General features: G+C 75.3%; 52 protein-coding genes and 1 pseudogene (2 of these 53 running past the window's edge). 34 read left to right on the top strand and 19 right to left on the bottom strand.

What is annotated here, in order from left to right; all coding sequences use genetic code 11:
• The 4 genes from ACFSJS_RS22160 to ACFSJS_RS22145 form a co-directional block, all read left to right on the top strand.
• A protein-coding gene (locus tag ACFSJS_RS22160) for a ThuA domain-containing protein (protein ID WP_380903140.1) crosses the window boundary here: on the top strand, positions 1-616 show its 3' portion. The gene continues 1928 nt to the left of window position 1, outside the view; only the last 616 of its 2544 coding nucleotides appear in the window; its start codon lies beyond the left edge, outside the window; its stop codon occupies positions 614-616.
• Positions 617-624: 8 nt separating this feature from the next.
• Positions 625-2805, top strand: coding sequence for an OmpL47-type beta-barrel domain-containing protein (locus ACFSJS_RS22155; RefSeq protein WP_380903152.1), 2181 nt, complete (start codon positions 625-627; stop codon positions 2803-2805).
• 155 nt (positions 2806-2960) lie between these two features.
• Complete coding sequence (locus ACFSJS_RS22150) at positions 2961-4292, top strand: MFS transporter (protein WP_380903138.1); 1332 nt, start codon at positions 2961-2963, stop codon at positions 4290-4292.
• A gap of 160 nt (positions 4293-4452) precedes the next feature.
• Positions 4453-5085: a hypothetical protein gene (locus tag ACFSJS_RS22145; RefSeq protein ID WP_380903150.1), complete on the top strand. Its 633-nt coding sequence runs from the start codon at positions 4453-4455 to the stop codon at positions 5083-5085.
• On the opposite strand, the gene ACFSJS_RS22140 is transcribed toward ACFSJS_RS22145, so the two are convergent.
• The 3 genes from ACFSJS_RS22140 to ACFSJS_RS22130 all read right to left on the bottom strand — a co-directional run bounded on the left by ACFSJS_RS22140 (position 5055) and on the right by ACFSJS_RS22130 (position 6894).
• Entirely contained in the window at positions 5055-5549 is a 495-nt protein-coding gene (locus tag ACFSJS_RS22140) for a Zn-ribbon domain-containing OB-fold protein (protein ID WP_380903136.1), read from the bottom strand. The genes ACFSJS_RS22145 and ACFSJS_RS22140 overlap by 31 nt on opposite strands.
• Before the next feature lie 206 nt (positions 5550-5755).
• On the bottom strand, positions 5756-5983 hold the full coding sequence (locus tag ACFSJS_RS22135) for a hypothetical protein (RefSeq protein WP_380903134.1): 228 nt from the start codon (positions 5981-5983) through the stop codon (positions 5756-5758).
• Between the two features lie 191 nt (positions 5984-6174).
• On the bottom strand, positions 6175-6894 hold the full coding sequence (locus tag ACFSJS_RS22130) for a S1 family peptidase (RefSeq protein ID WP_380903132.1): 720 nt from the start codon (positions 6892-6894) through the stop codon (positions 6175-6177).
• 240 nt (positions 6895-7134) lie between these two features.
• On the opposite strand from ACFSJS_RS22130, the gene ACFSJS_RS22125 reads away from it, so the two are divergent.
• The 4 genes from ACFSJS_RS22125 (at position 7135) to ACFSJS_RS22110 (ending at position 12974) form a co-directional block, all read left to right on the top strand.
• Entirely contained in the window at positions 7135-8031 is an 897-nt protein-coding gene (locus ACFSJS_RS22125; protein WP_380903130.1) for an MEDS domain-containing protein, read from the top strand.
• Positions 8028-8996 carry an anti-sigma factor RsbA family regulatory protein gene (locus ACFSJS_RS22120; RefSeq protein WP_380903128.1) on the top strand — a complete coding sequence of 323 codons (969 nt, stop codon included), beginning with the start codon at positions 8028-8030 and terminating at the stop codon, positions 8994-8996. The genes ACFSJS_RS22125 and ACFSJS_RS22120 overlap by 4 nt, the downstream gene beginning before the upstream one ends.
• A 260-nt stretch (positions 8997-9256) precedes the next feature.
• Positions 9257-10666, top strand: coding sequence for a family 2B encapsulin nanocompartment shell protein (locus ACFSJS_RS22115; RefSeq protein WP_380903126.1), 1410 nt, complete (start codon positions 9257-9259; stop codon positions 10664-10666).
• Positions 10667-10721: 55 nt separating this feature from the next.
• Positions 10722-12974 carry a family 2 encapsulin nanocompartment cargo protein terpene cyclase gene (locus tag ACFSJS_RS22110; RefSeq protein WP_380903124.1) on the top strand — a complete coding sequence of 751 codons (2253 nt, stop codon included), beginning with the start codon at positions 10722-10724 and terminating at the stop codon, positions 12972-12974.
• Between the two features lie 45 nt (positions 12975-13019).
• Here the strand turns inward: ACFSJS_RS22110 and ACFSJS_RS22105 are convergent, their stop codons facing one another.
• Together ACFSJS_RS22105 and ACFSJS_RS22100 are read right to left on the bottom strand one after the other, a co-directional pair.
• Positions 13020-14417 (bottom strand): GntP family permease, encoded by a 1398-nt coding sequence (locus ACFSJS_RS22105; RefSeq protein WP_380903122.1) that lies wholly within the window; start codon positions 14415-14417, stop codon positions 13020-13022.
• Between the two features lie 85 nt (positions 14418-14502).
• A complete protein-coding gene (locus tag ACFSJS_RS22100) occupies positions 14503-15027 on the bottom strand; it encodes a gluconokinase (RefSeq protein ID WP_380903120.1) in 525 nt (174 codons plus the stop codon).
• A 128-nt stretch (positions 15028-15155) separates the two neighbouring features.
• Here ACFSJS_RS22100 and ACFSJS_RS22095 point away from each other — a divergent pair, with 128 nt between their 5' ends.
• The 13 genes and pseudogenes from ACFSJS_RS22095 (at position 15156) to ACFSJS_RS22035 (ending at position 27626) form a co-directional block, all read left to right on the top strand.
• Positions 15156-15857 (top strand): FadR/GntR family transcriptional regulator, encoded by a 702-nt coding sequence (locus ACFSJS_RS22095; RefSeq protein WP_380903118.1) that lies wholly within the window; start codon positions 15156-15158, stop codon positions 15855-15857.
• 172 nt (positions 15858-16029) lie between these two features.
• Positions 16030-16791, top strand: a complete 762-nt coding sequence (locus tag ACFSJS_RS22090; RefSeq protein WP_380903148.1) for a DeoR/GlpR family DNA-binding transcription regulator — start codon at positions 16030-16032, stop codon at positions 16789-16791.
• Positions 16788-17735, top strand: a complete 948-nt coding sequence (gene pfkB / locus ACFSJS_RS22085) for a 1-phosphofructokinase (RefSeq protein ID WP_380903116.1) — start codon at positions 16788-16790, stop codon at positions 17733-17735. The genes ACFSJS_RS22090 and pfkB overlap by 4 nt, the downstream gene beginning before the upstream one ends.
• Before the next feature lie 103 nt (positions 17736-17838).
• Positions 17839-19926 carry a PTS fructose transporter subunit IIABC gene (locus ACFSJS_RS22080; RefSeq protein WP_380903114.1) on the top strand — a complete coding sequence of 696 codons (2088 nt, stop codon included), beginning with the start codon at positions 17839-17841 and terminating at the stop codon, positions 19924-19926.
• Positions 19927-20033: 107 nt separating this feature from the next.
• Positions 20034-20312 carry an HPr family phosphocarrier protein gene (locus tag ACFSJS_RS22075; RefSeq protein ID WP_380903112.1) on the top strand — a complete coding sequence of 93 codons (279 nt, stop codon included), beginning with the start codon at positions 20034-20036 and terminating at the stop codon, positions 20310-20312.
• Complete coding sequence (locus ACFSJS_RS22070) at positions 20309-22003, top strand: phosphoenolpyruvate--protein phosphotransferase (RefSeq protein ID WP_380903110.1); 1695 nt, start codon at positions 20309-20311, stop codon at positions 22001-22003. Before ACFSJS_RS22075 ends, ACFSJS_RS22070 begins: the two co-directional genes overlap by 4 nt.
• 254 nt (positions 22004-22257) lie before the next feature.
• On the top strand, positions 22258-23163 hold the full coding sequence (locus ACFSJS_RS22065) for a carbohydrate kinase family protein (RefSeq protein ID WP_380903108.1): 906 nt from the start codon (positions 22258-22260) through the stop codon (positions 23161-23163).
• 327 nt (positions 23164-23490) lie between these two features.
• Positions 23491-23993: pseudogene (locus ACFSJS_RS22060) on the top strand (transposase); the annotation flags it as partial.
• Between the two features lie 96 nt (positions 23994-24089).
• Positions 24090-24674 carry a TetR family transcriptional regulator gene (locus ACFSJS_RS22055; protein WP_380903146.1) on the top strand — a complete coding sequence of 195 codons (585 nt, stop codon included), beginning with the start codon at positions 24090-24092 and terminating at the stop codon, positions 24672-24674.
• Positions 24675-24730: 56 nt separating this feature from the next.
• Complete coding sequence (locus tag ACFSJS_RS22050) at positions 24731-25441, top strand: VOC family protein (RefSeq protein WP_380903106.1); 711 nt, start codon at positions 24731-24733, stop codon at positions 25439-25441.
• Positions 25438-25692, top strand: a complete 255-nt coding sequence (locus ACFSJS_RS22045; RefSeq protein WP_380903104.1) for a hypothetical protein — start codon at positions 25438-25440, stop codon at positions 25690-25692. The genes ACFSJS_RS22050 and ACFSJS_RS22045 overlap by 4 nt, the downstream gene beginning before the upstream one ends.
• Positions 25693-25936: 244 nt before the next feature.
• Positions 25937-26356 carry a PPOX class F420-dependent oxidoreductase gene (locus tag ACFSJS_RS22040; RefSeq protein ID WP_380903102.1) on the top strand — a complete coding sequence of 140 codons (420 nt, stop codon included), beginning with the start codon at positions 25937-25939 and terminating at the stop codon, positions 26354-26356.
• A 400-nt stretch (positions 26357-26756) separates the two neighbouring features.
• Positions 26757-27626 (top strand): NAD(P)-dependent oxidoreductase, encoded by an 870-nt coding sequence (locus tag ACFSJS_RS22035; protein WP_380903100.1) that lies wholly within the window; start codon positions 26757-26759, stop codon positions 27624-27626.
• Here ACFSJS_RS22035 and ACFSJS_RS22030 read toward each other — a convergent pair.
• Positions 27598-28539: an AraC family transcriptional regulator gene (locus ACFSJS_RS22030; RefSeq protein WP_380903098.1), complete on the bottom strand. Its 942-nt coding sequence runs from the start codon at positions 28537-28539 to the stop codon at positions 27598-27600. The two genes, ACFSJS_RS22035 and ACFSJS_RS22030, sit on opposite strands and share 29 nt — an antisense overlap.
• 180 nt (positions 28540-28719) lie before the next feature.
• On the opposite strand from ACFSJS_RS22030, the gene ACFSJS_RS22025 reads away from it, so the two are divergent.
• Positions 28720-29028, top strand: a complete 309-nt coding sequence (locus tag ACFSJS_RS22025) for a hypothetical protein (RefSeq protein ID WP_380903096.1) — start codon at positions 28720-28722, stop codon at positions 29026-29028.
• Positions 29029-29110: 82 nt separating this feature from the next.
• Here the strand turns inward: ACFSJS_RS22025 and ACFSJS_RS22020 are convergent, their stop codons facing one another.
• From ACFSJS_RS22020 to ACFSJS_RS22000, 5 genes are all read right to left on the bottom strand, one after another.
• Entirely contained in the window at positions 29111-29335 is a 225-nt protein-coding gene (locus ACFSJS_RS22020) for a ferredoxin (protein ID WP_380903094.1), read from the bottom strand.
• A complete protein-coding gene (locus ACFSJS_RS22015) occupies positions 29332-30510 on the bottom strand; it encodes a cytochrome P450 (protein ID WP_380903092.1) in 1179 nt (392 codons plus the stop codon). The genes ACFSJS_RS22020 and ACFSJS_RS22015 overlap by 4 nt, the downstream gene beginning before the upstream one ends.
• Positions 30511-30754: 244 nt before the next feature.
• Entirely contained in the window at positions 30755-31462 is a 708-nt protein-coding gene (locus tag ACFSJS_RS22010) for a class F sortase (RefSeq protein WP_380903090.1), read from the bottom strand.
• A gap of 46 nt (positions 31463-31508) precedes the next feature.
• The gene (locus ACFSJS_RS22005; RefSeq protein WP_380903088.1) at positions 31509-31973 is read right to left on the bottom strand and encodes an excalibur calcium-binding domain-containing protein; all 465 of its coding nucleotides are present in this window, start codon (positions 31971-31973) and stop codon (positions 31509-31511) included.
• Positions 31974-32101: 128 nt separating this feature from the next.
• Positions 32102-33664 (bottom strand): alpha/beta fold hydrolase, encoded by a 1563-nt coding sequence (locus ACFSJS_RS22000; RefSeq protein ID WP_380903086.1) that lies wholly within the window; start codon positions 33662-33664, stop codon positions 32102-32104.
• Between the two features lie 106 nt (positions 33665-33770).
• Here ACFSJS_RS22000 and ACFSJS_RS21995 point away from each other — a divergent pair, with 106 nt between their 5' ends.
• Positions 33771-34751 (top strand): helix-turn-helix domain-containing protein, encoded by a 981-nt coding sequence (locus ACFSJS_RS21995; protein ID WP_380903084.1) that lies wholly within the window; start codon positions 33771-33773, stop codon positions 34749-34751.
• Positions 34752-34769: 18 nt separating this feature from the next.
• On the opposite strand, the gene ACFSJS_RS21990 is transcribed toward ACFSJS_RS21995, so the two are convergent.
• The 3 genes from ACFSJS_RS21990 to ACFSJS_RS21980 form a co-directional block, all read right to left on the bottom strand.
• Positions 34770-35480 carry an NADPH-dependent F420 reductase gene (locus tag ACFSJS_RS21990; RefSeq protein ID WP_380903082.1) on the bottom strand — a complete coding sequence of 237 codons (711 nt, stop codon included), beginning with the start codon at positions 35478-35480 and terminating at the stop codon, positions 34770-34772.
• Positions 35481-35693: 213 nt separating this feature from the next.
• Positions 35694-36362 (bottom strand): GOLPH3/VPS74 family protein, encoded by a 669-nt coding sequence (locus ACFSJS_RS21985; protein WP_380903080.1) that lies wholly within the window; start codon positions 36360-36362, stop codon positions 35694-35696.
• A 260-nt stretch (positions 36363-36622) separates the two neighbouring features.
• Entirely contained in the window at positions 36623-37360 is a 738-nt protein-coding gene (locus ACFSJS_RS21980; RefSeq protein WP_380903078.1) for a FadR/GntR family transcriptional regulator, read from the bottom strand.
• Between the two features lie 101 nt (positions 37361-37461).
• On the opposite strand from ACFSJS_RS21980, the gene ACFSJS_RS21975 reads away from it, so the two are divergent.
• The 4 genes from ACFSJS_RS21975 to ACFSJS_RS21960 all read left to right on the top strand — a co-directional run bounded on the left by ACFSJS_RS21975 (position 37462) and on the right by ACFSJS_RS21960 (position 42415).
• Positions 37462-38901: a sialate:H+ symport family MFS transporter gene (locus ACFSJS_RS21975; RefSeq protein ID WP_380903076.1), complete on the top strand. Its 1440-nt coding sequence runs from the start codon at positions 37462-37464 to the stop codon at positions 38899-38901.
• On the top strand, positions 38901-39833 hold the full coding sequence (locus ACFSJS_RS21970; protein ID WP_380903074.1) for a dihydrodipicolinate synthase family protein: 933 nt from the start codon (positions 38901-38903) through the stop codon (positions 39831-39833). The genes ACFSJS_RS21975 and ACFSJS_RS21970 overlap by 1 nt, the downstream gene beginning before the upstream one ends.
• 45 nt (positions 39834-39878) lie before the next feature.
• A complete protein-coding gene (locus ACFSJS_RS21965) occupies positions 39879-41144 on the top strand; it encodes a sialidase family protein (protein ID WP_380903072.1) in 1266 nt (421 codons plus the stop codon).
• 380 nt (positions 41145-41524) lie between these two features.
• Entirely contained in the window at positions 41525-42415 is an 891-nt protein-coding gene (locus tag ACFSJS_RS21960; RefSeq protein WP_380903070.1) for a fructosamine kinase family protein, read from the top strand.
• 105 nt (positions 42416-42520) lie between these two features.
• Here the strand turns inward: ACFSJS_RS21960 and ACFSJS_RS21955 are convergent, their stop codons facing one another.
• From ACFSJS_RS21955 to ACFSJS_RS21940, 4 genes are all read right to left on the bottom strand, one after another.
• The gene (locus tag ACFSJS_RS21955; protein WP_380903068.1) at positions 42521-43063 is read right to left on the bottom strand and encodes a DapH/DapD/GlmU-related protein; all 543 of its coding nucleotides are present in this window, start codon (positions 43061-43063) and stop codon (positions 42521-42523) included.
• A 306-nt stretch (positions 43064-43369) separates the two neighbouring features.
• Entirely contained in the window at positions 43370-44854 is a 1485-nt protein-coding gene (locus ACFSJS_RS21950) for a SulP family inorganic anion transporter (protein ID WP_380903066.1), read from the bottom strand.
• A complete protein-coding gene (locus ACFSJS_RS21945) occupies positions 44851-45456 on the bottom strand; it encodes a carbonic anhydrase (RefSeq protein WP_380903064.1) in 606 nt (201 codons plus the stop codon). The genes ACFSJS_RS21950 and ACFSJS_RS21945 overlap by 4 nt, the downstream gene beginning before the upstream one ends.
• A 729-nt stretch (positions 45457-46185) precedes the next feature.
• Entirely contained in the window at positions 46186-47184 is a 999-nt protein-coding gene (locus ACFSJS_RS21940) for a GlxA family transcriptional regulator (protein WP_380903062.1), read from the bottom strand.
• A 52-nt stretch (positions 47185-47236) separates the two neighbouring features.
• Between ACFSJS_RS21940 and ACFSJS_RS21935 the strand changes: the two genes are divergently transcribed.
• From ACFSJS_RS21935 to ACFSJS_RS21920, 4 genes are all read left to right on the top strand, one after another.
• Complete coding sequence (locus tag ACFSJS_RS21935; RefSeq protein WP_380903060.1) at positions 47237-47632, top strand: cupin domain-containing protein; 396 nt, start codon at positions 47237-47239, stop codon at positions 47630-47632.
• Between the two features lie 104 nt (positions 47633-47736).
• Positions 47737-49182: a glyceraldehyde-3-phosphate dehydrogenase gene (locus tag ACFSJS_RS21930; RefSeq protein WP_380903058.1), complete on the top strand. Its 1446-nt coding sequence runs from the start codon at positions 47737-47739 to the stop codon at positions 49180-49182.
• 225 nt (positions 49183-49407) lie between these two features.
• Positions 49408-50493: an S-(hydroxymethyl)mycothiol dehydrogenase gene (locus ACFSJS_RS21925; RefSeq protein WP_380903056.1), complete on the top strand. Its 1086-nt coding sequence runs from the start codon at positions 49408-49410 to the stop codon at positions 50491-50493.
• Positions 50493-51125 carry an MBL fold metallo-hydrolase gene (locus tag ACFSJS_RS21920; RefSeq protein ID WP_380903054.1) on the top strand — a complete coding sequence of 211 codons (633 nt, stop codon included), beginning with the start codon at positions 50493-50495 and terminating at the stop codon, positions 51123-51125. The genes ACFSJS_RS21925 and ACFSJS_RS21920 overlap by 1 nt, the downstream gene beginning before the upstream one ends.
• A 68-nt stretch (positions 51126-51193) precedes the next feature.
• Here the strand turns inward: ACFSJS_RS21920 and ACFSJS_RS21915 are convergent, their stop codons facing one another.
• Positions 51194-51829, bottom strand: coding sequence for a TetR family transcriptional regulator C-terminal domain-containing protein (locus tag ACFSJS_RS21915; protein WP_380903052.1), 636 nt, complete (start codon positions 51827-51829; stop codon positions 51194-51196).
• A 132-nt stretch (positions 51830-51961) separates the two neighbouring features.
• Here ACFSJS_RS21915 and ACFSJS_RS21910 point away from each other — a divergent pair, with 132 nt between their 5' ends.
• The 3 genes from ACFSJS_RS21910 to ACFSJS_RS21900 form a co-directional block, all read left to right on the top strand.
• Positions 51962-54547, top strand: a complete 2586-nt coding sequence (locus ACFSJS_RS21910) for a glycoside hydrolase family 3 protein (protein WP_380903050.1) — start codon at positions 51962-51964, stop codon at positions 54545-54547.
• Between the two features lie 137 nt (positions 54548-54684).
• A complete protein-coding gene (locus tag ACFSJS_RS21905) occupies positions 54685-56589 on the top strand; it encodes an RICIN domain-containing protein (RefSeq protein ID WP_380903048.1) in 1905 nt (634 codons plus the stop codon).
• 91 nt (positions 56590-56680) lie between these two features.
• Positions 56681-56891: the 5' portion of a hypothetical protein gene (locus tag ACFSJS_RS21900; RefSeq protein ID WP_380903046.1), read on the top strand. 56 nt of this gene lie beyond the right edge of the window; only the first 211 of its 267 coding nucleotides appear in the window; it begins with the start codon at positions 56681-56683; the stop codon falls past the right edge of the window.

The raw sequence follows: 56891 nt of genomic DNA, 5'->3' as shown, positions 1-56891 counted from the left end.
CGACCCGGGCAGACCGCTGGACTGGTACGACTGCGACCACCCGAAGAACGAGTCCCCCCACAACGACGGCCTGGTGAACCTCCCCCCGGTCACCTCCAACACCATCTGGTACTCCCCGCAGGGCGGCGCACCCGACTTCCCCCGGAACGCCGACGGCGTCCCCAGCTACGAGCTGGAGGAGCAGGAGTTGCTGCTGCCGTGGCTCAAGGGCGGCGGCCAGGCCGCGATGAACGGCCCCGTCTACCGCCACGACCCCGGGAGCGACAGCGCGCACAAGTGGCCGGAGTACTGGGACGGCAAGTGGTTCGTCGGCGACCTCTACGACGGGGACCAGCCCAGGCACGCGGTCCTCACCGACCCCAGGACGGCCGGCAGGGGCGGCCTGCCCGTGCACGCCGAGAGCCTCGACGGGATCGTCCCCGCGGGCCAGGGCGGCATCCGCAACCTCATGGACTGGCGCTTCGGGCCCGACGGGGCGCTGTACGTCCTGGACTACGGGCGCGGCTTCTTCACCTACGACGACGCCTCGGCGCTGTGGCGCGTCACCTACCACGGCGGCGCGGCCACCCCGCTGCCGGAGGACCTGATCGGCACGGAGCAGGAGGCGAAGCGGTGAACCGGAGAATCTGGACGGCCCTGGTGACGGCGCTGCTGACGGTCCTGGGCCTGGCCTCCCCGGCGGCCCACGGCCGGCCGGCCCCGGACGCCGCCCCCGCCGCGGAACAGGTGCTCACCTGGACCGCCGGCGACGACATCACCCGGTACACCTCGGCCCCGGCGACCGCGGTCGCCGGGAAGGCCACGATCGTCTTCGAGAACAGCGAGGCCACCGGCAACACCACGGCCATGCCCCACACCCTGACCTTCGACGTCTCCGATCCCGAGTACAACACCGACGTCCCGCTGAACATCCTGGCCAGCCCCCTGGACGCGAACGGCGGCCGGCACACCACCGAGGTCACCCTCACCCCCGGCCGGTACCGCTACCACTGCACCATCCCCGGCCACGGCGAGATGGAGGGCGTCCTCACCGTCACCGACGGCGGCTCCGGCGGGGACACCACCGCTCCGGAGACCTCCGCGACCGTGTCGGGCGAGAGGAACGCCGACGGCGCGTACGTCGGCACGGCCACCGTCACCGTCACCGCCTCCGACACCGGCTCGGGCGTCGAGAGGGTCGAGTACGCGCTGGGGGACGGCGCCTTCCAGCCGTACACCGGGCCGGTGGCGGTCGACCGGGTGGGCGACCACACGGTGCGCCACCGGGCGACCGACCGGGCGGGCAACGTCTCGCAGGTGAAGTCGGTCTCCTTCACCGTGGCCGCCCCGCCCACGGACGACACCACCGCCCCGGAGACCTCCGCGACCGTGTCGGGCGAGAGGAACGCCGACGGCGCGTACGTCGGCACGGCCACCGTCACCGTCACCGCCTCCGACACCGGCTCGGGCGTCAACACGATCGAGTACGCGCTGGGGGACGGCGCCTTCCAGCCGTACACCGGGCCGGTGGCGGTCGACCGGGTGGGCGACCACACGGTGCGCCACCGGGCGACCGACCGGGCGGGCAACGTCTCGCAGGTGAAGTCGGTCTCCTTCACCGTGGCCGCCCCGCCCGCCGAGGACACCACCCCGCCCGAGGTCCTCGCGACGGTGAAGGGCGAGAAGGACACGAACGGCGCCTACGTGGGCCGGGCGGAGGTGACGGTGACCGCCACCGACGACGGCTCGGGCGTCGAGAGGGTCGAGTACTCCCTCGACGGCGGCCCCTACCTGGCCTACACCGGTCCGGTGACCGTCGACCGCGTGGGACGCCACACCGTCGACTACCGGGCCACCGACCGGGCCGGCAACACCTCCGCGGCCCGGCAGGCGGCCTTCACCGTGGTGGAGGGGGGCGGCGTGCCCGCCCCGCCCTGCCCGGAGTGGGACGAGCGCCCGACCGTCTTCGTCGGCACCGTCGACACGGGCGTCCCCAACCGCGTCACCGGCAACCGCTGCACCATCAACGAGCTGATCGAGGACGAGAAGGACTGGACCTCGCACGCCCTGTTCCGCAAGCACGTGGCGGAGGTGACGGACGCGCTGCTGGACGAGGGGGTCATCGACCGGCGGGAGCACCGGGCCGTCAACAGGGCGGCCCGGCAGTCGGACATCGGCAAACCGGGCCGGAACGAGGGCTACCGCAACCTCTTCAACGGCACGCGCACGTCGTTCGACCGGTGGCAGCACGTCGGCGGAGGCGCCTTCACCCTGGGCGACGACGGCACCATGACCAGCAGCACCACCGTGCCGGGCATGGGCATGCTGTGGTTCCCCGAGCGCCGCTACGAGGACTTCTCCCTCCGGCTCCAGTTCCGCGACGACGCACCGGGGAACGGCCGGGCCAACAGCGGCGTCTTCGTCCGCTTCCCGGACGTCCACGGCCACCCGGAGGAGTCCCGCCCGGAGTGGGTGGCCATCACCTACGGCCACGAGGTGCAGATCCTCGACCGCCCCGACGGCGACCTGTACAAGACGGGCTCGGTCTACGGCTTCGACAGGGTCGGCCTGGGCGGCGCGGGCGTCACCGGCAAGGGCACCTGGAACGAGTACGAGATCCGGGTGGTCGGCCAGCACTACTCGGTCTACCGCAACGGCGAGCTGATCAACGAGTTCGACAACGCCGCGGGCCAGGAGTTCTCACCGCCCCGGGAGGGCGACCCGGGCACCGACGGCCGCCGCTACGCCTCCGGGTACATCGGTCTGCAGACGCACGGCACGACCGACGTGATCTCCTTCCGCAACATCAGGATCAAGGAGCTGTAGGGACCGGCGCCGGGCCCGGCACCACCGGCGGGGCGTCCTCCACCGCACGTGGGGGGCGCCCCGCCGCGTGCCCCCGGGTGCCCGCACAGGGCGCGCACCGCGTCGGCGACAATGGCCCGGATCCGAAGCAGGCGCGGAGCGAGACCAGGACGGCCGTGGACACCGGGAAGAGCACCACAGCGGACAGCCCCGACGACAGCGGGACACGCCCGTCCGGCCCCCCGGGCGGGGAGGCCGGCCCACCGCGGCCGGAGCGCGCCGGATGGCGGCGCTGGGCGATGGACACCCGGCCGCTGCGCCGCCCGGCCTTCCGCCGGCTGTGGACCTCCAGCACCGCCACGGCCGTGGGCAGCCAGCTCACGGCCGTCGCCGTGCCCAAGCAGGTCTACGACCTCACCGGCTCCTCGGCCTGGGTCGGCTACGCGAGCCTCGCCGGCCTGCTGCCGCTGGTGGTCTTCGCGCTGTGGGGCGGTGCGATCGCCGACAGCCTGGACCGGCGCACGGTGCTGCTGGTCACCAACACCGGCATCGCCGTCACCTCGCTGCTGTTCTGGGTGCAGGCCGCCGCCGGGCTGGGGTCGGTGGCGGTGCTGATGGTGCTGCTCGCCCTCCAGCAGGCGTTCTTCGGCGTCAACGCACCGGCCCGCAGCGCCTCGGTGGCCCGCCTGGTACCCGCCGGTGAACTGGCGGCGGCCAACGCGCTCACCTCCACGGTGATGCAGACGGGACTGGTCCTCGGACCGCTGCTCGCCGGCGCGCTGATACCCGTCATCGGCCTGGGCACCCTCTACCTGGTCGACGCCCTCGCCCTGTGCGCGGCGGTGGCCGCCGTGCGCAGGCTTCCGTCCCTGCCGCCGCTCGGCGGCGGCCCGCGGCGGTCGGGGCCGCGCCAGATCGCCGCCGGGTTCCGGTACATCGCGGCGCGCCGGGTGCTGCTGCTGTCCTTCCTCGCCGACGTCATCGCGATGGTGTTCGGCATGCCGCGGGCGCTCTTCCCGCAGCTCGCAGCCACCACCTACGCCTCCTGGGGCGAGGGGATGGCGCTCGGCCTGCTCTACGCGGCCATCCCGGTCGGGGCGGTGGCCGCCGGGCTGATGTCGGGCAGCTACTCCCACGCCCGCCGGCACGGGTGGATGGTGATCGGCGCGGTGGTGCTCTGGGGCGCGGCGGTCACCGCGTTCGGCCTGAGCGACGGACTGTGGTGGGCCGTGCTGTTCCTCGCGGTGGCGGGCTTCGCCGACATGGTCTCCATGGTCTTCCGCGGGGCCATCCTCCAGTCGGCGGCCACCGACGAGATGCGCGGCCGGATGCAGGGGGTCTTCACCGTGGTGGTGGCGGGCGGCCCCCGGCTGGCGGACCTGCTGCACGGCACGGCGGGCTCGGCCCTCGGCCCCCGCACGGCCGTGGCGGGCGGCGGCCTGCTGGTGGTCGTCGCCATGCTGGCGCTGGCCTTCGCCGTCCCGGCGCTGCGGCGCCACCGGATCTGACCCGCCTCCCGCACCCGTGCCCCGGCGGGTCCCGGCTCCGCCCCGGGCGCGGTTGCCCCGGGCCGTGCGGGGCACCCGGCGGGGCGCACCGGCGCCCCGCCGCGCGGCGGGGCGCCGGCCGGGGAAGGAGGCCGCCGTGGCGGGACGGGCGCGGGACGCGATGCGGTTCGACGGGTGGATCGCCGGCGTCGGGACCTCCTCCGGCACCCGGATGGTGCTGGGACGCTGGGAGCGGTCGCCGTTCGGGCCGTTCGCCGACGTGATGGTGGAGGACGCCGGCGGGCGGCGGCTCCTGCTGGCCCCGACCCGCCGCACGGCGGACCTCGTCTCCGCGGTCTACCGCTTCGACCGGGTGCGGGTGGTGCCGGTGGCCGTGGCGGTGGAGGAGGACGTCTGGCACGTGGCGGCGGGACCGCTGGAGCTGCGGTTCGCCCTCGGCCGCCGGGGGCCGCTCGGGCTGCTGCTGCGCCGCGTGCCGGGCCCGCTGGCCGCCCGTCCGGCCTGGGCGGCGCTGACCGGCCTCCCGGCCCGCCTGCTGCCGGGCGTACGGACCCGGGGGAGCGCGGGGGCGGGGTACCGGGAGTGGTACGGGGCGCGGGACCTGCGGCCGGTGGTCTCGGCGACGGCCCGCCTCGACGGCCGCGACCTGGGCGGGCTCGCACCCGTCGACCCCCCGGTGCGGTTCGGGTTCGGCTCGGTGCCGCGCGTCCCCGCCCTGGTCCGGGTGGTCACGACGGTGGCGCCGGTGCGCGGCGCCGGCCGTCAGCGCCGGGCGGGCGGCGGACCGGCGTAGGGGTCGTCGCAGAGCCGGAAGACCGGCTCCCGCCGTTCACGGGCGGCCTCCGGCGCCAGGCGGACCCGTGCTCCGGCGCGCACGGCCTCCGGACGTGCGCCCACCACGGCGGAGCGCAGCTGGTAGCCCTCGTCCATGGCGATCACGGCGACGCTGTACGGGCCGCCGCGGCCCGGGGCGAGGACCCGGCGGATGACGCCGGTTCCGCTCCCGGCCTCCAGGTCGTGGGCGGTCGAGGCGCACACCGGGCACAGCAGTCGGCGGAAGAAGGCGGTCTGGCACCAGCGGCAGCGCTGGAAGTGCAGTCCGTCCCCGGCCGGCCCGCCGGGTTCCGGGGCGGGCGCGGGGGAGCCCCCTCCCGTCCCGTGTGCGGGGTCGGGGGCCGCGGGGGTCCGGAGGGGAGCGGGGCCGTCGGCGAGGTCCGTGTCGCCCTCGCGCGTGTCGACCAGGGTGCTGAGTGCCATGTCGTCTCCCTACGCTCGGCCGGGCAGCTGAGACGTGCCACGCGGGCAGGACATGCCGCCGTGGGAGCGGCACCGTCCCGCGGCGCCGCTCCCGCAGCGACGACGGCCATACCATATGACACTGCGTGTCAGCCGTAAAGGCACTCGGTGCCCGCTCTTTTCCGGCCGTCCGGGGGCGCGCCGCCCCGCGGCCGGCGGGGACGGGTTCAGACCCAGGTGTGCTTGTCGCCGCCGACCCACCGCACGACCGCCGGGTCGTCCAGGTCCGCGGGGCGCACGCCCGCCGCGTGGACCAGGCGGACGACGTCGGTGATGTCGTGGGCGAGCCCCACCGGCACCCCGTGCACCTGCACCGTGCGGAACGGCCGGTCCCCGTGCGTCACACCCCACACGACGACCGGGGCCGGCCCGGGCGGGGGAACGTCCTCGGTCACGCCTCCATCGTGGCCCGGCGGCGCCGGCGGTGCATCCGGAGCGGGGCCGCGCCGCCTGCGCCCCGGGAACCGCACCGGACGCGCCGGCGGGGCGGGGCGCTCCGCCGTCAGGCCGTGGAGCACCCCGCCCCGCAGGGCTCCCGCCACCCCTCCCGGTGGGGACGGGGGAGGCAGGAGGGCGGCGGAAGCGGTCAGACGCCCGCGATCGACTGGATCCAGGAGCGGTAGGCGGTCACGTTCGTGTACGCCGTGGTGGTCTGCCGGTCGCTGGTGGAGGCGACGCCGACCTGCGCGCCGCCCGCCATCATCGGACCGCCGGAGTCGCCGCCCGCGGTGATGCCGTCGCCGCGCCGGGCGCAGATCGCCGAACCGTTGTAGGCGTCGCGGCACCCGCCGGTCACGGTCACGTTCGCGACCTTCAGGTACCGGGACTGGCAGGTGGCCTCAGAACCGCACCGGGACGTGGCACCCCAGCCGTAGACCTGCACGTTCTGGCCCACCGACACCGAACCCGGCTGCCCGAGGCGGGCGTAGCCCGCGGAGACGGAGCGGTCGAGCCGGACCAGCGACAGGTCCGACGAGGAGTGGTTGTGGACCTGGACGCCGTTGGCGACGGTGCCGCCGCTGTGCTGGTCGAGGCTGCCGATGCGGAACGATAGCCCACCGCCGCTGACGCAGTGCTTGGCGGTGAGGATCCAGGTCGGCGCGATGATCGTGGCGCTGCACGTCTCACGGCCGTTCGAGAACAGGCGGGCCGCCCAGGGGGCGCTCTGCGCGTACCCGCCGCCGATGATCGGCTGGGGGCCGCCGCTGCCGGGCGGCAGTTCCTTGGCCGCGGCGGCGGTGGGGGCGAGGGCGAGGACGGAGAGCAGCGCGGCGACGAGCGCGGGGATCAGCCTGGTTATTCGCAAGGCTCCTCGTTTCTGAAGACACGCGGTGCTCCGCGTGTGTCCTGTGGGGGAGCACCAGGATTCCCGGAAGCCGGCCGGATGAGGTAATACCAGTTGGTCATAACACCGGACTATGGCCGGGTGCGCCGCCCGTGCCGCCGCGTTCCGTCCGCGCCCTGAACAGCCGGGCCGGTGCGCTGTACGGTGGGGGCCTCAAGGAGACGTCCGCGGGAGCGCGGAGCGAGCGGCCCGGGGTGGGACATGCCGTCACTCGGCTTCGCAGCGGCCCGGCCTGCCGGCGGGGCCGGACACCTGTGCTGCGCCTACGCGGGCGAGGACGAGTGGGCCCGGAGCGTGACCGGGTTCGTCCGCGGCGCCCTGGCCGCCGGGCGGCAGGTGCTGTACTTCTCGGACGTCGCGGCCCCGGAGGCGGTCCTGAGGCGGCTCGACCGCTGCGGTGCCGGCGCATCGGCCGCGGCGGACGCCGGCCGGCTGGTCGTGCAGCAGGCGGAGGAGTCCTACCTGCGGAGCCTCCCGTTCGATCCCGACCGGATGGTGGAGGTGTGGGGACGGGCGTGCGCCGCCGCCCTGGACGCCGGCCGCACCGGACTGGCGGCGCTCGGCGAGATGTCCTGGTACGCCCGGGGCACACCGGGCGCCGAGCGGCTCCTCGAGTACGAACTGCGCCTGAACGCCGAGGTGTTCGCGCGACTGCCCCTGACCGCGCTGTGCCTGTACGACCGCGGGGCTGTCCCCGGGGACGCCGTCGCCCTGCTGACCGGGGCCCACGTACGGCACCTGACGCCCGGCGGGCGGATCCTGGACGCCCCGCCCGCGGCCGGCCCCGCACCGCCCCTGGCCGCCACGCCGCTGGAGGACCGGGTGGGCCTGAGGCTGCGCGGCGGCGCGGACGCCGACACCCGCACCGTGCTGGAGGGAGCACTCGCCGCGCTCGTCCGGCTGCCCGGCCCGGTGCTGCACCTGGACCTGTCCGGGGCGGACTTCCTGGACACCGCCGCCGTCGCGGCACTGGCCGCCGCGGCGCGGGCCGAGCACGACCGCGGCCGCAGGCTGGTCGTCCACCACCCGCCGCGCTCCCTGCGCCGGGTGGCGGGGATGTTCCCCGACGAGTGCGGCGCCCTGGAGACCGCCCCGTGACGGCCCCCGAAGCAGCCGCGACCGAGCCGGCGGACCCGGCCGGCGGACCGTTCGTCCACCCCGCCCTCCTCTACCGGGGGTCCGAGCAGTACGTCGACGAGGTCGGCGGCTTCGCACGTGCCGCCCTCGAGGCCGGTGAGCCGGTCCTCGTCGCGGTGCCCGGGCCGCGGCTGGAGGAACTGCGCCAGGGCATCGGGGCCGCCGCCTCCGAGGTCGTCTGGGCGGACATGGCGGAGCTGGGGCGCAACCCCGGCCGCATCCTCTCCGCCCTGCGCGAGTTCGCCGACCGCCGTCCGGACCGGGCCGCCCGGATCGTCGGCGAACCCGTCTGGCCCGGGCGCTCCCGTGCGGAGGTGCTGGAGGCCACCCGGCACGAGGCCCTGATCAACACCGCCTTCGCCGGACGCCGCGCCACGGTCCTGTGTCCCTACGACACCGGGGGACTGCCGCCGGAGGTGATCGCCGACGCCCGGCGCACCCACCCCGTCGTCGACGAGGACGGCCGGCGGGCGGTCAGCGGCGACTACCGCGACCCCCGTGAGGTCTGTGCCGACTGCGACCGACCCCTGCCCGAACCCGGGCACGTCGAGGTCGCCGCGGACTACCGCGGCGGCGAACTCGCCGGGGTCCGCGGCCGCGTCACCGCCTGGGCGGGGACCACCGCCCTGACTCCGGACCGCCGGGCCGACCTCGTCCTGGCCGTCAACGAGGCCACCGCCAACTCCGTCGCCCACGGCGGCGGCAGCGGCACCCTGCGCCTGTGGCGGAGCGGCCACGGCACGGTCGTCGCCGAGGTCCGCGACCGCGGACGGCTGACCGACCCGCTCGCCGGGCGCCGGCGCCCCGGCCTCGCCTCGGCCCAGGGCGGCCGCGGACTGTGGATGATCCACCAGCTGTGCGACCTCGTCGAGGTCCGCGCCGCCGACGACGGCCTGACGCTGCGTCTGCACGTGGACGAGCCCTGACGGCGCGCCACCCGGCCGGGAGCCGGCGCCGCAGTCCGGGGTCCGCAGTCCGGGAGGACGCAACGGGTGCGCTCCGCTCAGAAGATCGTTAAACGTTGACGAATCAAGAGCATCCGATCTGATGACAACACTCCGGTGTCCCCGTTCTCCCTCGCGGGGCGCCCTAGCGTGCTGCCCGACCGCCGAGTGCCGCGCCCGGTCCCGGACGCGGCACTCCACGGCACGGCGGGCCACGCCACCACACGAGGGAGACACGGCCGATGTCGGTAGACGCAGGGAGCGGGACGCGGCAGGAGCAGCAGCAGCTCAGCCTCAGCACCGCCGCCGCACGGAACCTGGCCACCACCACCAAGTCCGTTCCGCAGATGCAGGGCATCACCTCCCGGTGGCTGCTCAGGGTGCTGCCCTGGGTGCAGACCGAGGGCGGCGTCTACCGGGTCAACCGGCGGCTGACCTACACCGTCGGCGACGGGCGCATCGAGTTCGTCAAGACCGGCTCCCGGGTCCAGGTCATCCCGCGCGAACTCGGTGAGATCGCCCTGCTGCGCGGGTTCGGGGACGTCGAGGTGCTCACGGCCCTGGCCGACCGCTTCACCCAGCGCGACTTCGAGGCCGGCGAGGTGCTCGCCGAGGAGGGCGCGCCGGTCGACCACGTCCACCTGCTCGCCCACGGCAGGGTCCGCAAGACCGGCAGCGGGCCGTACGGGGAACCCACCCGGCTCGGCGTGCTCGGCGACGGCGACCACTTCGGCGAGCAGGGCCTGCTCAGCGCCGACGCCACCTGGGAGTACACGCTCACGGCGACCACCGCCGGCACGCTGCTGTCCCTGCCCCGGCGGGAGTTCGCCTCCCTGGCGGACGGCGCGCCCGCCCTGCGGGAGCACCTGGAGGCGTTCGCCTCCCTGCCCCGCCAGCGGCAGAACGACCGCGGCGAGGCGGACATCGCCGTCGCCTCGGGCCACGACGGCGAACCGGACCTGCCCGGCACGTTCGTGGACTACGAGCTCAACCCGCGCGAGTACGAACTCAGCGTCGCCCAGACCGTGCTGCGGGTGCACAGCAGGGTCGCCGACCTCTACAACAAGCCGATGAACCAGACCGAGCAGCAGCTGCGGCTGACCATCGAGGCCCTGCGCGAGCGGCAGGAGCACGAGATGATCAACAACCGCGACTTCGGGCTGCTCCACAACGCCGACTACGGCCAGCGCATCCAGGCCCGCTCCGGCCCGCCCACCCCGGACGACCTCGACGAGCTGCTCAGCCGGCGCCGGGGATCGCGGTTCTTCTTCGCCCACCCGCGCACCATCGCCGCCATCGGCCGGGAGATGAACGCCCGCGGCCTCTACCCCGACCACGTGGACCTGCTCGGCAACCACGTGCCGGCCTGGCGCGGCGTCCCCATCCTGCCCTGCAACAAGATCCCCGTCACCAAGGAGCGCACCAGCTCGATCATCGTCGTGCGCACCGGCGAGGAGGACCAGGGCGTCGTCGGCCTCCACCAGACCGGACTGCCCGACGAGTACGAGCCGGGCCTGTCCGTCCGGTTCATGGGCATCGACGACAAGGCCATCATCTCCTACCTCGTGACCACCTACTACTCGGCCGCCGTCCTGGTGCCCGACGCGCTCGGCGTCCTGGAGAACGTCGAGATCTCCCGCGGGGAGGACTGAGGCCGCGCGCAGACGGCCCGCACGGGAGACCGCACGAGACGAGGAGAGACCGCGGATGGCGCAGCCCTTCGAGCTGCCGGACTTCTACGAGCCCTACCCGGCGCGGCTGAACCCCCATCTGGAGGTGGCGCGGGAGCACTCCAAGGAGTGGGCCCGGCGGATGGGGATGATCGAGGGGTCGGGCGTCTGGGACGAGGACGACTACGACTCCCACGACTACGCCCTGCTGTGCGCCTACACCCACCCCGACGCGCCGGCCGGGGAACTGGCCACCGTGACCGACTGGTACGTCTGGGTGTTCTTCTTCGACGACGACTTCCTGGAGAGCTTCAAGCGCACCCGGGACTCGGCCGGGGCCAGGGCCTACCTCGACCGGCTGCGCGCCTTCATGCCCGTGGAGCCCGGCGAGACGTCCCGCGCGGAGCCGGAGAACGCGGTGGAGCGGGGCCTGGCCGACCTGTGGGCCCGCACCGTCCCGGCCATGTCGCACGGCTGGCGCCGGCGGTTCGCCGAGGCCACGCGGAACCTGCTGGAAGAGAGCATGTGGGAGCTGGCCAACATCAGCGCCGGCCGGGTCGCCAACCCCCTGGAGTACATCGAGATGCGCCGCAAGGTCGGCGGCGCCCCCTGGTCGGCGGGGCTGGTGGAGTACTCGGTGGGCGCCGAGGTGCCCGGCGCCGTCGCGGAGAGCCGGCCGATGAGGGTGCTGCGGGACGCCTTCGCCGACGCCGTGCACCTGCGCAACGACCTCTTCTCCTACCAGCGCGAGGTCGAGGACGAGGGCGAACTCTCCAACGGGGTGCTGGTCTTCGAGAGGTTCCTGGGCTGCGGCACCCAGCAGGCGGCCGACGCCGTCAACGACCTGATCACCTCCCGGCTGCACCAGTTCGAGCACACCGTCTTCACCGAGCTGCCGCCGCTCTTCGCCGAGCACGGCCTGGACGCGAGGTCCTGCGCGGACGTCCTGGCGTACGCCAAGGGGCTCCAGGACTGGCAGTCCGGCGGCCACGAGTGGCACATGCGCTCCAGCCGCTACATGAACGACGGCGGTGCGGGCCGCCCGGCGGGCGCGGGCCTGCCCGGCGGGCCCACCGGCCCGGGCACCTCGGCGGCCCGGATCGCCGCCTCGCTCGCGGCCACGGCGCCGGCCCGGATCAGGCGCCACACGCGCCCGCCCTTCCAGGAGGTCGGACCGGTGCGGCTGCCGGAGCTGCGCATGCCGTACACCACCCGGCTCAGCCCCCATCTGGACGCCGCCCGCGAGCGCGTCGTGGGGTGGGCCCGGGACATGGGAGTGATCGACGCGCCGCCGGGCACCTCCGACTTCGGCATCTGGGACGAGCACAAGCTCAGGGCCTTCGACCTCCCCCTGTGCTCGGCCGCCATCCATCCGGACGCCTCCCCGGAGCAGCTCGACCTGACCACGGGCTGGCTCACCTGGGGCACCTACGGGGACGACTACTACCCCCTCGTCTTCGGGCGCACCTTCGACGCGGCGGGGGCCAGGGCGTTCACCGAGCGGCTGAAGGACTTCATGCCGGTGGAGTCCACCGCCACCCCCGTCCCGGTGAACGCGCTGGAACGCGGGCTGGCGGACCTGTGGGCCCGCTCGACGGCTCCGATGGCGCCGGACGCCCGCCGCGCCTTCCGCCGCACCATCGAGGAGATGACCGGAAGCTGGCTGTGGGAGCTCGCCAACCACTGGCAGAACCGCATCCCCGACCCGGTGGACTACGTCGAGATGCGCCGCAAGACCTTCGGCGCGGAGTTCATCATGTCCCTCTCCCGGCTCTCCCGCGGCGGCATGGTGCCGTCCGAGGTGTTCCGCACCAGACCGGTCCAGGCGATGCAGAACGCGGCGAGCGACTACGCCGCCCTGCTCAACGACCTGATCTCCTACCGCAAGGAGATCGAGTTCGAGGGCGAGATCCACAACTGCGTGCTCGTGGTGCAGGACTTCTTCGGCTGCGGCGTCGAGGAGGCCCTGGGGGTCGTCGGCGACCTGGTGAACTCCCGCATGCGCGAGTTCGAGCACGTGGTCACCGTCGAACTGCCGCGGATGTTCGAGGAGATGGCCCTCGACGCCGGGGCCCGCGCCGCGCTCACCGACCACGCGGAGGAGCTCAAGCGCTGGCTGGCCGGGGTCCTCATCTGGCACCGCGGCTGCCGCCGCTACGACGAGGAGGAGCTGCGCCGCCCCGTGGCCGTCGTGCCGCGCACCTCCTACGGGCCCGTCGGCCTGGGCACCGCCACCGCCCGGGTGGCGGAGCTGCTGGGCCGGGGCCGCCCGGGCGGGGCCGGAGCGTGACGCGAGGGGCGGGGCCGCCCGGGCCCCGCCCCCGGGAGGCGACCGCTACAGGACCAGGGAGAGCAGCAGCACCAGGGCGCCGCCGACCACCGAGATGACGGTCTCCATGATCGACCAGGTTTTGACCGTCTGGCCGATGTCCAGTCCGAAGTACTCCTTGACGAGCCAGAAGCCGGCGTCGTTGACGTGGCTGAAGAAGAGCGATCCGGCGCCGATGGCCAGGACCAGCAGGGCCGCGTGCGTGGTCGACATGTCGGCCGCCAGGGGCGCCACCAGACCGGCGGCGGAGATGGTGGCGACGGTCGCCGAGCCGGTGGCCAGGCGGATGGCGACCGCGATCAGCCAGGCCAGCAGCATGGCCGGGATCGACCAGTTCTCGGAGAAGTCGAGGATCATGCGGCCCACGCCGGCGTCGATGAGGGTCTGCTTGAAGCCGCCGCCCGCGCCCACGACGAGCAGCACACCGGCGATGGGCGCGAGGGACTTCTCGACGGTGGCGGAGATGCGGGCGCGGGTGAACCCGGCGGCCCGGCCCAGGGTGAGGAAGGCGACGACCACGGCGGCGAGCAGCGCGACCAGCGGGGAGCCGACGACGTCGAAGGTCCGCTGGACGGTGCTCCCGGGGTCGTCCACGACGATGTCGACCAGGGCCTTGGCGAGCATCAGCACGACCGGCAGCAGCACCGTGGCCACGGTGGCGCCGAAACCGGGACGCCGCTCCGGCTCGCCGGCGGAGCGCTGGGGGATCATCCGCTCGGGTGCGGGGACGTCCACCCAGCGGGCGGCGTACCGGGAGAAGACCGGACCGGCGACGACCACGGTCGGCACCGCGACGAGGAGCCCGAGGGCCAGCGTCACGCCGAGGTCGGCGCCGAGTGCGTCGATGGCGACCAGCGGGCCGGGGTGCGGCGGGATGAGACCGTGCATCACGGACAGACCCGCCAGGGCGGGGATGCCGATGCGCATCAGCGAGTAGCCGCCCCGCTGGGCGACCATGAGCACCACCGGGATCAGCAGCACGATGCCGACCTCGAAGAACAGGGGCAGGCCGATCACGGAGGCGATCAGCACCATCGCCCACGGCATGGAGCGGCCGCCCGCCTTCTCCAGGATGGTGTCGACGATCCGGTCGGCACCGCCGGAGTCGGCCAGCAGCTTGCCGAGGATCGCACCGAGGGCGATCAGCACGCCCACCCCGGCCACGGTGGAGCCGAGGCCGCTGCTGAAACTGGAGATCGTCTTGTCCAGCGGGGCGCCCGCGAAGGCGCCCAGGGCCAGGGAGCCGATGGTCAGCGCCAAGAACGCGTGGAGCTTGAACCTGGTGATGAGCAGGACGATGACGGCGATGCCCGCCAGGACGGCGATCCCGAGCTGGGTGTGGCCCGCGGAGGTGATCGGTTCGGCGGCGTCCGCTGCCAGCACCTCGGCGCTGAGTCTGGTCACGGTGGTGTTCCTCGTGGTGGATCGGGGGTGAGGGAGGGGCGGCGCGCCCGCGCGGGGGAGGGGCGCGGGCGCGCCGGGGGTCCGGTTACCCGGCCGACCGGGGCCGGCCGTGGTCGCCGAGGGCCGCGGCGGCCCGTTCGGCGATCTCCTCCGGGCTGCCGGAGACGTCGACGGGGAAGCCGTTCTCGTCCGGCTCCAGGGGCTGGAGCGTGGCGAACTGCGAGTCCAGCAGGGCCGTGGGCATGAAGTGGTCCTCGCGGCGCGCCATCCGCTCCTCGATGAGCCCGCGGTCGCCGGTGAGGTGGACGAAGACCAGCCCCGGCGCGGCGGCTCGCAGCCGGTCCCGGTACCCCCGCTTCAGGGCCGAGCAGCTGACCACTCCGCCGAGCCCCTCCCTGCTCCGCGCCCAGGCGCCGATGGCGTCCAGCCAGGGCCGGCGGTCCTCGTCGGTCAGGGGTGTGCCGGCCGTCATCTTGGCGATGTTGGCGGCGGGGTGGAAGTCGTCGGCCTCCGCGTAGGGAACACCGATCCGGTCCGCGAGCAGGGGGCCGATCGTGGTCTTGCCGGTGCCCGCCACGCCCATGACCACGATGACGTGGGGGGTGCTCATCGCTGCCTCGCTGTCTCCGTCGACATCTGCATGACACGTCACTGAAACTCAAAGGTCAGATGAAATCAAGAGTCGGCGGAAAAATAATCTGACTTTTGGTTCGGGGTGCCCCTGCGTAGGCTGTTGCCATGACCGCAGCGGCCCGGGGACAGCACGCCCGTGTACTGGACACCCTCGGGCTCGCCATCACGGCCGGCGAGCACCCGCCCGGCAGCGTGCTGCGCACCGACGAGCTGGCCGAACGCCTCGGGGTGTCGCGCCCGGTGATGCGCGAGGCGGTCCGCGTGCTGGAGTCGATGCGCCTGGTGGAGTCCCGCCGCCGGGTGGGCGTGACCGTGCGGCCCGCGGAGGAGTGGAACGTCTACGACCCGCAGGTCATCCGGTGGCGCCTGGCCGGCGCCGACCGCCCCCGCCAACTGCGCTCCCTCACCGTGCTGCGCTCGGCGGTCGAACCCGTCGCCGCGGGGCTGGCCGCGCGCAACGCCACCCCCCGGCAGTGCGCCGAGCTCACCGAGTGCGCCCTGGGCATGGTCGCCACCTCCCGCGGCGGGCAGCTGGAGGGGTACCTGGTCCACGACATCGCCTTCCACCGGATCGTCCTGAACGCCTCGGGGAACGAGATGTTCGCGCACCTGGGCGACCTCGTCGCCGAGGTGCTGGCCGGGCGCACCCACCACCAGGTGATGTTCGACGATCCCGATCCGGCCGCCGTCACCCTCCACGTGCAGGTCGCCGAGGCGGTGCGGGAGGGCGACGCGGTCCGCGCCGAGCGGCTGACCCGCGAGATCACGGTGGGCGCCCTCCAGGAGCTGGACGTCCTGGCCCCCTGACGCGCCCCGGCCCGCCGCCGGCGGCCTCCGCCGCCGCCCCGCCGGGCGGGGCGGCGACCGCGCGCGCCCGTTCCTGCCCGAGTGTGTGCCCGAGTGTGTTTACTTCTTGGTCACCGATCCCTAATATGGCGGCACGCCAACAGGACCGGGCATGAAACGGACACGAAACCACATGTATGCAGCCGAGCGTCAGCAGGAGATCCTGCGCCTGGCCCGCGAGAGCGGCCGGGTCGACGTACTGGCCCTGGCCGAGGAGTTCCAGGTGACCGCCGAGACGGTGCGGCGCGACCTGAAGGTCCTCGACCGCGCCGGACTGGTCCGGCGTGTCCACGGAGGCGCCATCCCCGTCGGCCGGCTCGACTTCGAGCCCGACGTCGCCGAGCGCGACGCCGTGGCCGCGGGCGAGAAGGACCGCGTGGCCCGCGCGGCCCTGTCCGAACTGCCCGCCGACGGGAGCGTGATCCTCGACGCGGGCACCACCATCGCCCGCTTCGCCGCGGGCATCCCCGTGGACTCGGTCCTCACCGTCGTCACCCACGCCCTCCCCGTCGCCGCCCGGCTCGCCGACCACCCCGGCATCGCACTCCACCTCGTCGGCGGGAGGGTCCGGCACCGCACCCGCGCCGCCGTCGACTCCTGGGCCCTGCGCGCCTACGGCGAGATCAACGCCGACGTGCTCTTCCTGGCCGCCAACGGCTTCTCGCCCGACGGCGGCCTGACCACCCCCGACCTCGCCGAGGCCGCCGTCAAGCGCGCCGCCGTCGCGGCCGCCCGGCGGGTCGTCCTGCTGGCGGACTCCGGCAAGTTCGGCCGACGGCACTTCGCCCGCTTCGCCGACCTCTCCGACGTCGACCTGCTCGTCACCGACACGGGCCTGGACCCCGACGACGCCCGCGCCATCGAGCGGCAGGGCCCGCGGGTGGTGCGCGCATGATCCTCACCGTCACCCCCAATCCGAGCCTGGACCGCACCTACGAGCTGCCGGCCCTCCGGCGCGGCGCGGTCCTGCGGGCCGGAGCCGAACGGGTCGACCCCGGCGGCAAGGGCGTCAACGTCTCCCGTGCCGTCGCCGCCGCCGGGCACCGGACCGTCGCGGTCCTCCCGCTCGGCGGGCCGGAGGGCGAACTGCTCGCCCGGCTGCTCGGCCGGCACGGCATCGAGGCGGCGGGCGTCCCGGTCGCCGGCTCCACCCGGGTCAACGTCTCCCTGGTCGAACCCGACGGCACGCTCACCAAGGTCAACGCCCCCGGCCCCGACCTCACCCCGGACGAGGCCGAGGCGCTGCTGGAGGCCGTGCGGTCGCGGTCGTCCGGCGCCGACTGGATCGCCTGCTGCGGCAGCCTCCCGCGCGGGCTGCGGCCCGGGTGGTACGCCGAACTGGTCCGCCGCGCCCACCGGGCCGGGGCACGGATCGCCCTGGACACCTCCGGAGCCGCCCTGGCCGCGGCGCTGGAGGAGCGCCCGGACGTGGTCAAACCGAACGCCGCGGAGCTCGCCGAGGCCGTCGGGCGCCCCCTGGCCACCGTCGGCGACGCCGTCAAGGCCGCCGAGGAGCTGCGCGGACGCGGAGCCCGGGCGGTCCTGGCCAGCCTCGGCGCCGACGGCCAGCTCCTGGTCGACGGCGACGGCGCGCACTTCGGCCGCGCCCCGGTCGCCGCGGTGCGCAGCAACGTCGGTGCGGGCGACGCTTCGCTGGCGGGCTTCCTGACCGCCGGGGGCGCCGGCCCCGGGGCGCTCGCGGCGGCCGTCGCCCACGGCGCCGCCGCGGTGCAGCTGCCCGGCAGCGCCATGCCGGCCCCGGCCGATCTGGACCCGGCGGCGGTCACCACCACCGCGGACGTCCCCCTCGACCGCGCCCTGACGGAGCCGGTGCCGTGAGCCCCCGCCACCGCCCGCTTCCGCCGACCCGGCGGGCCCACCGGGGCCCCCACCTCCCGAACCCCGCCGCCCACCGGGCGGTACGCGAGCAAGGAGCCGCGTGATGAGTGAGTTGATCACCGCGGAACTGGTCGACCTCGACCTGTCCGCCGACACCAGGGAAGCGGCCGTGCGGTCGCTCGCCGAGCGGATGGCCGGGGCCGGGCGCGTCACCGACCTCGACGGCCTCCTCGCCGACGTGGCCGCCCGCGAGGCGCAGATGCCGACCGGTCTGGAGGGCGGCATCGCCATCCCGCACTGCCGCAGCGAACACGTCACGGAGCCGACCCTGGCCTTCGGGCGCAGCGGCACCGGCATCGACTTCGGCGCCCCGGACGGCCGCCCCGCCGACCTGGTCTTCCTGATCGCCGCACCGGCCGGAGCGCACTCCGACCACCTGACGATCCTCTCCGCCCTGGCCCGCCGGCTGGCCGACGGCGACTTCACCGCCGCGCTCCGCGGCACCGCCGACGCGGCCGCCACGGCCGCCCTCGTGCGCGGCGACCGGCCGCCCGCCGCGGGAGCCGGGGAGAAGGAGTCCGGCGAGAAGGAGTCCGGGGACGGAACCGCACGGGACGGGGCGCCGGACGGTCCGCCCGAGGGCCGGACCGGGGCACCCGCGCAGGAGCAGGCGCCCGCCGCGCCCTTCCGGATCGTCGCCGTCACCTCCTGCCCGACCGGCATCGCCCACACCTACATGGCCGCCGAGGCCCTGGAGCGAGCCGGGCGTGAGGCGGGCGTCGAGGTGACCGTCGAGACCCAGGGGTCGGCCGGGTTCACCCGGTTGGACCCCGAGGTGGTCGCCGCGGCCGACGGCGTGATCCTCGCGCACGACGTGGAGGTGCGGGAGCGGGCCCGCTTCGCGGGCAAGCCCACCGTCGACGTCGGGGTGAAGGCCGCCGTCAACCGGCCGGCCGAGCTGATCGAGCAGGTGCGGGCCGCGGCGGCCCGGGGCGAGACCGCCCCCGTCGCCGCGCCGTCCGCGGCCGGCGCGGACGGCACCGGCGGCGCGGACGGCCGGGCGGGCGGCGGAGCCGGGCCCGGCGAGGGCTTCGGCTCCCGGCTGCGCCGCTACCTGATGAGCGGCGTCAGCTACATGGTCCCCTTCGTCGCCGCGGGCGGCCTGCTCATCGCCCTGTCCTTCGCGCTCGGCGGCTACGAGATCGCGAACGCCGAGTCCGTGGCCGAGCACTTCGTGTGGACCGAGACCGAGAGCTGGGCCGCCCTGCTCAACCAGATCGGCGGTGCGGCCTTCGGGTTCCTCGTGCCGGTCCTGGCCGGGTACATCGCCTACGGGATGGCCGACCGCCCCGGCCTGGTGCCCGGCTTCGTCGGCGGTGCCGTCGCCGTCACCGTCGAGGCGGGCTTCCTCGGCGGCCTCGTCGCCGGCCTGATCGCGGGCGGGGTGGTGACGGCGATCCAGCGGGTCGGGATCCCGCCGACCCTGCGCGGCATCATGCCCGTCCTGGTGATCCCGCTCCTGGGCTCGGCGGCCGTCGGCTTCCTGATGTTCGTGGTCGTCGGCGAGCCGATCGCCGCCCTCCAGAAGGGGCTCACCGACTGGTTGAGCGGTCTGTCCGGCTCCAACGCGGCCCTCCTGGGCGCCGTGCTCGGCCTGATGATGTGCTTCGACCTGGGCGGCCCCCTCAACAAGGTGGCCTACGCCTTCGCCGTCGGCGGCCTGACCACGCCCACCGACGGCAGCCTGAAGGTGATGGCCGCGGTGATGGCCGCCGGCATGGTGCCGCCGCTGGCGATGGCGCTGGCCACGACGGTGCGCGGCAGGCTGTTCACCCGGGCCGAGCGGGAGAACGGCAAGGCGGCCTGGGTGCTGGGCGCCTCGTTCATCACCGAGGGGGCCATCCCCTTCGCCGCGGCCGATCCGCTGCGGGTCATCCCGTCCGTGATGGCCGGCGGCGCGGTCACCGGCGCCCTGTCCATGGCCTTCGGCTCCACCCTGCGCGCCCCGCACGGCGGCGTCTTCGTGGTGCCGCTGATCGGCGGGCCGCTGCTCTACCTGCTGGCGATCGCCGCCGGCACGGCGGTGGCCACCGCCGCGGTCGTCCTCCTCAAGAGCAGCCGCAGGACGGCGGACGGCGGCGGACGCACCGCCTCCGCGGAGACCGGGCCGACGGCACCGGTGGCCGCCTGAGCCGGTCCGGTCCCGACCCCGCAGGACCCCGGCCGGACGCGCGGACGCCCACCGCCGTGCCCCGCTCGTCCGGCTGCCCTCCCACCACCCCAACGGAAGTGATCCCCATGCCCCAGCGCACCGTCGTCATAGGTTCCGGCAGCGGACTGCACGCCCGCCCGGCCTCGCTGTTCGTCCAGGCCGCCGCCCGCCGGCCGGTCAGGGTGACCATCGCCCGCGAGGGGCAGGCACCGGTCGACGCCCGGAGCCTGCTCTCCGTGCTCGCCCTGGGCGCCGGGCACGGCGACCGGGTGGTGCTGGCCGCCGAGGGGGAGGGAGCCGAGGCCGCCGTCGAGGAACTGGCCGGCCTCCTGGAGAGCGACCTGGACGCGGAGGAGCCGCGGTGACGGGGCCGGCCGCCCGGACGGCGGAGGGCGCGGGGGACGCGGTGCTGACCGGCATCGGGATCGGCGGCGGCAGCGCCGCGGGCCCCGTCGCCCGCATGGCGCCGCCGCCCGCCCTCCCCGCCCCGCGCACCGTCGACCCCGCGCAGGCGCCCGCCGAGGCCGCGGCGGTCCGCCGCGCGCTGCGTGAGACCGCCGCCGACCTGCGGCGGCGCGCCGAAGCCGCCGACGGGGCGGCCGGCGAGGTCCTCTCGGCCCAGGCGCTGATGGCCGACGACCCCGCCCTGGGGGACCGGGCCGAGGCCCTGGTGGCGGAGGGCACCGACGGGGCGCACGCCCTCGCCGCCGCCTTCGGCGAGTTCCGCACCGCCCTGGAGGCGGCGGGCGGCTACTTCGCCGAGCGGGTCGCCGACCTGGACGACCTGCGGGACCGCTCGGTCGCCCGGCTGCTGGGCCTGCCCATGCCCGGCCTCCCCGACCCCGGGCACCCCCACGTCCTGGTCGCCGGCGACCTCGCGCCCGCCGACACCGCCCAGCTGGACCCGGCACGGGTGCTGGCCCTGGTCACCGAGCGGGGCGGGCCCACCAGCCACACCGCCATCCTGGCCAGGACGCTCGGCCTGCCCGCCGTGGTCGGCTGCACGGGCGCCGCCGGCCTGGCCGACGGCCGGGAGGTCCTCGTCGACGGAGCGGCCGGCACCGTCCGGACCGACCCGGACCCCGCAGCCGTCGCCGAGGCGGCCGAACGGGACCGGCGGCGCCGCGAGCGGGCCGCGCGGGCCGCCGGACCCGGCCGCACCGCCGACGGGCACCCGGTGAAGCTGCTGGTCAACCTGGGCGGGCTCGGCGAACTCCCGGACGCGGCGGCGGCCGACAGCGAGGGGGTGGGCCTGTTCCGCACCGAGTTCCTCTTCCTGGACCGCACCGAGGCGCCCGGGCGGGAGGAGCAGACCGCCGCCTACCGCGAGGTCTTCACCGCCTTCGCCGGGCGCCGCGTCGTGGTGCGCACCCTGGACGCCGGGGCCGACAAGCCGCTGCCGTTCGCCACCGCGGCCGACGAGCAGAACCCGGCCCTGGGCGTGCGGGGGCTGCGCACCGCGGCCCGCGACCCGCACCTGCTGGAGACCCAGCTGGCCGCCGTGGCCGAGGCGGCCGACGGCAGCGGTGCCGAGGTGTGGGTGATGGCGCCCATGGTGTCGCTGCCGCGCGAGGCCGCGGAGTTCGCCGGCCGGGTCCGCGCCCACGGCCTGCCGGTGGCGGGCTCCATGGTGGAGGTGCCCGCGGCCGCCCTGCGCGCCGGAGCGCTGGCCCGGGCCTGCGACTTCCTCAGCGTCGGCACCAACGACCTGGCCCAGTACGCCTTCGCCGCCGACCGGACCCTCGGCTCCCTCGCCGAACTGCTGGACCCCTGGCAGCCGGCCCTGCTGGAGCTGGTGGGCACGGCGGCCCGCGAGGGCGCCCGGCACGGCCGCCCGGTCGGCGTGTGCGGCGAGGCGGCGGCCGATCCGTTGCTGGCCCCCGTCCTGGCGGGGCTGGGGGTGACGAGCCTGTCGGCCGCTCCCGGCCGGCTGGGGGAGGTGCGGGCGTCCCTGGCCGCCCGCACGCTCGACGACTGCAGGCGCCTGGCCGGCCTCGCGCTCGGCGCGCCCGACGCCGCCTCGGCCCGTGCGGCGGTCCTGGAGGCGCTCGGCTGACGTCCCGCCGCCCCGCGGCCGCCGGCCGCCACCGCGGAACGCGAAGGGACCCGGAGCACGGGGGGTTGCTCCGGGTCCCTGTGTCGCGCATCCGCGGGGGACGGATTCATGTGCACGCGATACCTTGTCAACGCCCGGGTGGCAGAAAGGTTACGCCCACCGCTTCGGGTGCCGTCCCCGGTGGCGGGACGGCAGCCCCGGCCGGCCCGTGGACCCCGCGCCTCCTTCCGACCCGCCGAGAGGAACGCAGCACCGTGATCGTCGTCGCCGGCGAGGCCCTGATCGACCTGGTACCGCAGACCCGCGGCGACGCCCTGGCGCCGCTGCTGCCCGCACGCGGCGGAGGCCCGTACAACACGGCCGTGGCCCTGGCCCGCCTCGGTTCCGAGGTCGCCTTCTGCTCGCGGCTCTCGACCGACGCCTTCGGCGAGTCGCTGGTCGACCGGCTGCGGCGGGAGGGGGTGGACACCGGGCTGCTCCAGCGCGGGCCGGAGCCCACCACGCTGGCCGTCGCGTCGGTCGGCGCGGACGGTTCGGCCGGGTACCGTTTCTACGCCGAGGGCACCGCCGACCGGCTCTTCCGGGTCCCCGACGGCCTGCCCGCCGCAACCCGGGCGCTGTCGTTCGGCACGTGCTCCCTGGTGCTGGAACCCGGGGCGAGCGCGTACGAGGAGCTGATGCGGCGGGAGGCGGACCGCGGCAGGTTCGTCGCGCTCGACCCCAACGTCCGGGCCGGACTGATCCCGGACGCGGACGCCTACCGCCGGCGGTTCGAGGGCTGGCTGCGGCACGTGACGCTGCTGAAGCTGAGCGAGGAGGACGCCGACTGGCTCGGGGGCGACGAGCGGGCCTGGGCGGAGGCGGGCCCCGCGGCGGTGGTGGTGACCCGGGGCGCGGCCGGGATGACCGTCCTCACCCGGGACGGGGAGGAGTTCTCCGTGCCGGGTGAGGAGGTCGAGGTGGTGGACACGATCGGTGCCGGCGACACGGTGAACGCGGCGCTGCTGCACGCCCTGTCCGAGCGGGGCCTGCTCTCGGCGGACGCGCTGGGCCGGCTGGGGCGGCGCGGGTGGGACGAGGTCCTCGGCTACGCCGCCCGGGCCGCGGCGGTCACCTGCTCCCGGGCCGGAGCCGAGCCCCCCCACGCCCGGGAGCTGTAGGCGGGCCGCAGCCCGGACGGGCTCCCGGCGGCCCGCACCGGGCCCGCCCGGGACGGCCCTGTTCTCGTATGGCCGCGGTGAACGGGCATGTGGCGCCGTGTGGTTGCCCCGCGCTCGTCTCTCCTGGCCGGGCGCCTCGTTGAGCCGAGCGAGTGATCTCGGTCGGGGGTGGGGGCAGGACTGGGAGCCGGAGGACCTGATCGACGTCAAGGCGGGGAACGAGCGGCACCGGGGCGCCATCGACCTGCCGGACGTCCAGGAGTCGCCGGGTTCGACACCGGCTTCGTCGCCGAGTCCACCGGCTCGGCACCACCGTCTTCCGCCACGGTTGTGGACTCGGCCCGCGTGCGGGCTGAAAAAAGGGGGGGCGGACTTGCAGGTCCGAGCCCCGTGGACCGGGGCAGGCCGGGTACCGGGATGCGCATCCCGTCCGACCGGTCCGGACTGCCCCTCGTGGCCGGCATCTCCGGAGCCAGCACCCACGACAGCCAGGAGCTGGGGCCCATGCCGGCCGGCCTCCACACGAGACACGATCCCGACCGGGCCGCGACTGCCGATCCGGCAAGCTCCACGCCGACAAGGCCCACGGCAACCCTGGCCCGCGTCGATGGCTCCGCGGCAAACGCATCGCGGCACCGATCGCCCGCAAGGGCGTCGACTCCAGTGAGCGGTTGGGGCGTCACCGCTGGGTGGTCGAGCGCACGATGGCCCGGCCCACCGGCTACCGACGCCCCTCTCCACGCTATGAGCGCCATTCCCGCAACCACCCGGCCTTTCTCGGGCTGACCGCAGCCATCCTCTGTTCCAAGCGACCGGCCCGCCTCACCACACAGGACACGCTCTTAAGCGGTCAGAGGCCCGGGGAACCCGCCGGGCGCTTGTTCCGGTCCGCGCGGCCGGCGGGCAGGGGCAGGGCGGCCCGCGCCGTGTTCGGCCGTGTGGGGTTCACCGCCGCCGGCATCGAGGCCATCGCCGCCGAGGCGGAGGTGTCCACTCGCACCGTCTACAACCACTTCGCGGGCAAGGAGGAGCTGTTCGCCGCGGTCATCGAGGACAGTTCCACACGGGTCGCCGACGTCCTGGCCGACCTCACCCAGCGGCACCTGGGGCCCGTGGCCGACCCGCACCGCCTTGAGGCGGCCCTGCTCGCCCTGGCCACGGCCTGGAGCAGGCCGCGCGCCGAGTTCGCCGACCACTTCGCCGTGGTGCGCCGGATGCGGGCCGAGGCCGCACACCTGCCGCGCGGCCTGCTCCAGGCGTGGGACCGGTCCGGGCCGCAGCGCACCCAGCGCGAACTCGCCCGCCAACTGCGCCGCCTGGCCGACCTCGGTGTCCTGGAGGTGGAGGATGCGGCGCCGGCGGCCGACCGCTTTCTGCTGCTGACCTCGGGTGCGGTGTCCGAGCGCAGCCACCATGGTGCCGCACCGCTGTCCGCCCCCGCCCGCGCCGCGCTCATCACTGCCGGGGTGCGGGCGTCCCTCCACGGCTACTCGCGCACAGCGGGTTGCTGAAGGAGCGGCGGGTCGGCTATGACGGCAGCGGGTCGAAGCGGCAAGGAGGCAGGCAGTTGGCGGCATCTCACCTCGGGGCGCTGAACGAGTTCTGCTGGATGGACCTCAAGACGCACGACGTGCCGGGTACGGCAGCCTTTTTCTCCGCCGTGCTGGGCTGGCGGTTCGCCGTGGACGAAGGCGACTGGCGCCGCGCGGTCAAGATCTTCGCCGACGGCCGTCGGATCGGCGGTGTGAGCGACCTCAGCTCCCCGGTCTACCCGCCGGGCACTCCCGCGCACATCGCCTACTACCTCGCCGTCGATGACGTCGAGGCCCGCACGGAAGCCGCCACCGCAGCGGGTGCCCGGCTCGTGCTCGCGCCGTTCGACGCCGGGGACCAGGGCCGCATCGCCACACTGGTCGATCCCGTGGGTGCGGCCTTCTCCCTGTGGCAGACACACCCCTCCAACCGGTGGTCCCCGTCGGCGAGCGCACCACAGCGCATGGTCTTGGCCTGCCCCCGTCCTGAGCGGGCCCGCCGCTTCTACCGGGACATGCTCGGCACGGTCCCCGGTTGCGCGGACTTCGTCCGGATGCACGGACCCGGGAGGTGCGCGCCCCGCTGGGAACTCGTCGTCGCCGTTGACGACCCGGACGCCGTGGCCCTCCGCGCACGCGGCCTGGGGTGCGAGATGCCGTACGGAACCGATCACACCGGCCCGGACGACCAGCGCCTGAGCAGCCCGGACGGACTGACGTTCCGCATCCGGGCCGCCGCCTCATGAAGCCGCCGGGCAGGCGGCCGCCCGCAGGCCCGCGCCCGCTCCGGGAGATCCGGCCCGACCTCGTCATCCCCACCGGCAAGCGCAAGGGCAGCAACCCCTCCGTGGCGAGCATCCACCGGGCGCTCGCCGAGCAGGCCAAGCACGGGGCGCACCCCGAAGCCGTCGAGGCCGCGCACGCCGACTTCGCCGCCCTGAACAACGGAGCGGTCCCCGGGTTCCGCACTCGAGCGGAGGCCCTGGGATCACGCTGAGCCACTTGTCCCCTCGCCGTAGCTGTACGAGAACAGGGCCGGGACGGGTGCTCCCGGCGGCCCGCACCGGGCCCGCCCGGGGCGCGGCGTCCGCCGGACCGCCCCTGTACGGGGCCGGTGGCGGCGACGGGCGTGCGGCGTCCGGCGGTGCGCTCCCGCTTCCGGCGCGGGCGGTGTGTGAAGCTGGGCGGAGCCGCGCCGACCGGGCGACCGGCACAGACAGACACGCCGAGGAGGGCCCCCGATGTCGAAGCCACCGCTTCCCGAAGCGGCAGTCGCCATGCTGAAGAAGGCCAATCCGGCCGTCATCACGACCCTGCGGTCCGACGGCCAGCCGGTGTCCGCCGCCACCTGGTACCTCTGGGAGGACGGCCGGGTGCTGGTCAACATGGACGAGGGCCGCAAGCGGCTGGAGCACGTGCGCAACGACCCCCGGGTCACCCTGACCGTGCTGGACGAGGGGAACTGGTACACGCACGTGACCCTCATCGGCCGCATCGCCGAACTCCGCGACGACGAGGGGCTCGCCGACATCGACCGGCTCTCCCGGCACTACCTCGGGGAGGCGTACGCGCGGCGGGACCGCCGCCGGGTCAGCGCCTGGATCGAGATCGAGCGCTGGCACGGCTGGGGCTCCCTGAAGGACAGCAGCCAGTCCGGGTGACGCCACCTCCCCGGGGCGAGCCGGGAGGCGGCTCGGCCGACGGCACGCCAGGAGGCCTGTCGCGGTGCGTGTTCGTCTCCTTCCCGGACGGACGACCGGTCCTTGGGGGAGGGCCCCCGAACGGTCGCGGGACACCGTACGACGTGAGGGGAGCGGCCGTGACGGCGCCCGGAAACCGCCGGCGGCCGGCAGGGGCCGACCCCACGGCGCGGGCCCGTCCCCTCCGGTGCGGACCGGGAGGGGCGGGCCCGCGCCCGTCGTGTGCCGCGCACCGTGCACAGCCGTTCAAGACGGCCCGCCCCCGCCCCGGCTAGAAACGGCCGGAGGCGGCCGGGGAGCCGCCCGGCAGACGCGCACGGCACGGGCCCGACCGGCCCGTGCGACTCGGAGGTGGGACGGCGTGAAGACGGGTTTCGTCGGACTCGGTGTCATGGGGCGGCCCATGGCGCTCAACCTGGTCCGCTCCGGGATGCCGACGGTGGTGTGGAACCGGACCCGGGAGCGGTGCGGACCGCTGGTGGCGGCCGGCGCGCAGGAGGCCGACGGACCGGCGGCCGTGTTCGAGGCGGCCGACGCGGTGGTGCTGATGCTCGCCGACGAGGCCGCCGTCGACGCGGTCCTGGCCCGGGGGACCGCGGAGTTCGCCCGCCGTGTCGCCGGCCGCACCCTCGTGCACATGGGCACGGTCTCCGCCGCCTACTCCGCGGCGCTCCACGACGACGTCACCGCGGCCGGGGGCGCCTACGTCGAGGCGCCGGTCTCCGGGTCGCGCGGGCCCGCCGAGGCGGGCGAACTCGTGGCGATGCTCGCCGGCCGGGACGCCGACGTCGAGCGGGTGCGTCCGCTGCTGGCGCCGATGTGCCGGGAGACCTTCGACTGCGGTGCGGTGCCCGGAGCGCTGCTGATGAAGTTCGCGGTCAACCTCTACCTGATCACGATGGTCACCGGCCTGGCGGAGGCCTTCGCCTTCGCCGGGCGGCGCGGCCTGGACCCCGGACTGCTGGCCGACGTGCTGGACGCGGGCCCCATGGCGTCCTCCGTCTCCCGCGCGAAGGCCCGCAAGCTGGTGGAGGAGGACTTCACCGTGCAGGCGGCGGTCGCCGACGTGCTGAAGAACAACCGCCTGATCGCACAGGCGGCCAGGGAGGCGGGCGCGGCCTCACCGCTGCTGGACGCCTGCCTCGCCCTGTACGGCGAGACCGTCGGGCTGGGGCACGGCGGGGCGGACATGGCCGCGGTCGTCAGGGCGATCCGGGCCCGGTCCCGCTGAGCCCCGGTGCGGGCGGCTGCCGGACCGCCGCCGCCCAGGCCGCGGGGGTCAGCCCGTACGCGCGCTTGAACATCCTCGTCAGATGGCTCTGGTCGGCGAAACCGGCCGCCGCCGCGGCCTCCGCGGGCGGCCGGCCCTGGCGCATCAGCCGCCGGGCGAGGTCGAGCTGCCGCATCGTGCGGAACCGCGTCGGACTGGTGCCGAACGCCGCACGGAACTGACGGGCCACCGACCAGCGGTCGAGCCCGGACACGCGCTCCAGCAGCTCGGCCGGGTGGCGGACGGCCGGATCGTCGGCCAGCAGTTCCCGCACGCGCCGCACGGCGTCCAGGTCCAGGCGCGCCCGCGGCCGGGCGGGAGCCGGCGCGTGCCGCCGCAGCACGTCCGCGATCGCGGAGGTGATCTCGGCGGCCTCGACGTCGCAGAGCGGGGCGTCGATGTCGCTCAGGTACTCGGCGAGCGCGGGATCCACCCCCCGGGCGCGGATCACCGGGTCGGGCACGAAGGGCAGCGGCTGCCCGCCGAGTGCCTCCTGCACCAGCGCCGGATCCAGGTAGAAGATGCGGTAGCCGAAGCCGTCGTCGGTGCCCGCGGCACCGTCGTGGAGCTCGTCCGGGTGCAGGACGTGCCACTCGCCCGGCAGGCAGTGGCGCTTCTCCCCCCGGTAGCGGAAGGTCTGCACGCCCCGGAGCGTCACGCCGATCGCATAGGTGTCGTGCCGGTGCGGCGAGAACGCCTCGCCCACCAGTGCCGCCTCCAGCCGCTCGATGCCGGCGGCTCCGCCGCCGAACCGCAGGCGGCATCCGGGCCTCCCGCGGCCTTCCGCGGCGGCCCCCCGCCCCCGTGCCGACAGGTGGCGGTGCAGTCCCCCGAGGTCGGCGGATCCCTGGTCTCCGGTCGTCGCCCGCAGCACGTGCGCCAGCCTACCGGCGCCCGCCGGGGCGCGGGGCCGTCCGGCGGACCGGTCCGGACCGGGGGGCGGGCCGCTGCGCGGACACCCCGGGCGGCCCGCGTCCCCGCACTTCCCGGCGCCGCTCCCCGGAAGGGGCGAGGGTGGGGCATGGCACCCCGCCGGCCGGTCACACGTCCCTACATGAACGATTCGGCATCCCCACCCCCCACCGACGAGGACGCACGGGTCGCCGGGCGGCTGGTACCGGTCTGGCTGGAGGAGGCGGCCCGCCACGACGAGCGCGCCGCCGCCCGGGCCCGGCAGGACTGGCAGCACGGCCGGCTGTCGCCCGAGGCCGCCCGGGAACTGGCCGACTGGGTCACCGCCCGCGTCACCGACACCGGTTTCAACCAGGACGAGGGCCCCACCCCCGAGGGCCCCGCGCGCATCAGCGTCGCCGACAAGACCGCGCTCCACCGGTGGCTGGAGGCCCAGGGGCACTCCGTGTGAGGCGTCGCCGGCACCCGTCGGGGCGGCGCAGGGGCCGGAAGCGGCATCCGCCGGCTTCCGGCCCGGACGGCTGCGACGGCCGTCACGGCCGGGGACCGACCACCCCCTCGGGCCCGGACACCCGGATGGCCAGCACCGGGCACGAGTCCGCGGCGTCGAGCACCCGCTCCTCCGGGTCGGTCTCGGGAAGCACCGCCTCGGCCCTCGTCCCCTCCAGGACGAACAGGTCGGGGGCGAGGGCGGCGCACATGCCCGAGCCGATGCACGCCTCCCGGTCCACCTCGATGCGCCAGCCCACGGCCGTCACCACCCGATCGGCATGGTCCGCGGCCCGCGGACCAGCATCTGGCTCTTCCACTCCACGTCGCCCGCCGGACGCAGCCCCGGAAGGCGGAACAGCAGGGCGCGCAGCGCCTCCTGGAGCTCGGCCCGGGCCAGCTGGGCGCCCAGGCAGTGGTGCACGCCGTGTCCGAAGCCGATGTGCTGCCGGGGGCGGTCGAAGCGCAGCTCGTCGGGCGCCTCGAAGTGCGAGCCGTCCCGGTTGGCGGCGCCGATCGAGACCAGGACCGGTTCCCCCGCCCGCACCAGGACGCCTCCGACCCGCACGTCCTCGGTGGCGTAGCGGGCGAAGGAGCCGGCCGACCCCAGCGGCACGTACCGCAGGAGCTCCTCCACGGCCGCGGGGATCAGCTCCTCGTTCCCGCGCAGCTCGGCCAGCTTCTCCGGGTGCTCCAGCAGCACCAGGACGAAGTTCGGGATCTGCGTCGCGGTGGTCTCGTGCCCGGCCACCAGGACGGCCGCGCACAGGTCGATCAGCTCCGTCTCGCTGAGGCGGTCCCGCTCGTCGCGCGCCGCGATGAGCGCGCTCATCAGGTCGTCGGCGGGCCGGGCGCGGTGCTGTGCGACGAGTTCGGCCAGGTAGGCGCGCAGCTCCCGGAAGCTGGCCTGGAACTCGTCGTCGGTCAGTCCGCTGGTGGACAGCAGGTCGTCGCTCCAGCGGCGGAAGCGGGGGCGGTCCTCCACGGGCACCCCCAGCAGCTCGCAGATCACCCCGACCGGCAGCGGCAGTGCGAAGTCCTCCACCAGGTCGGCCGGCGGCCCCGCGGCGATCAGGCCGTCCACCAGCTCCTCGGCCAGGGCGCGGATGCGCGGGCGCAGCTCCTCCACCCGGCGCGCGGTGAACGCCTTGGCCACCAGTGTGCGCAGCCGCGTGTGCTCGGGCGGGTCCGTCTGCAGGATGCCGCCGCCGGTGCGGGACTCGCGCAGCCGGGGCTCGTCCCTGTCGAGGGCCGCCGCCGTGGAGAAGCGGCGGTCCCCCAGCACCAGTCTCGCGTCCTCGTAGCGCGTGGCCAGCCAGGCGGGCTCCCCGAACGGCAGCCGGACGCGGACCATGCCCGGCCGCTCCTGCGCCGACCGGTAGGCGTCGTCCAGGCCGATTCCTTCGGGGCTGTTGAAGGGGTAGGGGGTGACGGCAGAGGTCATCGGTTTCCTCTCGGCACGCGGGCGGTGTCCGCACGCCTCGACCGTAGGCAGCCCTCCGACGCCCCCTCAAGGGTGTGTTCCCGGCCATGCCCGCCCGCCGGCGCCGCCTTGGCGCTGCCGTGTCCGGCGGCCGGGCCCGGCCGCTCATCGCATGATCACGTATCCGGTACAGGGTGTGTGCAGATCGGTCCGCGGCCGCTTCCGTCCCCGCCTCCGCTCCGGCCGCGCCGGTGCCGCCGCGGTGTCAGCGCCCCCCGTCCCGCGCCCCTGCCCTCCCCTCCGCCTCCGCGAAGACCACGAGGTTCCCCGAGTAGCGGCCCGCCGCGCGGTCGTAGGTGCCGTCGCAGGTGATCAGACGGAGGGCGGGCCGCCTTCCGGTCCCGCCGTAGACGCGGTCGGCGGGGAAGGCGTCCCGCGGGTGGGCGGCCAGGCGGCGCACGGTGAACGAGACGGACGAGCCGTCGGCGCGGTCGACGTCCACGCGGTCGCCGGGGCGGAGCGCGGCCAGGCGGTGGAAGACGGCCGGCCCGGTGCCGGAGTCGTAGTGGCCGACCAGGACCGCGGGGCCGGGCTCCCCGGGCTCGGGTCCCTCCCGCCACCAGCCGGTGGAGCGGTGACGTCGCGGCGGCAGCAGTTCGCGGCCCCGGCCGACGGCCAGGGGTTCGACGGGAGCCGCCACGCCGATGGCCGGAATGCGCAGGCGCACCGGCTCGGCGGCCTCGCCCGGCCGTCCGGCGGAGGCGTTCGCCCCCGCCCCCGTGTCCGTTGCCGGCCACCGGTCCGGAGCGTGCCGACCTCCCTGCCCCCGGTCGGCGCCCGCCCACGGCAGCCCGGATCCGGGCCGGGACTCCGGGGCGTCCCCGCCGCCCGGCGCGGTCAGGGCCAGCGAGCAGGCGGCGGCGACTCCCGCGGACCGCAGGGCCGCGCGGACGTCGCCGCCGTGCCGGGACACCCACCGGCGCCGGGGCCGCCGGTGCCGCCCCCGGGGCCGGGAGACCTCAGGCTCCCTTCTCCGCGGAGCCGGACGCCCTGCGCCTGCGGCGGGCGAGGACGGCGCCGCCAGCCGCCAGCCCCAGACCGGCCGCCAGGGCGAGGGCGGGCGCCGCGTCGCCCGGGTCGCCGGACGCCCCGCCGCCCCCCGCGTCGACGGCCCCGTGCGGGGCCGGTGCGCCGTCCTCGCCGGTGGCCGGGCCGCCCGGCCTGGCCGTGCCGGACGTCTCACCCGGCCCGTCCGAGCCGGGTGAGGCCCCGCCTCCCGACGGCAGGGCCTCGCAGGCCGCCCCGTCGTCGTCGGCGTCCAGATGGGACGGGTCGCCGGACTCCTGCTCGAAGAAGCGCTGGGCCTCCTGCTCGGTTCGGAAGTCGGCGCAGTCCCTGTCGGTCTGGGCCAGGGCGGCGCCGGCCGCCGGAAGCGGGCCCAGTACCGCCAGGGCGCACGCGGCCGCTGCTGTGCGAAGACGCATGAAAGCCTCCCGCGTCGGTGTGGTGTCGTCTGGACGGAGGTGCCGTCACCTGACTGCCACGGTTGGCTCCCGCCGCGGGACCGGCCACCGGGGTACCGCCGTTCGGGTGACGCGGGACCGGGGCCGTCTCAGCCGTTCGAACGGCATCCGTCCAGGTGCCGCACCACGGACCGCACCGCGCGCTCCACGGCGTCGCGCGCCTCCTCGGTGCGGTCGACGGTCTCGAACCCGTGGTGGGCCCCCGGCACGTCGATCACCTCGACGTCCGCGCCGCACTCCCCGGCGGCGGTCAGGAACTCCCCGACCGTCGCGGCGAGAGCCGGGTGCTCCAGCTCCACCCGGGTCAGCACGATCGGCAGCCGCCCGGCGCCGCGCACCGCCTCCACGGGCCGGAAGCGGGGGTCCGGGGGCGGCCCGGCCGGCAGCGGGGCGAGGAGGGGATAGGTCGCCGCCACGCACCGCAGCCACGGCGGGGGCGCGGCCAGCCAGGGGGCCGAGAGCGGTCCGCCGCCGGAGAAGAACCACAGTGCGACGCGCTCCGCGTCGACGCGCGGATCGGCCCGTACCAGGCCGACCGCCGCGGCGACGTCCTCGGCGGCGCGCGCGTGGTCGCCCGGGCCGTGCAGCCGGTGGTCCAGCGTCACGCCGACGACCCCCAGACCCGCCGCCCGGCGGGCGTAGCCGACGAAGGCGGGCCAGTCCCGCGGTGTGGGCCGCACGCCTGCGGGGAGCGGACCGCCGTGGACGAACACCACCGCCGGCCGGGGGCCGCCGACGGGCGTGCCGCCGGACGCGCGGTCGGAGGGGCCGTCCGGGAGGTGGAGGTCGACGTGTCCGATCCGCTCGCGGCGCCGCTCGGGCACGTCCAGGACGAACGGCTCCAGGTGCGGGGGCCGCTCGACGGCCGAGGCGGCCACCCGGTGGCCCTCGCCCGCCGCGGCGCGGAGCAGTATCCCGGCCAGCTCGCCGGGGCGGGAGAGCATCGGCCAGTGCCCGGTGCCGATCTCGAAGAAGCCCACCCGGGGGTCGGCGAGCGCCGTGAAGCGGGGGTCGCCGAACCCCGCCAGGGCCTCGACCGCGGCGATGCTCGATCCGTTGGCGGTGCACAGCACGCCGGTGCTCGGCAGTTCCAGGGCCGCCCCCGTCAACCGCAGCGGCCGGGTGAGGGTGCGCAGCGGCTGCGGTGCGGCGCGCCGGGACAGCAGTTCCAGGGTCTCGGCGGAGACGCCGGCGGTGCTGCCCCAGCGGTGCCACTCGTCCGGCCGCGGGGGAGGGAGCGGACCGCCGTCCCCGTCCCCGCCGCCCTCTCCGGCACGGCGGGCCGTCCGGCCGCGGAGCCCGGGATCCGGCACCAGGGCGAGGGCCGGTTCGCCGTTCCGGGGCGGGGCCGTGTCCAGGTGGACGATCCCGGCGACCCGCTCCGGGCGCCGGTCGGCCGCGCCGAGCACCGGGTGGACGCCGTAGCCGTGGCCGACGAGCACCACCCGGGGCCCGTCGAGCCGGTCGATCAGCTCCACCACGTCCCGTACGTGCGTCTCCAGGTCCGTGCCGGGACCCGCCTCGCGGCCGCCGTCCATGCCGGTGAGGGAGACCGGGTGCGCCTCGGCCCCCGCCTCCCGCAGCACCCCGGCCACCTCCCGCCACACCCAGCCGCCGGTGTGGGCGCCCGGCACCAGTACGAATGTCGTCATGGCAGTTCTCCTCGCAACCTCTCGCGGTCCTCGGACCCGGACCGGCCGCACGGGCCGCCCGCGTCCGCCGGTACGGTAGGAACTCCCCCTGAGGGAGGTTCAAGAGATGGCGTCCGACGGCTTGTTGGGCATCGGGGAACTCGCCGAGCGGGCGGGCACCACCGTCAAGACCGTCCGCTTCTACTCCGACCGCGGTCTGCTGCCCGAGGCCGCCCGCAGCGCCGGGGGCCACCGCCGCTACGCGCCGGAGGCGCTCGAACGGCTCCGGACGATCCGCGCCCTGCGCGCCCTGGAGGTGCCGGTCGCGGAGGTGGGCCGCGCCCTGGACCGCCGCGGGGCGCTGGAGGAGGCCGTCGACGGGCGGCTGCGGGAGCTCGGCCCGCAACTGGCCGCCCTGCGCTGGCGGGAGGCGGCCCTCCGGCTGGTCCGGGACTGCGCCGACGAGGAGCGCGCCGACCGCGTCCGGCTGATCGGCGGCATCCCCTTCCCGCCCGGCACGGACGCCCCGGCGCGCTTCTGGCGGCGCTGGCTCCCCCCGCGGCTCCCGGCCCGCGTGGTCGCCGCCGTCGTGGACCGGGCGGTGCCGCACCTTCCGGCCGAACCGACCCCGGAGCAGGTGCTGGCCTTCGCCCGGCTGAACGCCCTGGTCTCCCGCCCCTGCCCCGGGAGGGGCCCCGGGCACCAGCCCGCGGCGCACGGACCGGACCACCGTCCGGCCGTCCTCTACGAGGGACTCGCGGAGGCCTACGAACTGGCGGCGGTACGGATGCGGGCCGGCCGCGCACCGCACGGGGGCGAGGCGCTCGACTGCTTCGTCGACGCCTACGCCCGCTCGTGCGGCGGGCGCGACACGCCCGGCTTCCGCCGCCGCCTCGGCGCCCGGCTCGCGGCCGATCCCCGCATCGACCGCTACTGGGAGCTCGCCGCCGAACTGGCCCCCTCGGCCTCCGGGGTGCCCGAACCGACACCCGGCGCCGCCCACGACTGGCTCTGCGCCGCCCTGGACGGCCGGTCCGCCGCCCCGGACGACCGGTCCGCCGCCCCGGACGGCCGGTCCGCCGACCGGGCCGGCCGGCGGACCGGCTGACGGCCGCGGGGAGGGGGGTCAGGCGCGGAAGTCCGCGGGCCGTTCGGGGGAGGCCTCCGCCAGGGCCCTGGCGACCTCCTCGACGCCGCCCCGCATCCCGTACACGGGGGTGCCGGGCTGCTGGCGCCAGGACTCGTCGATGCCCCCGGCGTCCACGGTGTCGAAGCCGAGCCGGTCGATCAGGTCCCTCACGCGCCGCTTGGCGTCCTCGTCGTCCCCGGCCACCGGCAGCGCCATGCGCTCCGGGTCCCCCTCGGGGCGCGGCCTGTCGAGGATGTCCTGGGCGTAGGTGCCGTTGAACGCCTTGACGACCGGGTGGCCGATCTGCCGTTCGGTCCAGCGGCTCTCGGTCAGCCCCTCGTCCTCGATGGCGTCGATCCGGCCGTCGCGCTGCTTCGGGTAGTAGTTGCCGGTGTCGATGACGGCCACGCCGGGTGCGGCTTCGTCGAGCAGTCCGGCGGGCAGGTCGGGCACGGCCTTCAGCGGGACGGTGATCACCACGATCTCCGCTCCCCGCGCGGCCTCGGCCGCGGTGACCGGGGTGGCCCCGGTCTCCTCGGCGAGTGCGGTGAGGGTGTGGGGACCGCGGGAGTTGGCCACCGACACCTCGTGGCCGAGGGCGGTCAGCCGCCGGGTCAGATTGCCGCCGATGTTGCCCGCGCCGATGATGCCGATCTTCATCGAGTTCCCTTCCGTGTCCGTCCGTGGGGCGGGCCGGCCGGCCCGCACCGGCCCGGAGCGGACCCGCGGCCCGCGCCGTCCGGCTTCCGGGCCAACTCCGCGGCGGGGGACTCCATTCCCCGGGCCCCACGGGTGGTGCGGCGCCGGGAACCGCAGGAGGCTCTTCCATCGGGGGCCGTCGCGGGTCCCGTCCGCGGACGCCGCCGGCGCGGGTGAGCGCGTCCGGCCCGGCCCGCGCCGGCGGCGCTCACCGGCCCGCGCTCACCCCGCGGCGCCCGCCGCCGCGGTCGCGGCCACGACCGCGGCCGTCGCCGCCTGGATGGCCTCGATCGCGCCGCGGACGGCCTCCCCGGCCCACTGCCCCTCGGCGATCTCCTTCGTGCGGCTCCTGGCGGCGCGCTGGTCGGCGCCGGGGAAGGCCTGCCGGTGGAGCTTCGCGCCGTGCACCAGGGCCACCAGGCTCGCGGTGCGCTCGTCCGGCTGCTCGCCGCCGAGGACGACGGCCTCCAGCCTCTGCCGCAGCGCCTTCTCCACCGAACCGTCCGTCTCCGGGTAGCGGGTCACCGGGAAGAGCCCCAGCACCTTGGACTTCTCCTCCCGGACCAGTCCACGCTCCACCAGGGCCCGGTTCGCGCCGGACACGGCCGCCTTGCGGAGGTGCTGGACGCAGTCCTTGGTCCTGCGGGGCCTGCGTCTGCCCCCGTTCCCCTCGGCGATCCGGGCGAGCACCTCGTCCAGGGCGGGGTTGCCCAGCGGGCCGGGGTCCCGCACGCACACGCGGTCGTCGACCACCTCCACCCGCCCGGCGAGCACCAGCTCCAGCACGGCGGCCCCGGCGACGGCGCAGGCCGTCCTGGTCTCCTCCCGGACCCTGCCCGTCTCGTCGTCGAGCGACAGCAGCAGCACCTGCTCCCCCAGCGTGGCCTCCACGTCGTCTCCCCTCTCCTGCGTACCGTTCCCGGACCGGGCCACCGTACCGCCGTGCGGGAGAGGGGGACCGTGCCCGGCCCTCCCGCGATCGGGCCCCGCAGAGCGCCCTTCCGCCCGGGGCCGAGCGGCGGACGGCGACGCCGGACCACCGCCGTTCCGCTGCGGGGAGGCTGCGGGGGAGACAGGAGGGGCGCAGGGGTCGCGGCGCGCCTCTTCGGGCGCCGGCCGCCGGCGTCCGCGGACTCCGCGCCCCGGCCCCCTCAGTCCGCGTCGCGCTCCCGGCCCCCGCCCAGGCGGTCGATGCGGGCGAGGATGTCGGCGAAGTGGCTCTCGATCGCCTCGGCGGCGCGGCCGGGATCGCGGTCGCGCAGCGCCTCGACCACGCGGCGGTGCAGCCGCACCACCTGCTCGTGGTCGGTCTCGGGCTTGCCGATCTCGTGCTCCAGCTGCCGGTAGACGTCCCAGAAGAGGGCGATGAGCTGGAGGACCACGGCGTTCTCCAGCGGCTCGTACAGCAGTTCGTGGAACCGGCGGTCGTGGCCGGCCCGGCCCTCGGCCCCGTCGGCGGCGAGGGCGTCCAGTTCGCGGTCCAGCCGGTCCAGGTGGTCGTCGGTCAGCTGGACCGCCGCCCGGCGTATCAGGCCGCCCTCCAGCAGGGCGCGCACCTCCACGATGTCGCGCAGGGCCCGGTGGTCCTCGCGCTTGACGGCCAGGCGCGTGTGGAAGAGCAGCCCGGGGGCCAGCGACCGCAGCCCGGGGGCGCCCACGTAGGTGCCGTAACCGTGGCGGATGTCGACGATTCCGAGGGCCTGGAGGCTCTTGAGCGCCTCGCGCACCGAGTTGCGGCTGACACCGAGCGCGCGCATCAGCTCCTGCTCGGCGGGGAGGGCGTCGCCCGCGTCCAGGTCCAGCGCCATGATCAGCTCGACGAGCCGGTCCTGCACCGAGGGCCGACGGGTCGGGGGCCCGGCGAGCGGGGGGTTGTGGAGCGGTGGCATGGGGCCTAGGGTACTCCTACCCCTAGGACGTCCTACCTCCCACCTCCCACCTCCCACCTCTCGTCCCGGAGTCCCGCCGCTCCCGCCCCGAGGAGAGCCGCATGCCCACCGAGAGCACCGTGCCGCGCCGCCGGCGCGACGACCTGGCCGCGCAGGACTGGAAGGCGTTCGGCGCCGCCTGGCTGGGCTACGCCATGGACGGCTTCGACTTCGTCCTCATCACCCTCGTCCTGACCGAGATAGCCCACGACTTCGGCCTGTCCCCGGTCACCGCCGCCACCCTGGTGTCCGCCGCCTTCGTCTCCCGCTGGTTCGGCGGTCTGGCCATCGGGGCGCTCGGCGACCGCTTCGGCCGCCGCCCCGCCATGGTGCTGAGCATCGTCCTGTACGCCGTGGGCTCCGCGCTGTGCGGCTTCGCCTGGGACTACTGGTCGCTGTTCGCCTTCCGCATGGTCGTCGGCCTGGGCATGGCGGGCGAGTACACCGCCAGCGCCACCTACGTCATCGAGAGCTGGCCGAAGCGGCTGCGCAACACCGCCAGCGGGCTGCTGCTGTCCGGCTACCCGGTCGGCACCGTGCTCGCCGCCGAGTGCTACGCCTGGGTGGTCCCGGCCACCAACTGGCGGGTGCTGTTCTGGATCGGCATCCTCCCCGTCGTCCTGGCCGTCTGGCTGCGCAGGCGGCTGCCGGAGGCGAAGGACTGGCAGGAGGCGTACGGGTCGGGCGAGCGCCCCGTCAGCGCCACCGGCATGCTCTTCGCCGGGCGCCGGGCCGTGTGGAACCTCCCGCTGTGCGGGGTGGCCGCACTCTCCGTCTTCCTGGTGCTGCGCGGTCAGTCCACGGCCGTCGGCCTGCTGCTGACCGTCGTGATCGCGGCGTGCTTCGTGGCGATGGCGGTGCAGTTCGCCGGACGGCTGTGGCCGGTGGTGGTGGCCCTGATGGTCACCGTCTTCTGCGCCTTCCTCTACTCCTGGCCCCTGCAGTCGCTGCTGCCCACCTACCTCAAGACCGAGCTGCACTACGACCCCGGCCAGGTCTCCGACGCCCTGCTCTACGCCGGACTGGGCTACGCGGCGGGCAGCGTCCTGGCCGGCTGGCTCGGCGACCGCTTCGGTACCCGCCGCACCTACGCCGGGATGCTCGTGGCCTCACTGGCGGTCGTCTGGCCGGTGTTCGCGATCGGGGAGGGCAACACGGTGGCGCTGTGGGTGCTGCTGTTCCTGCTGCTGGCCACCGGTCAGGGCGCCTCCGGAATCCTCCCCAAGTACGTCTCCGAGCACTACCCGATCCGGTTCCGCGCCGCCGGACTGGGCTTCAGCTACAACGTCGGCGCGCTGGGCGGAGCCGCCGCGCCCGTCCTGGGCACCCGGCTGGCCGAACCCCTCAGCCTCGGCACGGCCATCGCGGTCCTGGCCATCGGCCTGACCGCCGTAGTGGTGCTGCTGGTGGGCTTCGACGTACCCGCCCGCATCCAGCGCCTGGCCGACGCACGCGACGCCGTGCCGCCGCCCGGCATCCCGCAGAAGAGCGAGAAGGTCTGATGTTCCACGGAATCATCCCTCCCCTGTGCACCCCGCTGACCGAGGACGGCGAGGTCGACACCGCGTCGCTGGAGCGCCTGTGCGGCTTCCTGCTGGACGCGGGCGTCCACGGCCTGTTCGTGTGCGGATCCACCGGGGAGGTCTCCCAGCTCACCGACCGGGCCAGGGCCGCCGCCCTGCGCACCGTCGTGGGCACCGCGGCCGGCCGGGTCCCCGTCCTGGCAGGCGTCGTCGACACCGCCACGCCCCGCGTCGTCGAGCACGCCCGCACGGCCCGGGAACTGGGTGCCGACGCGGTGGTGGCCACCGCCCCCTTCTACGTCGGCACCGCCCTGCCCGAGGTGCGCGACCACTACCGCCGCCTGGCCGCGGCGGTGGACGTCCCCGTGGTCGCCTACGACATCCCCTCCAACGTCGGCCGCAAGCTGCCCGCCGAGCTCCTGGGCGAGCTGGCCCGCGACGGTGTGATCGCCGCCGTCAAGGACTCCAGCGGCGACCTGGAGTCCTTCCAGCGCCTCCTGGACGCCACCGACGGCACCGGCACCGCCTGCCTGACGGGCTCGGAGAAGCTCGCCGACCTGGCCCTGCTGCGGGGGGCCCACGGGGTGGTCCCCGGTCTGGGCAACATCGACCCCCACGGCTACCTGCGCCTGCACCGGGCGGCGGGCGACGGAGACTGGGACACCGCGCGCCGCGAGCAGCGGAGGCTGACCCGTCTGTTCGCCGCCGTCACCGCCGCCGCCGACCCCGCCCGGGTCGGCCCCGTCTCCGCCGCCCTGGGCGCCTTCAAGACCGCCCTGGTGCTCCGCGGCGTCATCGACCGCGCCGACACCCTCCCCCCGCTGCTCCCCCTGACCGGGGAGGAGACCGAACGGATCGCCACCTGCCTGGCCGACGCCGGCCTCCTGCCGGAGCCGGCCTCCCGCACCTGACCCGCGGTACCCGGAGCACACCTCCCGAAGGAGGAAGAACCGACCATGCCCCTCCACCGACGGCATCTCCTCGCCCTCCCCCTGGCCGCCGCGGCCGGCGCGGCCCTCACCACCCGGGCCGCGCACGCGGCCCCCTCCACCGGGGGAGGCCGGGAAACCGGCGGGGCCGCCGCACCGGCGCGCCCCCCGGCGGACCCACCGGCCGCCGCCTCCGCCACCTCCGTCCCCTTCACCTCCGGCACCGAGGGGTACGACACCTTCCGCATCCCGGCGGTCGTGCGCACCCGGCGGGGCACCCTGGTCGCCTTCGCCGAGGGCCGCGCGGCCTCCGGCAGCGACACCGGGGAGATCGACGTCGTCGCCCGCCGCTCGACCGACGGCGGCCGCACCTGGGGCCCGCTGGTCCGCGTCAAGGGCGGCGACGGCGACACCCACGGCAACCCCGCCCCGGTCGTGGATCCGCGCACCGGCCGCATCACCCTGCTGACCTGCCGCAACGCCGCCGGCGTCACCGAGCACCAGATCATGGCGGGGGAAGCGACCGCCGAGCAGACCCGGCGGGTGTTCGTCCAGCACAGCGACGACGACGGACGCACCTGGTCGGCGCCCGCCGAGATCACCGCCGACGTCAAGGAGCCCGGTTGGCGCTGGTACGCCACCGGCCCCGGCCACGCCCTGGCCCTGACCACCGGGCCCCACCGCGGCCGGCTGGTCGTCCCCGCCAACCACTCCACGGCTCCGCCGCCCGGTTCGCCCGACACCGGCACCGAGGCGAAGTACTACGGCGGCCACTGCTGCTACAGCGACGACGGCGGCCGCACCTGGCGCATCGGCTTCACCGACGGCACACCCGACGGGACGGTCAACGCCAACGAGAGCACCGCCGCCCAACTCCCCGACGGCCGGATCTACTTCAACGCACGCGATCAGCACGGCACCGCGGAGGGCACCCGCTGCGACGCCCACAGCGCCGACGGCGGCCTCACCCTGACCGGCCCCTACCGGCCGCAGCCCGCGCTGACCGGGCCCGTGGTCCAGGGCAGCGTCCTGCAGCCGACGGGCGGGCCCCTGCTCTACGCGGGCCCCGCCGACCCCGGCTCCCGCGCCCGCATGACGATCAGGGCCAGCCGCGACGGCGGAGTCCACTGGAGCGCCGTCCACGAGGTGTCGGCGGCGCCCGCCGCCTACTGCGACCTGGTCCAGGTCGACCGGACCACCGTCGGCCTGCTGTACGAGACGGGGGAGAGGAGGCCGTACGAGACCGTCACCTTCGTCCGCGTACCGCTCGCCGTCCTGCGGCCGCCCGTGTGACGCCGTGGCCGGGGTTCTGCGGAGGGCCGCACGGACCGCCGCGGAACCCCGGGCCGGGGGAGCGGCGCAGGCCGCGCGAGCCGCGCCGCCGGCCGCCTCGAAGCGGCCCGTGCCCCGACCGGGCCCGGACGGGGTCCGAGCCCGGCGGCTTCGGAATCCACCGGGAGCCGAGGCGGGCCCCGCGGGACGGTCCGCGCATGCCGACCGACACCGGCGCGTCCACCAGGACGGCGATTCCCGGCCCGACGGCCCCGACCGAGCTCGTCGGAAAGAGCGCTTCCGGCTACGCGGAGCTGCGCGCGGTCCGGGTCCGCGGTCACCGGTGAACGCGGCCGGAACGGTCCCTGGTGTGTGCGGGAGAAGCATGGTTCGGTGTTCGGGTGTCTGGCGAAGAGATACTCACCCAGCGTCTCCGTGAGGCGGGATACGCGGCCAAGGAGGTGGAGGAGGCAGCCGGCGGAGTGGTCGCAATCGCCGGGCTGGTGACCCTCGAGGACGATTCCCAGGTGTTCGCGAAGACGCTCCTCGGACCGGACCGGGACGTTTTCCCCGTCGAGGCCGCCGGCCTGGCGGAACTCCGCGAAACCGGCGGGGTGATCACGCCGGAGGTGCTGTGCGCCTCGCCCCGGCTGCTGGTGCTGGAGAGGATGTGGCCGCGCCGCGACGACGAGCGTTTCTGGGAGCGGCTCGCCCACGCGGTCGCCGCCCTGCACACCTCCACGGCCGCCGAGCGGTTCGGCTGGCACCGTCCGGGCCGGCTGGGCCGGCTGCGCCAGGACAACACCTGGGACAGCGACGGCCACGCGTTCCTCGCGGAGCGGCGCATCCTGCGCTGGCTGCCGGAACCCCTGGTCGAGGCGGCCTTCGACGCCGCGGAGCGGCAGGCCCTGGAGCGGCTCTGCGCGGCCCTGCCCGAACTCGTGCCGGACCGGCCCCCGTGCCTGACCCACGGCGATCTGTGGCAGGGGAACATCGTCGCCACCGCCGACGGCGCGCCCGCGCTCATCGACCCCGCCGTGTCCTACAACTGGCCGGAGATCGACCTCAGCATGCTGTGGTGCTCGCCGCGCCCGCCCGCCTCGGACCGCTTCTTCGCCGTGTACGAGGAGGTCACCGGGATCGACGACGGCTGGCGGGACCGGATGGACCTCTTCCATCTCCGGGAACTCCTGAGCGTCATCGCCCACGGCGACGACGACTGGGGAGCGGCGGAGGCCGTGCGGAGGATCATCGCCCCGTTCCGGCGGGACGGCGGCCCGGCGACGGTGTGACCGGCGTGCCGCCGCCGGACTCCCCGCCCGGGGCCCGGCGCGCCGGCTCTCCCGCGGCGGCGGTGGCTGCCCGCAGTCGGGCTCGGCGTGGCTCCGAAGAGGCCGTCACCACTGCCGGTGCACGGTCGCCTTGCCGCCGGTCACCAGACTCGCCGGCGGAACGTCGTCGGCCACGACCGCGCCGGCGGCGACCACGGCGTCACGGCCGATGCTGACGCCGGGCAGGATCGTGGCACCGGCACCGATCCACACGTTCTCCGCCACGTCGATGGGCGCACCGGTGAGGTACAGCCGCCGCTCCCGGGGATCGACCGGGTGGCCGCTGGTGATGAACGTGACCTTCGGTCCGATCATCACGCGCTCGCCGAGCCGGATACCGGCATAGTCCAGGAACGTGCAGTTCTGGTTGATGAAGACGCGGTCGGCGAGGTCGAGGTTCAGGCCGTGGTCCGTGTAGAAGGGCGGGTAGATCGTGACTCCCGGCGGCAGCGGCCTGCCAAGGATCTGCTCGAACAGTTCCGCCTTGCCCGCTTCGTCCTCGAAGGGCAGGACGTTCAGGCGGGAGGTGAGCTCGGTGACCTGCAGGACCCTGTCGGCCATGGCCTGGAACTCGGCGCTGTGGATGCGCATGAGACGGTCGCCGGACATGGCGCGGTCCTTTCCGCGTACCGGTGGCGGGACAGGACTCACCGGACGATCGAGGTCGAGGGGTGCCGAACGGGGACGGGAACGAGGGCGTCCGGGATCGTCTTGCGGCGGACGCCCCGGACACCCCCGCGGCGGCACCCTATGTGAACACCGGCAGCCCGCCGAAAGCGTCCCCGCACCCGGCCGCCGGCACCTCGGTGCGGGAGCGGCGGCGCGCGGATCGCGGCCTCCGCCCCGGGGGTGCCCACCGGGCGCGGCCGTCCCGGCCCACTGGACCACCGGACCGGGACGGCCGTCTCGCCGGGGTCAGGCGGGCAGGCGGACGGGGACGGCTCCTTCCTCGTTGTGCTGCTCGGCCCACCCCGCCAGGGCGGTCCGGCAGGCGTGGTCCAGGTGGCGCAGGCCCGACAGGTCCAACTCGATCGCCCGGTCGCGCGGCAGCGCCTCCAACTCGTCCAGCAGCTTGGGGAGCCGCAGGAAGGTCGCGTTGCCGAGCACGCGCACCCGGAGGGGGCCCGTGCCGTCGTGGAGCGGCCCGGAGACCTCCAGGTGGACGTGGGAGGTCTCCCAGGCCGATTTCACGACCGCCGCGAGCAGGCCGATGAGGACCCCCTGGAACATGTCCGTGACCACGATCGCGACGGCGGTGACGGCGAGGACCACCGCCTCCCCGCGGTGCTCCCGCCACAGCGGCGGCAGCTCCTTGACCGGGATCAGCTTCCAGCCGGCGTGTACCAGCACGCCCGCCAGCGCGGCCACCGGGATGATCCCCAGCACCGCGGGGAACGCGGCGGCGAAGAGGAGCAGCCACACGCCGTGCAGCACCCGGGACGCCTTGGTCCGCGCTCCCGCCCGCACGTTCGCCGAGCTGCGGACGATCACCGCGGTCATCGGCAGGGCGCCGAGCACGCCGCAGACGGCGTTCCCCGCGCCCTGCGCGACCAGCTCCTTGTCGTAGTCGGTGCGCGGGCCGTCGTGCATCCGGTCCACGGCCGCCGCGCTGAACAGGGTCTCCGCCGAGGCGATCAGGGCGAAGGCCAGCACCGTGCCCAGGACGCCGACCTCCGCCAGCCGCGCGAACCCGTCCGCCCCGGGCGGCTGCACGGAGTCCAGCAGCCCCTGGACCTGGATCCGGGCCACCGGCGGGTCCAGGACGACGGTCGCGGCGGTGGCCAGCGCCACGGCGGCCAGCGGCGCGGGCAGTACCCGTGACACGGACGGCAGGCGCGGCCACAGCACCAGCACCGCGATCGTCCCGGCCCCGATGGCCAGAGCGGCCACGCTGGCCGCCGAACCGAACGCGTCGACGGCCAGCTGCGGCAGTCCGCCGATCTTCGCCAGGCCGCCGGACGGCGCGGAGATGTCGGCCAGGGCGTAGAGCTGGCCGGCGATCAGGACCAGGCCGATGCCCGCCAGCATGCCCTGCACCACGGCCACCGAGACGGCCCGGAACCAGCGGCCCAGGCGCAGCGCGCCCATCGCCAGCTGCAGCGCGCCCGCGGCGAGGACCAGCACTCCCAGCATGTCGAGCCCGTACGTCCGGACGGCTTCGTACACCAGCACCGTCAGGCCCGCGGCCGGTCCGCTGACCTGGAGGCTGCTGCCGGGCAGCAGTCCGGTGACGATCCCGCCGACGATGCCGGTGATCAGTCCCAGTTCCGCGGGGGCCCCGGAGGCCACCGACACGCCCACGCACAGCGGTACGGCCACCAGGAAGACCACGAGCGAGGCGGTGAAGTCCGCCCGCAGGTGCCGCAGGCGGGGCTTGCCCGCCTCCACGGGGGCGCTCACAGCGGGAGGAAGGCGTCGACGGACGGCTGGTGGGTGAGGACCAGCCCGGTGTCCACGGCGTAGAACCAGCCGTGCAGTCGCAGCTGCCCGGCCTCCAGCCGCTCGGCCACGCACGGGTAGCCGCGCAGCCGTTCCAGTTGCTCGCGGACGTTGCGCTGGGCCGCGGCGGCCAGTTCGGGGCCGCCGCCCCCGTCCTGCTCCCCCCGCCCCTCGGGGAGCTGGCTGCGGATCCAGCCGGCGACGGCCGGCACCGCGGTCAGGTCCTCATCCCGTACGCGGGCGCCCACCGCGCCGCAGTACGAGTGGCCGCAGACGACGATGTCGGGTACGCCCAGCACGCCGACCGCGTACTCGATGGTGGCCGCCTCTCCGGTCGGCCGGGTGCCGTAGTGGGGCACGGCGTTGCCCGCCGTGCGCAGCTCGAAGAGTTCGCCCGGCTTCGCGCCGGTGATCAGGGAGGGGATCACCCGGGAGTCCGAGCAGGTGATGAAGAGGGCCTGGGGCGCCTGACCGGCCGCGAGCCGTCCGAAGCGCTCGCGCTCCTCGGGGGCGGAGGCGATCCGCCTGCCCAGGGAGCGCGCGTGGTCGATGAAGTGCTGCACGAGAGTGCCTCCGGAAAGACAGTGTGGTCCGAGCGGGGAGCTTTCCGACGCGAGCCGGCCGGGCCGGTTCGCACGGGCTCCTCAGCAGCGGAACACCTGGAGGCGTGAGGGGATCTCCCCGGGTCTGGGCAGCGCGGCGAGTCGGGAGGGCGAAGGGCGCAGGGCGCTGCGGGCCGCGTGGTCGTGCAGGGGCGCCGCAGCGGGGGGCGGCGCCGCGGAAGAGTTCTTCCCCTGGCCGGTACGGCCGTTCCTGCGGAATTTGCCACGGAGAAGTTCCGTATCACCGCAACGGGATTCCCACTCCGCTGTCTCAGGTACCGGAGTGCGGGGGGAGGACTGGCCGGCGGCCGCATTGGTCGCGGCGGAGGTGCTGATGGGAGTGCCGGTGAGCAGTGACAGAACGGTGAGTGCGCAGACCGCGAGCGCCACTGCCCGGGCGACGGCGGAACGCACCACGGCCAACACCTCCCGAATTCACGGGAGCCAATTCTAGGGATACCGGAAGGCACCCTTCGAGTTGTGGCGAAAATCTTTCCTTTGCCGGTGAGTTAACTTTTTGTGAAGGCGCTGGGCGACGTGTCTCTTCCGTCCGGATGTGTCGGTGGCGCTACCCGCGGAGAAAAGGGGGCGGCCCTCTTCCCACCGGGCCCCCGCGGCGGCGGAGGCGTGCGGGAAAGGACCGAAAACGATCGCCGCGGCGAGCACCGGGCGCCGGTCCGCGCCACCGGGTCACGGCCCGGCCGCCTCCGGGCCGAAGCGGTTGCGGTACTGCGACGGGGTGAGTCCCGTCGCCCGGCGCATCAGCCTCCGCAGGTGGGCGGCGCTGCCCAGACCGCTGCGCCGTGCGACCACCTCCAGGTGCCTCTCGCCGCGCTCGATCAGACGGCACGCGAGGGCGACCCGCTCCCCCGTGAGCCACGCCAGCGGGGTCGTGCCCACCTGCGCGCGGAATCGGCGGTGCAGCGTGGCCGGGCTGACCGACGCGCGCGCGGCGAGGTCGGAGACCGTCAGCGGCGAGTCCAGCCGCTCCTGGGCCCACGCCAGGACGGGTGCCAGCGACTCGTCCGGCGGCTCGGGCACGGGGCGCTCGACGAACTGCCGCTGCCCGCCGTCCCGGTGCGCGGCGAAGACCAGCCGGCGGCTGACGGAGTTGGCCGTCTCCGCGCCGTGGTCACGGCGGACGATGTGCAGCCCCAGGTCGAGGGCGGCCGCGCTGCCGGCGGCGGTGAGGATGTCGCCGTCGTCCACGAACAGCACGTCCTCCTCCAGCCGGACGGACGGGAAGCGGGCCCGGAAGGAGGCCGCCCACTGCCAGTGCGCGGTGGCCCGGCGCCCGTCGAGGACGCCGGCCTCGGCGAGGGTGAAGGCGCCGCTGCACAGACCGACCAGCCGCGCCCCGCGCCGGTGCGCCCGCCGCACGGCGTCGAGCACGGCCGGGCGGCGGGGCACCTCGACGTCGGGCCGGTTGGGGACGATCAGCGTGTCCGCGTGCTCCGCCGCCTCCATCCCGGCGACGCCGGTGAGCGTGAAGAAGCCGTCCCGCATCAGGACGCGGGGCTCGGGGGAGCAGAGCCGGAAGTCGTACAGGTCGCGGCCGAGTTCGGGCCGGCGCAGCCCGAACACCTCGGTGGCGCAGCCGAGTTCGAAGGGGTTGGAGTTCTCGTCCACGATCACGACGACCCGGTGCGGGGCCGGCGCGGGCGCGTCGTGCGAGGAATCGTGCGGCATGTGCGATTCCTAGCACTCGCCCCGGCCGGGCGCCACCGGTGAGGATGCGGCCATGGACAGCGAACCCGTCGCCCTGGAGAGGGCCCTGGCATCCTTCGACGCGCTGTGGAGCCCCCGCATCGTCACGCGCGTCAACGACTACGACGTCCGCGTCGCCAAGGTCGAGGGCGAGCACCTGTGGCACGCCCACGACGACACCGACGAGTTCTTCCTGGTGATCGAGGGGGAGTTGCACATCTCCCTGCGCGAGCCCGCCGGCGAGCGCACCGTCCGGCTCCCCAGGGGAGCGGCCTTCACCGTGCCCCGCGGCACGGAGCACAAGCCGTACGCCCCCGTCCCCACCGCGATCCTGCTGTTCGAACCCACCGGGACGCCGTCGGTCGGGGACCGGCACGAGGAGGTGCCCGACCACGTCGACGCGACGACGGGGCACGAGCTCGGCTCCTGACGTCCCGCTCCCGGGCGGCGCCGGCGGCCCGGGCGGCACCGCCCGGAGGACCGGGACGGCGGGTGGTTATCATATGAGCACCGCCTAGCTCGAAAGATGAACCTGTGACTACCACCGTGGACTCGTTCACCAACTGGAAGAACCGCGAGGAGATCGCGGAGTCGATGATCCCGATCATCGGGAAGCTGCACCGGGAACGGGACGTCACCGTCCTGCTCCACAGCCGCTCCTTGGTGAACAAGTCGGTGGTCAGCATCCTCAAGACCCACCGCTTCGCCCGGCAGATCGCCGGAGAGGAGCTCTCGGTCACCGAGACGCTGCCGTTCCTGCAGGCCCTCACCACGCTCGACCTGGGCCCGTCCCAGATCGACATCGGCATGCTCGCCGCGACCTACAAGGCCGACGACCGCGGCCTCACGGTGGAGGAGTTCACCGCCGAGGCCGTCGCCGGCGCCACGGGCGCCGACAAGGTCGAACGCCGCGAGCCGCGCGACGTCGTCCTCTACGGGTTCGGCCGCATCGGCCGCCTGCTCGCCCGTCTGCTCATCGAGAAGACCGGTTCCGGCAACGGCCTGCGGCTGCGGGCCATCGTCGTGCGCAGGGCCGCGGGCCAGGACATCGTCAAACGCGCCTCGCTGCTGCGCCGCGACTCCATCCACGGCCAGTTCCAGGGCACGATCACCGTCGACGAGGCGAACAGCCTGATCATCGCCAACGGCAACGAGATCAAGGTGATCTACTCCGACGACCCGACGTCGGTGGACTACACGGCGTACGGCATCAAGAACGCCATCCTCATCGACAACACCGGCAGGTGGCGCGACCGCGAGGGCCTCTCCAAGCACCTGCGGCCCGGCATCGACAAGGTCGTCCTGACCGCACCGGGCAAGGGCGACGTCCCCAACATCGTCCACGGCGTCAACCACGACGCGATCAAGCCGGACGAGCGGATCCTGTCCTGCGCCTCGTGCACCACCAACGCGATCGTCCCGCCGCTGAAGGCGATGGCGGACGAGTACGGCGTCCTGCGCGGCCACGTGGAGACCGTCCACTCGTTCACCAACGACCAGAACCTGCTGGACAACTACCACAAGTCCGACCGCCGCGGCCGCTCGGCGCCGCTCAACATGGTCATCACCGAGACCGGTGCCGCCTCCGCCGTCGCCAAGGCGCTGCCCGGCCTCACGGCGAAGATCACCGGCAGCTCGATCCGCGTCCCGGTGCCGGACGTCTCGATCGCGATCCTCAACCTCCAGCTCGCGCGCGAGACCACCCGCGAGGAGGTCCTCGACTACCTCCGCAACGTGTCGCTGACCTCGCCGCTCAAGCGCCAGATCGACTTCATCAGCGCCCCCGACGCGGTCTCCAGCGACTTCATCGGCTCGCGCCACGCCTCGATCGTCGACGCCGGCGCCACCAAGGTCGAGGGCGACAACGCGATCCTCTACCTGTGGTACGACAACGAGTTCGGCTACTCCTGCCAGGTCGTCCGCGTCGTCCAGCACGTCTCCGGGGTGGAGTACCCCACCTACCCGGCCCCGGCGGTCTGACCCCGGCGCGCGGCGGTGGGGGAGCGGTGCGGCAGGGGCGCCGCGCCCCCGCCGCACCGCCGGCCCCGTACGTACGGGCAAACCACTCCCGTTACGGGTACTCCTGGGGTGGACGGCGCGGGCGGAGCCCCGCACGGCCGCGCCGGGGCGTCCCCCGCGGGGCCGGCAGCGGGGAACCACCCGCCCGCCGCGGACACGAGCAGAGACCGAGAGGACGTACGGACGATGTCGCAGAAGGTGCGGGCGGTCGTGGCCCGGGGCAAGGGCCGGCCGGTCGGGGTGGAGACGGTGGTGGTGCCCGACCCGGGGCCGGGGGAGGCGGTGGTGCGGATCCAGGCGTGCGGGGTGTGCCACACCGACCTGCACTACCGGCAGGGCGGGATCTCGGACGACTTCCCGTTCCTGCTGGGACACGAGGCGGCCGGCGTGGTGGAGTCGGTGGGGGCGGACGTGACCGGGGTGGCCCCCGGCGACTTCGTGGTCCTCAACTGGCGCGCGGTGTGCGGACAGTGCCGCGCCTGCCGCCGGGGACGGCCGTGGTACTGCTTCGACACCCACAATGCGACGCAGAAGATGACGCTGGAGGACGGTACGGAGCTGAGTGCGGCGCTGGGCATCGGCGCGTTCGCGGACAAGACACTGGTGGCCGCCGGGCAGTGCACCAAGGTCGACCCGGCCGCCTCCCCGGCGGTGGCCGGACTGCTGGGCTGCGGGGTGATGGCCGGTCTCGGGGCCGCGCTGAACACCGGGAACGTGCAGCGCGGCGACAGCGTGGCCGTCATCGGCTGCGGCGGGGTGGGCGGGGCGTCGGTGATGGGGGCGAACCTGGCCGGGGCGTCGCGGGTCATCGCCGTCGACATCGACGACCGCAAGCTGGAGACCGCGCGGAAGCTGGGCGCCACCCACACCGTCAACTCCCGCACCGCCGACCCGGTGGAGGCGGTCCGCGAACTGACCGGCGGCTTCGGCGCGGACGTGGTGATCGACGCCGTCGGGGTGCCCGAGACCTACCGGCAGGCGTTCTACGCCCGCGACCTGGCGGGAACCGTGGTCCTGGTGGGGGTGCCCACGCCCGAGATGAGGCTGGAACTGCCGCTGCTGGACGTCTTCGGCCGCGGCGGGGCGCTGAAGTCCTCCTGGTACGGCGACTGCCTGCCCGACCGGGACTTCCCGATGCTGATCGACCTCTACCTCCAGGGCCGCTTGGACCTGGACGCCTTCGTCACGGAGACCATCGCCCTGGACGGGGTGGAGGAGGCGTTCGACCGCATGCACGCCGGGGACGTGCTGCGCTCGGTGGTGGTGCTGTGATGGGCGCCGTCCGCATCGACCACCTGACCACCTCCGGCACCTTCACCCTGGACGGCGGCACCTGGGAGGTGGACAACAACGTCTGGATCGTCGGCGACGACGACGAGGCGGTCGTCATCGACGCCGCCCACGACGCCGACGCCGTCGCACGGGCCCTGGCCGGACGGCGGCTGACCGCGATCGTGTGCACCCACGCCCACGACGACCACGTCGGCGCCGCCCCCGCCCTGGCCGAGGCCACCGGCGCGCCGATCCTCCTCCACCCCGAGGACCGGCCGCTGTGGGAGCTGACCCACCCCGGCCGGGCGCCGGACGGGGACCTGTCCGACGGGCAGACCCTCACCGTGGCCGGCACCGCGCTGACCGTGCTGCACACCCCCGGCCACGCACCCGGCGCGGTCTGCCTGCACGCCCCGGCGCTGGGCACCGTCTTCACCGGCGACACCCTCTTCGCCGGCGGTCCCGGCGCCACCGGCCGCTCCTTCTCCCACTTCCCGACCATCATCGACTCCATCCGGGAGAAGCTGCTGACCCTCCCGCCCGAGACGGTGGTGCGCACCGGCCACGGCGAGTCCACCACCATCGGCGCCGAAGCGCCCCACCTGCAGGAGTGGATCGACCGCGGCCACTGACGGCGGTCCGGCGGGACGGGCGGGCGGCCCCGTCCGCCCGTCCCGCCGGGAGCGAACCGCGGCCGGACTCAGGGGCGTTCGCGGGCCGTGTCGGCCAGCAGCGCCGAGATGACGCGCTCGGTGGAGGCGGCCATGTCCACCGAGTCCGGCGAGAGCAGCCACTGGACCTGCAGGCCGTCCATGACGGCGATGATCGCGTTGGCCGAGTCCTCGACGTCCAGGTCCTCCCGCGCCTCGCCGAGCTCGCACGCCTCCCTCAGGGCCTGCGCGACCATGGCGCGCAGGCCCTCGTAGCGGTCGCGGAAGTACTCCTGGGCGGGGTGGTCGTCGGTGACGCTCTCCGCCGACAGCACGGCGTACATGCGCACGATGCCCTCGCGTTCGGCGTTGCGGCGCACGGTGTCGACCAGATGGCGCAGGAAGGCCAGGCCGCGCGGGCGTTCGGGGCCCTGCCGGGCGATGTCGGTCCGGTCGCGCAGCTCCAGGACGCTGGTGAGCAGCAGCGCCTTGGAGCGGAAGTAGTGCAGTACCCCGGCCTGGGTGACGCCCGCGCGGTCGGCGATCTCGGCGAGCGAGGCGTTGTTGTAGCCGCGGGCCGCGAAGGTGTCCATCGCGATGTGCAGGATCTCCTGCTGCCGCTGCCGGGCCTCCGGGCTCCTGGGGACCCGCGGCCGTACCGCACCGCCCGCCTTCTTAGCGCTCATCCGGTGCAGTGTACGGGGCCCCCGGGTGGCGGCGGGAAAGACGCGACCGGCTACTTACTAAGTACTCACTAAGCATGCTTTCATGCTTCCGTTCCGCTATCTCACGCCACGCCCGTGGCCGGAAGGACGCGCATGTCCCCGCTGCTCCCACCCGCCGTCCCGGCACACGGCCCCCCGGCCGCCCCGGTGGACGACGGTGCGCTCCGCCGCCGCCTCCGGAGGCTGGACCCGGAGTCCAAGGTCCGGCTGCTGACCGGGGCGACCCTGTGGTCCCTGCCCGGCGAACCGCGCCTGGGACTGCACCCGGTCGTGATGTCCGACGGCCCCCAGGGGGTGCGCGGCACCGGCGAGGAGCCCGGCGCCACCGGCCTCCTCGCGCCGGCGCCCAGCGCCGTGGCCGCGACCTGGGACCCGGCGCGGGCCGAGCGGCTGGGACGGCTGTTCGCGGCCGAGGCCCTCCGCAAGGGGGTCCACGTGGTGCTGGCGCCGCTGGCGAACCTCCAGCGCACCCCGGTGGCCGGCCGGCACTTCGAGTACTTCTCCGAGGACCCCCTGCTCACCGGGACCCTGGCCGCCGCCGTCGTCCGCGGCCTCCAGGGCGGCGGCGTGGCCGCCTGCCTCAAGCACTACGTGGCCAACGACTCCGAGACCGACCGCACCCGCTACCGCTCCCGGATCGACGAGCGCACCCTGCGCGAGGTCTACCTGGCCCCGTTCGAGCAGGTCGTCGACGAGGCCGGGCCGTGGAGCGTCATGGCGGCCTACTCGGGCGTGGACGACGGGACGGAGTCGGCGCCGATGAGCGAGCACCGGCGGCTGCTGCGCGGGGTCCTGAAGGAGGAGTGGGGGTTCGACGGGCCCGTGGTCAGCGACTGGGCCGCGACCCGCTCCACCGTCGCCTCCGCCCTCGGCGGCCTCGACCTCGTCATGCCGGGGCCCGGCGGCCCGTGGGGAGCGGCGCTCGCGGCGGCCGTCCGGGCGGGCGAGGTGCCCGAGGACCTCGTGGACGACAAGGTGATGCGGCTGCTGAGGCTGGCCCGCAACACCGGCAGGCTCGGCGAGCCGTGGGAACCGGGCGCCCCGCCGCCCCCGCCGCGCCGCGGCCCCGTCCCGCCGGCCGGCGGCCCCACCGAGGCCGACCGCGCCCTGCTGCGGGAGACCGCCGCACGCGGCACCGTCCTGCTGCGCGACGCCCCCGGACTGCTGCCGCTGGACCCCGCCGGCCTCACCGCCGTCGCCCTGATCGGGCCGAACGCGGTCTCCCCCTACCTCCAGGGCGGCGGCAGCGCCTTCGTACCCGCCGCGCGCACGGTCTCCTTCGCCGACGGCCTGCGGGCCGCCCTGCCCGGGAGCACACGGCTCACCGTGCACCGCGGCGGCGACTCCGGGCGCCACGCGCCCTTCGTCCCCGCCGCCCTGCTCACCGACCCCGACGGGAGTGGCCCCGGCGTCCGCGCGGACCACCTGGACGCCGCGGGGGAGCGGCTCGGCGGCGAGGTGCGCGCGACGGGGGACTGGGGCTGCTACCGCGACTTCCCGCCCGGCACCCGCCGCGTGGTGCTGCGCACCGTGCTCACCCTCGGCGAAGCCGGCACGCACCGCCTGGAGTTCGGCTGCGCGGGACGGTTCCGGGTGGAGGTGGACGGCGAGACGGTGTTCCGCGGGGACGACGACCGCGGCGTCGGCCTGGTCCTGGACTCCAGCCACCACCACCCCGGCACGCACGGCGTCGACCTCGCGGTCGGCGGGTCCGGGCCGCGCCGCGTCACGGTGACGGCCGACCTGACCGTCGTGGACGCCGATGGGTACGGCCGCTTCGTCACCGCCCACCTGCGCCACCGGCCGCCCGGACACGACCCCGAGGCGGAGGTCGCCGAGGCGGTCGCCGCGGCCCGGCGGGCCGACGTCGCCGTCGTCGTGGTGGGCACCGACGAGGAGACCGAATCCGAGGGCTGGGACCGCACCGGCCTGGAACTCACCGGCAGCCAGAACGAGTTGGTGCGGCGGGTGGCCGCCGCCAACCCCCGGACCGTCGTGGTCGTCAACGCGGGGGCGCCCCTCCTGCTGCCCTGGGCCCGCGAGGTGCCCGCGCTGCTGTGGGCCTGGCTGCCGGGCCAGGAGGCGGGACACGCGCTGGCCGACGTGCTGCTGGGCCGCACCGAACCGGCCGGCCGCCTCCCGTGGACGCTGCCCGCCCGCGCCGCGGACGTGCCGGTGCCCGACGCCCTGCCGGACGACGGCGTCGTGGCCTACCGCGAGGGAGTCCACATCGGGTACCGGGCCTGGGACCGGGCCGGGACGGCGCCCGCCTTCCCCTTCGGACACGGCCTGGGCTGGACCACCTGGGCCTACGAGTCCGCCACCGCCGCCCCCGCGCCCCCGGACGGACCGGGCGGTCTCCGGGTGGCCGTGGACCTGTCCAACACCGGGCCCCGCGAGGGGCGGGAGGTCGTCCAGGTCTACCTGGAGGCTCCCCCCGGAGGCCCGCCGCGCCCCGTGCGCGCGCTCGCCGGATTCACCGCCGTCCGGGCCGCGGCGGGCGCCCGCGTCCGCACCGTCGTGGACGTGCCCGAACGCGCCTTCCGGACCTGGGACCCCGACCGCGGTCGCTGGTGGACGCCGCCCGGCCGGTACCGGCTGCGCATCGGACGGTCCAGCCGCGACCTGCGGCTCTCCGTCGACGTCGTCCTCGGGGACGGCCGCCCCCCGACCGGCTGACGCGGTGCCGCGGGGCCGTGCCCGCCGCCGCGGCCCGCCCCCACAGCAGCCGCCGCCCGCCCCGCCCCTCCCGCCGCGCTCCGGGAGGGGCGGGACACCGCGGGAGGCGGAGACCCCCACCAGAAGGAGCCGCACGGATGACACACGCCGTCCCACCGAGCACCACCGGAGCGGGCGCCGGATCCGCCGCCCGCCGCGTCCTGGCCGCGTTCGGGGCCCTGCTGCTCGCCGGCGCCGGACCGGCGGCCGCCACCGCCGACACCGCACGGGCGGCCGCCCCCGCCGCCCACGTGTGGGTGACCACCCCGGACGGGAGCAGCAGGCTCGCCGACCGCGGCACGGTCCCCTTCACCGCGCGGCCGCAGGCCGTCGACATCCGCGTCGACGCGGGCAGCACCGGGCAGCGGTTCACCGGCGCCGGGGCCTCCGTGACCGAGGCCTCGGCCCACCTGATCCGGCAACTGCCCCGGGCCGAGCAGGACGCGCTGATGGAGTCGCTGTTCTCGAAGCGGAACGGCATCGGCCTCAACTACCTGCGCCAGCCGCTCGGCAGCACCGACTTCGACGCCGACGGCACCCCCTCCACGTACGAGGACACGCGCGGGAGCTTCAGCATCGCCCGCGACCTGCCGGAGGTCGTGCCGGTCCTCCGGCAGGCCGTCGCCCTCAACCCTGCCATCCGCTTCATGGGCAGCCCCTGGTCGCCGCCCGCGTGGATGAAGACCGGCGGATCCCTGAACGGGGGCGGGCTGAAGCCGGAGCACCACCAGGACTACGCCGACTACCTGGTGAAGGCGGTCAGGGCGTACCAGGCGCAGGGCATCACCCTCACCGACCTGACGGTGCAGAACGAGCCCCTGTTCGCCACCGGTTACCCCTCCACGAGCATGACCGCGGCCGAACAGGCCGCCTTCCTCAGGGTCCTGGACCGCACCCTGACCGCCGCGGGCCTGCCCACCAACGTGCTCGCCCACGACCACAACTGGGACCGTCCCGACTACCCGCTGGCGGTCCTCGACGCCACCCGCGACATCGACCGGGTCATCGGGGCCGCCTTCCACTGCTACGGCGGCACCCCCGAGGCCCAGGAGCAGATCCGCCGGGCCGGCAAGCGGGTGTTCTTCACCGAGTGCTCCGGAACCGACTCCGACCCGCCGAGCCGCACGTTCGCCGACACCCTCCGGTGGCACGCGGAGAACCTCGTCGTCCGCAACGTCCGCAGCGGCGGGGAGACCGTCGTCACCTGGAACCTCGCCCTCGACGGGAACGGCGGCCCGCACCAGGGCCACTGCGGAACCCGGTGCAACGGCGTGGTGGAGATCGAGGGCGGCCGCGTGACCCGGGGCGCCGAGTACTACGTCCTCGGCCACGTCACCCGGTTCGTCGAACCGGGTGCGGTCCGCATCGGCTCCACCACCGAGGGGGCGGGTGGCGTCCGGAACGTCGTCTGGCGGAACCCCGACGGATCGCGGGTCGCCTACGTGGTGAACACCGCGGACTCGGCCCGGACCTTCTCGATCACCGACGCGGGGCGCTCGCTCTCCCACACCCTGCCCGCCGGCGCCGTGGCCACCTTCACCTGGGCGGACTCCGGCATCGACACCTCCCCCTGGTACCAGGTGGTGAACACGGGCAGCGGCAAGTGCCTGGACGCCGCCGGCGGCGGCACCTCGGACGGCACGGCACTGCAGCAGTGGACGTGCCACACCGGCAACGGCAACCAGCTGTGGCGGTTCGAACCCGCCGGCGACGGCCACCACCGCCTCGTCAGCCGCAACGACACCTCCCTGGTCTGGGACGTCGACGGCGGGGCCGGGGCGACGTCCGACGGCGCACGGGTCCACCTGTGGACCTGGGGCGGCGGAACCAACCAGCAGTGGCGGCCGGTCGACCGCGGCGACGGCACGCTCGCCTTCGCCGCCCGCCACAGCGGCAGGTGCCTGGACGTGAGGGACGGATCCACCGCGGACGGCGCCGGCCTGCAGCAGTGGACCTGCCACGGAGGCCCCGCGCAGACCTACCGTCTGGTCCCCCGCCCCTGACCCCCGGCCGGGGCAGCGGGCGCCGGCCCCGCCGGTGCCCGGTGCCCCGGCCGCGGCGCCGATGTCGGAGGGGGCTGGGATGCTGCCGGGCATGAACGAGGAGGAGATCATGAGGGGCCGGGTCTACGGTGCCGACCACGACGACCCGGGCCCGCGGCCGGGCCGCGTCTACCGGGAACTGGTGGGCGGCCCCCTGGACGGACTGCTGCTGGACGTCACCGGCCGCAGGGAGGAGGAACTGCGCGAGGGCGCGGCGCTGGCCACCGAGCTGGGGGCGTTCGGGAGCGGAGGACGGGCCCGGT

The organism is Streptomyces desertarenae, from assembly GCF_042681365.1.
GTDB lineage: Bacteria > Actinomycetota > Actinomycetes > Streptomycetales > Streptomycetaceae > Streptomyces > Streptomyces desertarenae.
This window is presented reverse-complemented; position numbering and strand designations above follow the sequence as displayed.

Coding starts and splice junctions, on each gene's coding strand:
- ACFSJS_RS22015 (WP_380903092.1), bottom strand. CDS start 30,510: ATGACCTCTGCCGTCACCCCCTACCCCTTCAACAGCCCCGAAGGAATC.
- ACFSJS_RS22100 (WP_380903120.1), bottom strand. CDS start 15,027: ATGAGCACCCCCCACGTCATCGTGGTCATGGGCGTGGCGGGCACCGGC.
- ACFSJS_RS22080 (WP_380903114.1), top strand. CDS start 17,839: ATGAGTGAGTTGATCACCGCGGAACTGGTCGACCTCGACCTGTCCGCC.
- ACFSJS_RS21975 (WP_380903076.1), top strand. CDS start 37,462: ATGCCCACCGAGAGCACCGTGCCGCGCCGCCGGCGCGACGACCTGGCC.
- ACFSJS_RS22145 (WP_380903150.1), top strand. CDS start 4,453: ATGCGGTTCGACGGGTGGATCGCCGGCGTCGGGACCTCCTCCGGCACC.
- ACFSJS_RS22045 (WP_380903104.1), top strand. CDS start 25,438: ATGAAGCCGCCGGGCAGGCGGCCGCCCGCAGGCCCGCGCCCGCTCCGG.
- ACFSJS_RS21915 (WP_380903052.1), bottom strand. CDS start 51,829: ATGAGCGCTAAGAAGGCGGGCGGTGCGGTACGGCCGCGGGTCCCCAGG.
- ACFSJS_RS22090 (WP_380903148.1), top strand. CDS start 16,030: ATGTATGCAGCCGAGCGTCAGCAGGAGATCCTGCGCCTGGCCCGCGAG.
- ACFSJS_RS22115 (WP_380903126.1), top strand. CDS start 9,257: ATGTCGGTAGACGCAGGGAGCGGGACGCGGCAGGAGCAGCAGCAGCTC.
- ACFSJS_RS21905 (WP_380903048.1), top strand. CDS start 54,685: ATGACACACGCCGTCCCACCGAGCACCACCGGAGCGGGCGCCGGATCC.
- ACFSJS_RS22110 (WP_380903124.1), top strand. CDS start 10,722: ATGGCGCAGCCCTTCGAGCTGCCGGACTTCTACGAGCCCTACCCGGCG.
- ACFSJS_RS21965 (WP_380903072.1), top strand. CDS start 39,879: ATGCCCCTCCACCGACGGCATCTCCTCGCCCTCCCCCTGGCCGCCGCG.
- ACFSJS_RS21970 (WP_380903074.1), top strand. CDS start 38,901: ATGTTCCACGGAATCATCCCTCCCCTGTGCACCCCGCTGACCGAGGAC.
- ACFSJS_RS22025 (WP_380903096.1), top strand. CDS start 28,720: ATGAACGATTCGGCATCCCCACCCCCCACCGACGAGGACGCACGGGTC.
- pfkB (WP_380903116.1), top strand. CDS start 16,788: ATGATCCTCACCGTCACCCCCAATCCGAGCCTGGACCGCACCTACGAG.
- ACFSJS_RS22075 (WP_380903112.1), top strand. CDS start 20,034: ATGCCCCAGCGCACCGTCGTCATAGGTTCCGGCAGCGGACTGCACGCC.
- ACFSJS_RS21910 (WP_380903050.1), top strand. CDS start 51,962: ATGTCCCCGCTGCTCCCACCCGCCGTCCCGGCACACGGCCCCCCGGCC.
- ACFSJS_RS22000 (WP_380903086.1), bottom strand. CDS start 33,664: ATGACGACATTCGTACTGGTGCCGGGCGCCCACACCGGCGGCTGGGTG.
- ACFSJS_RS21920 (WP_380903054.1), top strand. CDS start 50,493: ATGGGCGCCGTCCGCATCGACCACCTGACCACCTCCGGCACCTTCACC.
- ACFSJS_RS21935 (WP_380903060.1), top strand. CDS start 47,237: ATGGACAGCGAACCCGTCGCCCTGGAGAGGGCCCTGGCATCCTTCGAC.
- ACFSJS_RS21995 (WP_380903084.1), top strand. CDS start 33,771: ATGGCGTCCGACGGCTTGTTGGGCATCGGGGAACTCGCCGAGCGGGCG.
- ACFSJS_RS21980 (WP_380903078.1), bottom strand. CDS start 37,360: ATGCCACCGCTCCACAACCCCCCGCTCGCCGGGCCCCCGACCCGTCGG.
- ACFSJS_RS22125 (WP_380903130.1), top strand. CDS start 7,135: ATGCCGTCACTCGGCTTCGCAGCGGCCCGGCCTGCCGGCGGGGCCGGA.
- ACFSJS_RS22040 (WP_380903102.1), top strand. CDS start 25,937: ATGTCGAAGCCACCGCTTCCCGAAGCGGCAGTCGCCATGCTGAAGAAG.
- ACFSJS_RS21940 (WP_380903062.1), bottom strand. CDS start 47,184: ATGCCGCACGATTCCTCGCACGACGCGCCCGCGCCGGCCCCGCACCGG.
- ACFSJS_RS21955 (WP_380903068.1), bottom strand. CDS start 43,063: ATGTCCGGCGACCGTCTCATGCGCATCCACAGCGCCGAGTTCCAGGCC.
- ACFSJS_RS21925 (WP_380903056.1), top strand. CDS start 49,408: ATGTCGCAGAAGGTGCGGGCGGTCGTGGCCCGGGGCAAGGGCCGGCCG.
- ACFSJS_RS22095 (WP_380903118.1), top strand. CDS start 15,156: ATGACCGCAGCGGCCCGGGGACAGCACGCCCGTGTACTGGACACCCTC.
- ACFSJS_RS22005 (WP_380903088.1), bottom strand. CDS start 31,973: ATGCGTCTTCGCACAGCAGCGGCCGCGTGCGCCCTGGCGGTACTGGGC.
- ACFSJS_RS22140 (WP_380903136.1), bottom strand. CDS start 5,549: ATGGCACTCAGCACCCTGGTCGACACGCGCGAGGGCGACACGGACCTC.